At 73.8% G+C, this 56255-nt stretch carries 54 protein-coding genes (2 of these 54 cut by a window edge); 34 read left to right on the top strand and 20 right to left on the bottom strand.

Going from position 1 to position 56255, the window contains the following annotated elements; genetic code table 11:
• The 4 genes from IO40_RS0128270 to IO40_RS0128255 all read left to right on the top strand — a co-directional run.
• Positions 1-102, top strand: the 3' portion of a protein-coding gene (locus tag IO40_RS0128270) for an ABC transporter substrate-binding protein (RefSeq protein WP_030408471.1). The gene continues 1695 nt to the left of window position 1, outside the view; only the last 102 of its 1797 coding nucleotides appear in the window; its start codon lies beyond the left edge, outside the window; the stop codon is at positions 100-102.
• 117 nt (positions 103-219) lie between these two features.
• Positions 220-1197: an ABC transporter permease gene (locus tag IO40_RS0128265; RefSeq protein WP_016469559.1), complete on the top strand. Its 978-nt coding sequence runs from the start codon at positions 220-222 to the stop codon at positions 1195-1197.
• Positions 1198-1210: 13 nt separating this feature from the next.
• On the top strand, positions 1211-2281 hold the full coding sequence (locus IO40_RS0128260; RefSeq protein WP_016469560.1) for an ABC transporter ATP-binding protein: 1071 nt from the start codon (positions 1211-1213) through the stop codon (positions 2279-2281).
• Positions 2282-2304: 23 nt separating this feature from the next.
• On the top strand, positions 2305-3471 hold the full coding sequence (locus IO40_RS0128255) for an ABC transporter ATP-binding protein (protein WP_030408469.1): 1167 nt from the start codon (positions 2305-2307) through the stop codon (positions 3469-3471).
• 106 nt (positions 3472-3577) lie between these two features.
• On the opposite strand, the gene IO40_RS0128250 is transcribed toward IO40_RS0128255, so the two are convergent.
• Complete coding sequence (locus IO40_RS0128250) at positions 3578-5758, bottom strand: S9 family peptidase (RefSeq protein WP_031176374.1); 2181 nt, start codon at positions 5756-5758, stop codon at positions 3578-3580.
• Between the two features lie 277 nt (positions 5759-6035).
• On the opposite strand from IO40_RS0128250, the gene IO40_RS0128245 reads away from it, so the two are divergent.
• The 8 genes from IO40_RS0128245 to IO40_RS0128210 all read left to right on the top strand — a co-directional run bounded on the left by IO40_RS0128245 (position 6036) and on the right by IO40_RS0128210 (position 14112).
• On the top strand, positions 6036-6230 hold the full coding sequence (locus IO40_RS0128245) for a DUF2304 family protein (RefSeq protein ID WP_016469563.1): 195 nt from the start codon (positions 6036-6038) through the stop codon (positions 6228-6230).
• Positions 6231-6323: 93 nt separating this feature from the next.
• Positions 6324-7289 carry an N-acetyl-1-D-myo-inositol-2-amino-2-deoxy-alpha-D-glucopyranoside deacetylase gene (gene mshB / locus IO40_RS0128240; protein ID WP_041968737.1) on the top strand — a complete coding sequence of 322 codons (966 nt, stop codon included), beginning with the start codon at positions 6324-6326 and terminating at the stop codon, positions 7287-7289.
• Entirely contained in the window at positions 7286-7693 is a 408-nt protein-coding gene (locus tag IO40_RS0128235; RefSeq protein ID WP_016469565.1) for a DUF6113 family protein, read from the top strand. Before mshB ends, IO40_RS0128235 begins: the two co-directional genes overlap by 4 nt.
• A gap of 128 nt (positions 7694-7821) precedes the next feature.
• Entirely contained in the window at positions 7822-10191 is a 2370-nt protein-coding gene (locus IO40_RS0128230) for a hypothetical protein (protein WP_031176372.1), read from the top strand.
• Positions 10192-10354: 163 nt separating this feature from the next.
• Positions 10355-11344: an ABC transporter ATP-binding protein gene (locus IO40_RS0128225; protein ID WP_031176371.1), complete on the top strand. Its 990-nt coding sequence runs from the start codon at positions 10355-10357 to the stop codon at positions 11342-11344.
• Positions 11341-12078 (top strand): ABC transporter permease, encoded by a 738-nt coding sequence (locus tag IO40_RS0128220; RefSeq protein WP_016469568.1) that lies wholly within the window; start codon positions 11341-11343, stop codon positions 12076-12078. Before IO40_RS0128225 ends, IO40_RS0128220 begins: the two co-directional genes overlap by 4 nt.
• Positions 12079-12277: 199 nt before the next feature.
• On the top strand, positions 12278-13501 hold the full coding sequence (locus tag IO40_RS0128215; protein ID WP_016469569.1) for a sensor histidine kinase: 1224 nt from the start codon (positions 12278-12280) through the stop codon (positions 13499-13501).
• Positions 13501-14112 (top strand): response regulator transcription factor, encoded by a 612-nt coding sequence (locus IO40_RS0128210; protein WP_016469570.1) that lies wholly within the window; start codon positions 13501-13503, stop codon positions 14110-14112. Before IO40_RS0128215 ends, IO40_RS0128210 begins: the two co-directional genes overlap by 1 nt.
• A 37-nt stretch (positions 14113-14149) precedes the next feature.
• Here IO40_RS0128210 and IO40_RS0128205 read toward each other — a convergent pair whose 3' ends face one another.
• Positions 14150-15064 (bottom strand): transglutaminase-like and tetratricopeptide repeat-containing protein, encoded by a 915-nt coding sequence (locus IO40_RS0128205; protein WP_016469571.1) that lies wholly within the window; start codon positions 15062-15064, stop codon positions 14150-14152.
• The gene (locus tag IO40_RS0128200) at positions 15051-16082 is read right to left on the bottom strand and encodes a GNAT family N-acetyltransferase (RefSeq protein WP_016469572.1); all 1032 of its coding nucleotides are present in this window, start codon (positions 16080-16082) and stop codon (positions 15051-15053) included. The genes IO40_RS0128205 and IO40_RS0128200 overlap by 14 nt, the downstream gene beginning before the upstream one ends.
• A gap of 153 nt (positions 16083-16235) precedes the next feature.
• Here IO40_RS0128200 and fdxA point away from each other — a divergent pair, with 153 nt between their 5' ends.
• The gene (fdxA, locus tag IO40_RS0128195) at positions 16236-16562 is read left to right on the top strand and encodes a ferredoxin (protein WP_016469573.1); all 327 of its coding nucleotides are present in this window, start codon (positions 16236-16238) and stop codon (positions 16560-16562) included.
• Positions 16563-16740: 178 nt separating this feature from the next.
• Positions 16741-17838: a succinyldiaminopimelate transaminase gene (gene dapC / locus IO40_RS0128190; protein ID WP_031176370.1), complete on the top strand. Its 1098-nt coding sequence runs from the start codon at positions 16741-16743 to the stop codon at positions 17836-17838.
• 267 nt (positions 17839-18105) lie between these two features.
• Here dapC and IO40_RS0128185 read toward each other — a convergent pair whose 3' ends face one another.
• Both IO40_RS0128185 and IO40_RS0128180 read right to left on the bottom strand, forming a co-directional pair.
• Complete coding sequence (locus IO40_RS0128185) at positions 18106-18513, bottom strand: hypothetical protein (RefSeq protein WP_016469575.1); 408 nt, start codon at positions 18511-18513, stop codon at positions 18106-18108.
• A 308-nt stretch (positions 18514-18821) separates the two neighbouring features.
• Positions 18822-19781, bottom strand: coding sequence for a VldE C-terminal domain-containing protein (locus tag IO40_RS0128180; RefSeq protein WP_016469576.1), 960 nt, complete (start codon positions 19779-19781; stop codon positions 18822-18824).
• 173 nt (positions 19782-19954) lie between these two features.
• Between IO40_RS0128180 and dapE the strand changes: the two genes are divergently transcribed.
• Complete coding sequence (gene dapE / locus IO40_RS0128175) at positions 19955-21034, top strand: succinyl-diaminopimelate desuccinylase (RefSeq protein WP_031176369.1); 1080 nt, start codon at positions 19955-19957, stop codon at positions 21032-21034.
• A gap of 174 nt (positions 21035-21208) precedes the next feature.
• On the top strand, positions 21209-21955 hold the full coding sequence (locus IO40_RS0128170; RefSeq protein WP_016469578.1) for an LOG family protein: 747 nt from the start codon (positions 21209-21211) through the stop codon (positions 21953-21955).
• 221 nt (positions 21956-22176) lie between these two features.
• Here the strand turns inward: IO40_RS0128170 and folP are convergent, their stop codons facing one another.
• The gene (folP, locus tag IO40_RS0128165) at positions 22177-23070 is read right to left on the bottom strand and encodes a dihydropteroate synthase (protein WP_016469579.1); all 894 of its coding nucleotides are present in this window, start codon (positions 23068-23070) and stop codon (positions 22177-22179) included.
• A 148-nt stretch (positions 23071-23218) separates the two neighbouring features.
• Here folP and IO40_RS39960 point away from each other — a divergent pair, with 148 nt between their 5' ends.
• Complete coding sequence (locus tag IO40_RS39960; protein WP_016469580.1) at positions 23219-23854, top strand: DivIVA domain-containing protein; 636 nt, start codon at positions 23219-23221, stop codon at positions 23852-23854.
• The gene (locus tag IO40_RS0128155; protein ID WP_016469581.1) at positions 23851-24501 is read left to right on the top strand and encodes a DNA-3-methyladenine glycosylase I; all 651 of its coding nucleotides are present in this window, start codon (positions 23851-23853) and stop codon (positions 24499-24501) included. Before IO40_RS39960 ends, IO40_RS0128155 begins: the two co-directional genes overlap by 4 nt.
• 31 nt (positions 24502-24532) lie before the next feature.
• Here the strand turns inward: IO40_RS0128155 and chcB are convergent, their stop codons facing one another.
• Positions 24533-25321, bottom strand: coding sequence for a 2-cyclohexenylcarbonyl CoA isomerase (chcB, locus tag IO40_RS0128150; RefSeq protein WP_016469582.1), 789 nt, complete (start codon positions 25319-25321; stop codon positions 24533-24535).
• A gap of 309 nt (positions 25322-25630) precedes the next feature.
• On the opposite strand from chcB, the gene IO40_RS36370 reads away from it, so the two are divergent.
• On the top strand, positions 25631-25798 hold the full coding sequence (locus tag IO40_RS36370) for a DUF3117 domain-containing protein (protein ID WP_016469583.1): 168 nt from the start codon (positions 25631-25633) through the stop codon (positions 25796-25798).
• Positions 25799-26102: 304 nt separating this feature from the next.
• Here IO40_RS36370 and IO40_RS0128140 read toward each other — a convergent pair whose 3' ends face one another.
• The gene (locus tag IO40_RS0128140; protein ID WP_016469584.1) at positions 26103-26798 is read right to left on the bottom strand and encodes an O-methyltransferase; all 696 of its coding nucleotides are present in this window, start codon (positions 26796-26798) and stop codon (positions 26103-26105) included.
• Between the two features lie 127 nt (positions 26799-26925).
• Between IO40_RS0128140 and sigE the strand changes: the two genes are divergently transcribed.
• The 5 genes from sigE (at position 26926) to IO40_RS0128115 (ending at position 32323) form a co-directional block, all read left to right on the top strand.
• Entirely contained in the window at positions 26926-27702 is a 777-nt protein-coding gene (gene sigE, locus IO40_RS0128135; RefSeq protein ID WP_016469585.1) for an RNA polymerase sigma factor SigE, read from the top strand.
• Entirely contained in the window at positions 27699-28883 is a 1185-nt protein-coding gene (locus tag IO40_RS35055; protein ID WP_016469586.1) for an anti-sigma factor family protein, read from the top strand. The genes sigE and IO40_RS35055 overlap by 4 nt, the downstream gene beginning before the upstream one ends.
• Before the next feature lie 212 nt (positions 28884-29095).
• Positions 29096-30835 (top strand): S1C family serine protease, encoded by a 1740-nt coding sequence (locus IO40_RS0128125; RefSeq protein WP_016469587.1) that lies wholly within the window; start codon positions 29096-29098, stop codon positions 30833-30835.
• A 99-nt stretch (positions 30836-30934) separates the two neighbouring features.
• Positions 30935-31462, top strand: a complete 528-nt coding sequence (locus IO40_RS0128120) for a sec-independent translocase (protein ID WP_016469588.1) — start codon at positions 30935-30937, stop codon at positions 31460-31462.
• A gap of 204 nt (positions 31463-31666) precedes the next feature.
• Positions 31667-32323: a hypothetical protein gene (locus IO40_RS0128115; protein ID WP_016469589.1), complete on the top strand. Its 657-nt coding sequence runs from the start codon at positions 31667-31669 to the stop codon at positions 32321-32323.
• Between the two features lie 174 nt (positions 32324-32497).
• On the opposite strand, the gene IO40_RS0128110 is transcribed toward IO40_RS0128115, so the two are convergent.
• The 3 genes from IO40_RS0128110 to IO40_RS0128100 are packed head-to-tail and all read right to left on the bottom strand — an operon-like array spanning position 32498 to position 35555.
• Positions 32498-33655: an Mrp/NBP35 family ATP-binding protein gene (locus IO40_RS0128110; RefSeq protein ID WP_016469590.1), complete on the bottom strand. Its 1158-nt coding sequence runs from the start codon at positions 33653-33655 to the stop codon at positions 32498-32500.
• Positions 33656-33700: 45 nt separating this feature from the next.
• The gene (locus IO40_RS0128105; RefSeq protein ID WP_016469591.1) at positions 33701-34237 is read right to left on the bottom strand and encodes a DUF1003 domain-containing protein; all 537 of its coding nucleotides are present in this window, start codon (positions 34235-34237) and stop codon (positions 33701-33703) included.
• Positions 34230-35555 carry a magnesium transporter MgtE N-terminal domain-containing protein gene (locus IO40_RS0128100; protein ID WP_016469592.1) on the bottom strand — a complete coding sequence of 442 codons (1326 nt, stop codon included), beginning with the start codon at positions 35553-35555 and terminating at the stop codon, positions 34230-34232. Before IO40_RS0128100 ends, IO40_RS0128105 begins: the two co-directional genes overlap by 8 nt.
• Before the next feature lie 210 nt (positions 35556-35765).
• Between IO40_RS0128100 and IO40_RS0128095 the strand changes: the two genes are divergently transcribed.
• On the top strand, positions 35766-36533 hold the full coding sequence (locus tag IO40_RS0128095; RefSeq protein WP_016469593.1) for a hypothetical protein: 768 nt from the start codon (positions 35766-35768) through the stop codon (positions 36531-36533).
• A 389-nt stretch (positions 36534-36922) separates the two neighbouring features.
• Here the strand turns inward: IO40_RS0128095 and IO40_RS0128090 are convergent, their stop codons facing one another.
• Positions 36923-37510, bottom strand: coding sequence for a hypothetical protein (locus IO40_RS0128090; RefSeq protein WP_016469594.1), 588 nt, complete (start codon positions 37508-37510; stop codon positions 36923-36925).
• Positions 37511-37519: 9 nt separating this feature from the next.
• The gene (locus IO40_RS0128085; RefSeq protein WP_016469595.1) at positions 37520-38653 is read right to left on the bottom strand and encodes a magnesium and cobalt transport protein CorA; all 1134 of its coding nucleotides are present in this window, start codon (positions 38651-38653) and stop codon (positions 37520-37522) included.
• 509 nt (positions 38654-39162) lie between these two features.
• Between IO40_RS0128085 and IO40_RS0128080 the strand changes: the two genes are divergently transcribed.
• The gene (locus IO40_RS0128080; protein ID WP_030408449.1) at positions 39163-39756 is read left to right on the top strand and encodes a suppressor of fused domain protein; all 594 of its coding nucleotides are present in this window, start codon (positions 39163-39165) and stop codon (positions 39754-39756) included.
• Positions 39757-39791: 35 nt separating this feature from the next.
• On the opposite strand, the gene IO40_RS0128075 is transcribed toward IO40_RS0128080, so the two are convergent.
• Complete coding sequence (locus tag IO40_RS0128075) at positions 39792-41021, bottom strand: MFS transporter (protein ID WP_016469597.1); 1230 nt, start codon at positions 41019-41021, stop codon at positions 39792-39794.
• 217 nt (positions 41022-41238) lie between these two features.
• On the opposite strand from IO40_RS0128075, the gene IO40_RS0128070 reads away from it, so the two are divergent.
• The 3 genes from IO40_RS0128070 (at position 41239) to IO40_RS0128060 (ending at position 44074) form a co-directional block, all read left to right on the top strand.
• Positions 41239-41877 carry a DUF6758 family protein gene (locus IO40_RS0128070; protein WP_016469598.1) on the top strand — a complete coding sequence of 213 codons (639 nt, stop codon included), beginning with the start codon at positions 41239-41241 and terminating at the stop codon, positions 41875-41877.
• 277 nt (positions 41878-42154) lie between these two features.
• The gene (locus IO40_RS0128065) at positions 42155-43000 is read left to right on the top strand and encodes a PHP domain-containing protein (protein ID WP_031176364.1); all 846 of its coding nucleotides are present in this window, start codon (positions 42155-42157) and stop codon (positions 42998-43000) included.
• 465 nt (positions 43001-43465) lie between these two features.
• Positions 43466-44074 (top strand): MarC family protein, encoded by a 609-nt coding sequence (locus IO40_RS0128060; RefSeq protein WP_031176363.1) that lies wholly within the window; start codon positions 43466-43468, stop codon positions 44072-44074.
• On the opposite strand, the gene IO40_RS0128055 is transcribed toward IO40_RS0128060, so the two are convergent.
• Both IO40_RS0128055 and IO40_RS0128050 read right to left on the bottom strand, forming a co-directional pair.
• Entirely contained in the window at positions 44055-44957 is a 903-nt protein-coding gene (locus IO40_RS0128055; RefSeq protein WP_031176362.1) for an alpha/beta fold hydrolase, read from the bottom strand. The genes IO40_RS0128060 and IO40_RS0128055 overlap by 20 nt on opposite strands.
• A 628-nt stretch (positions 44958-45585) precedes the next feature.
• Entirely contained in the window at positions 45586-47307 is a 1722-nt protein-coding gene (locus IO40_RS0128050) for a DEAD/DEAH box helicase (RefSeq protein ID WP_016469602.1), read from the bottom strand.
• Between the two features lie 410 nt (positions 47308-47717).
• Between IO40_RS0128050 and IO40_RS0128045 the strand changes: the two genes are divergently transcribed.
• Positions 47718-48461: a ferritin-like fold-containing protein gene (locus tag IO40_RS0128045; protein ID WP_016469603.1), complete on the top strand. Its 744-nt coding sequence runs from the start codon at positions 47718-47720 to the stop codon at positions 48459-48461.
• Here IO40_RS0128045 and IO40_RS34165 read toward each other — a convergent pair.
• The 4 genes from IO40_RS34165 to IO40_RS0128025 all read right to left on the bottom strand — a co-directional run bounded on the left by IO40_RS34165 (position 48412) and on the right by IO40_RS0128025 (position 50396).
• Positions 48412-48780: a hypothetical protein gene (locus IO40_RS34165; RefSeq protein ID WP_016469604.1), complete on the bottom strand. Its 369-nt coding sequence runs from the start codon at positions 48778-48780 to the stop codon at positions 48412-48414. The genes IO40_RS0128045 and IO40_RS34165 overlap by 50 nt on opposite strands.
• A 213-nt stretch (positions 48781-48993) precedes the next feature.
• On the bottom strand, positions 48994-49221 hold the full coding sequence (locus tag IO40_RS0128035; RefSeq protein WP_016469605.1) for a DUF3107 domain-containing protein: 228 nt from the start codon (positions 49219-49221) through the stop codon (positions 48994-48996).
• 192 nt (positions 49222-49413) lie between these two features.
• On the bottom strand, positions 49414-50037 hold the full coding sequence (locus IO40_RS0128030) for a TetR/AcrR family transcriptional regulator (RefSeq protein ID WP_016469606.1): 624 nt from the start codon (positions 50035-50037) through the stop codon (positions 49414-49416).
• A gap of 122 nt (positions 50038-50159) precedes the next feature.
• Positions 50160-50396 (bottom strand): hypothetical protein, encoded by a 237-nt coding sequence (locus IO40_RS0128025; RefSeq protein ID WP_016469607.1) that lies wholly within the window; start codon positions 50394-50396, stop codon positions 50160-50162.
• A gap of 203 nt (positions 50397-50599) precedes the next feature.
• Between IO40_RS0128025 and IO40_RS0128020 the strand changes: the two genes are divergently transcribed.
• The 4 genes from IO40_RS0128020 to IO40_RS39955 form a co-directional block, all read left to right on the top strand.
• Complete coding sequence (locus tag IO40_RS0128020) at positions 50600-51640, top strand: alpha/beta fold hydrolase (protein WP_031176360.1); 1041 nt, start codon at positions 50600-50602, stop codon at positions 51638-51640.
• A gap of 3 nt (positions 51641-51643) precedes the next feature.
• On the top strand, positions 51644-53113 hold the full coding sequence (locus IO40_RS0128015; RefSeq protein ID WP_031176359.1) for a DUF3152 domain-containing protein: 1470 nt from the start codon (positions 51644-51646) through the stop codon (positions 53111-53113).
• A 232-nt stretch (positions 53114-53345) separates the two neighbouring features.
• Positions 53346-55706 carry a DUF3492 domain-containing protein gene (locus tag IO40_RS0128010; RefSeq protein WP_016469610.1) on the top strand — a complete coding sequence of 787 codons (2361 nt, stop codon included), beginning with the start codon at positions 53346-53348 and terminating at the stop codon, positions 55704-55706.
• Positions 55703-56255, top strand: partial view of a hypothetical protein gene (locus IO40_RS39955; protein ID WP_051719319.1) — the start only. The gene runs 974 nt beyond the window's last position; the window shows 553 of its 1527 coding nt (coding positions 1-553); its start codon is at positions 55703-55705; its stop codon lies beyond the right edge, outside the window. Before IO40_RS0128010 ends, IO40_RS39955 begins: the two co-directional genes overlap by 4 nt.

The following is a 56255-nucleotide window of genomic DNA, read 5'->3' as shown; positions in this document are numbered from 1 at the left end:
TACTACAAGACGATCCAGCTCTCCGGTTCGAAGATCGGCGGCGCCTACTTCGACGAGCAGCTGCACGACATCCAGCCGACGTCGCTGTACGTCAAGAAGTGACACCCCGGCGCTGAGCCGCCCGTCAGCCGCCCGGCCCGCCGGCCGGGCGGCTGAGGGCCGGTCCTTCCCCGTCCCGCACGTCTCGATACCGCTGTCGCAGGAGAGCTGCGTTCCGTCATGCTGCGATTTCTCATCCGCCGGTCGCTCGGCGCCGTGGTGATCCTGCTGATCATCAGCGCCGTCACCTTCTTCCTCTTCTACGCCGTCCCCCGGGACCCGGCGCTGCTGGCCTGCGGCAAGAACTGCACGCCGGACGCGCTCGAGGTCATCCGCAAGAACATGGGGATCGACGAACCCGTGCCGGTCCAGTACTGGCACTTCATGGTCGGCATCCTCGCCGGGCGCGAATTCGCCGCGGGCGACTGTCCCGCACCCTGCTTCGGCTACTCCTTCGCCAACCAGGACCCCGTCTGGGAGACGATCCTGGACCGGTTCCCGACCACCGTCTCGCTGACCGTCGGCGGCGCCGTGGTCTTCCTGATCATCGGACTGGGCGCCGGCATGATCGCGGCCTGGAAGAAGGGCACCCTCGTCGACAAGGCGTTCAGCTCCCTGTCGCTGGTGCTCTCCTCGATGCAGATCTACTTCATCGGGCCGCTCGTCCTGGCGCTCGTGGTCTACAACCTCAACCTGCTCGACCAGCCCAAGTACGTGCCGCTGACGGAGGACCCGGTCGGCTGGTTCACGGGGCTGCTGATCCCCTGGCTGGTCATCCAGATCATCTTCACCGCGAACTACACGCGTCTGTCGCGGTCCTCGATGATCGAACAACTCCAGGAGGACCACGTGCGGGCCGCCCGCGCCAAGGGCATGTCGGGCAAGTACGTGTTCTTCCGCTACGCCTGGCGCGGCTCGCTCATCCCCATCGTGACCATCTTCGGCGTGGACCTGGGTTCCCTCTTCGGCGGCGCGATGATCACCGAGTGGACGTTCTCACTGCCCGGACTCGGCACCCTCGCGGTCAACTCCGTCCGCAACACCGACCTGCCCATGGTCATGGGCGTGATGCTCTTCGCGGCGACCTTCATCATCCTGTTCAACATCATCGTGGACGCCGCCTACGCGTTCATCGACCCGCGCGTGCGGCTGTCCTAGGAGAACCTCCGCCATGACAACCCTGACCAAGGAAGCGGACGTGCCGGCCCCCCGCGAAGTGGACGGGAAGGACGCCTTCTTGTCGGTGCGCGACCTGTATGTGCACTTCGACACCGAGGACGGCACCGTCAAGGCCGTCGACGGGCTCTCCTTCGACGTGGAGCGCGGCCGTACCCTCGGCATCGTCGGCGAGTCCGGCTCCGGCAAGTCGGTCACCAACCTGTCGATCCTCGGTCTGCACAACCCGCGGACGACCTCCGTATCCGGCAAGATCCTGCTGGACGGCCAGGAGCTGACCGGCGCGCGCGAGAAGACGCTGGAGACGCTGCGCGGCAACAAGATGGCGATGATCTTCCAGGACGCGCTGACCGCCCTGTCGCCGTACTACACGATCGGCCGCCAGATCGCCGAGCCCTACCGCAAGCACATGGGGGTCTCCAAGCGGGAGGCGCATCTGCGGGCCGTCGAGATGCTGGACAAGGTCGGCATCCCCAACGCCAGAACCCGGGTCAACGACTATCCGCACCAGTTCTCCGGCGGTATGCGGCAGCGGGCCATGATCGCGATGGCCCTGGTGTGCAACCCGGACCTGCTGATCGCGGACGAGCCCACCACGGCGCTGGACGTCACGGTGCAGGCCCAGATCCTCGACCTGCTCAAGGACCTCCAGCAGGAGTTCGGCTCCGCGATCATCTTCATCACGCACGACCTGGGCGTCATCGCCAACGTCGCCGACGACATCCTGGTGATGTACGGCGGGCGCGCGGTCGAACGCGGCACCGTGACCGAGGTGCTGCGCTCCCCCCAGCACCCCTACACCTGGGGCCTGCTGAGCTCCATGCCCCGGCTGACGGGCGACGTGAACGAGGAACTCACCCCGATCCACGGCACCCCGCCCAGCCTGCTGTCACCGCCGCCCGGCTGCGCCTTCCACCCCCGGTGCGGCTTCGCCGACGAGGTGGCGGGCACCTCGTGCGCCACCGACCGGCCGCTGCTGCCCGCCGGGCGCGGTGCCGCCTGCCATCTGACGGCGGAGCAGCGGCGCACCCTCTTCAACGAGCAGATCAAGCCCAGGCTGAGCTAGGGCAGGCAGGGAGAAGCAGACCAATGAGCGATGACCTCACCCTGGCCGGGCGCAGCGGGGCCGAGCCGCCGCGGTCGCGGCCCGCCCGCACGGGCGAACCACTGCTGCGGGCCGAGAACCTGACCAAGCACTTCCCGATCATGGGGGGCTTCCCGTTCAAGCGGAAGGTGGGCGAGGTCCAGGCCGTTTCCGGGATCGATCTGGACGTCCACCCGGGGGAGAGCTTCGGCCTGGTCGGGGAGTCCGGCTGCGGCAAGTCGACCACGGGCCGGCTGCTGACCCGGCTGCTGGAGCCCACCGACGGGAAGATCACTTATGCGGGCCGGGACATCACCCACGCCGGCCGCAAGGAGCTGGCGCCGATCCGCTCCGAGATCCAGATGATCTTCCAGGACCCGTACTCGTCGCTCAACCCGCGGCAGACGGTCGGCGCCATCATCGGCGGCCCCATGGAGGTCAACCGGATCAATCCGCCCGGTGGCCGCGAGAAGCGCATCCGCGAACTGCTGGAGACCGTCGGTCTCAACCCCGAGCACTACAACCGCTTCCCGCACGAGTTCTCCGGCGGACAGCGCCAGCGCATCGGGGTGGCCCGGGCCCTGGCGCTGGAGCCGAAGCTGATCGTCGCCGACGAGCCGGTCTCGGCGCTGGACGTGTCCATCCAGGCGCAGGTGGTCAATCTGCTCCAGAAGGTGCAGCGCGAGATGGGCATCGCGTTCGTCTTCATCGCGCACGACCTGGCCATCGTGCGGCACTTCTCCGAGCGGGTGGCCGTGATGTACCTCGGCAAGGTCGTCGAGGTGGGGGACCGGGAGGCGATCTACAACCGTCCCCGGCACCCCTACACCCACGCGCTGCTGTCGGCCGTGCCCGAAGCGGTCCTGACCGAGGACACCGGGGGTCGGGGCGAGGCCAAGGAGCGCATCCGGCTGGCGGGCGACGTGCCCTCGCCGATCAACCCGCCCTCGGGCTGCCGCTTCCGCACCCGGTGCTGGAAGGCGCAGGACAAGTGCGCGACGACGGAGCCGCCGCTGGTGCAGATAGCCGGCAACACGGCCGGCCATCTGACGGCCTGCCACTTCCCGGAGGACCCGACCACGGCAGCCCGCGGTGAGGACATCGTGATGGACAAGGCCCTCCGCGAGATGGAGGACGCCGCACCCGCGGACGACACCGCCAAGACCGCCTGAGAGGGGTCCTGCCGGCCGCCGTACCGCGCCGGGGGCCGGCACCGGACCTGCGGCCTCCGGGCCCCCGCGTGACGGCGGCGGCCCGGAGGCCCGGGGAAGCGGCCTCTCAGCCGGTGACCCCGAGCGACCGCTTCAGGAAACCGACCTGGAGCAGCAGCAGGTTCTCCGCGACGGTGGCGTCGCTGGCCATGTGCGTGACCCCGGACAGCGGCAGCACCTCGTGCTGCCGCCCCGCGGCCAGCAGCGCGGACGACAACCGCAGTGCGTGCGCGACCACGACGTTGTCGTCGGCCAGCCCGTGGACGATCATCAGCGGCCGGTGCGGCGCGTCCTCGGGCACCCCCGACAGCCCCTCATCGGTGATCAGCGAGGACTCCGCGTAGACCTCGGGGTCCGCCTCGGGGGTGCCGCAGTAGCGCTCGGTGTAGTGGGTGTCGTACAGCCGCCAGTCCGTCACGGGCGCGCCCGCGACGGCGGCGTGGAAGACGTCGGGGCGCCGCAGCACCGCGAGGGCCGCCAGGTAACCGCCGTACGACCAGCCCCGGATGCCGACCCGGGTCAGGTCGAGGGGGAACTCCCCGGCCAGCGACCGCAGCGCCTCCACCTGGTCGTCGAGGGTGACGGGGGCCAGCCGGTGCGCGACGGCCTTCTCCCAGGCGGGGCTGTGCCCGGGGGTGCCGCGCCCGTCCGCGGTGACCACGGCGAAGCCCTGGTCGGCGAACCACTGGGCGGTCAGGTGCGCGTTGTGCGCCGCGACGACCCGCTGCCCGTGCGGACCGCCGTAGGGGTCCATCAGGACGGGCAGCGGACCGTCGGACTCCGTGTAGCCGGTGGGCAGGACGACGGCGGCCGGAATACGGCGCTCGCCCGTGTGCAGCAGCCGGGGTGCGCAGGAGAGCACGGGCCGTTCGGCGTACGAGGCGATGGTGCCGGTCCGCGTGGGGCGGTCGCCGTCGTGGCGCAGCACCACCGCCTCGGCCCCGGGGCGGCCCAGGGTCGCGGTGGAGAGCACCAGGGTGTCGCCGCCCCGCTGCGCGGACGCCACGTGCGGAGCCTCCTCCTGGGCGATCCGCGCCACCTCGCCGCCGCCCAGGGGCACCCGGTAGACGCCGATGTCTCCCGGTGTGCGGCGTTCGGCGGGCTGTCCGCCGTCGCCGGGCGAGGCGGTGAAGAGGATGTCCCCGTCGCCGATGTCCAGCACGGCCCGCACATGGAGGTCTGCGGTCGTGAGCCGCTGTGCGCCCGCCATGAGCACTCGTGCGCTCTTCCCGTCGGGTGCCGTCTCCGGCCCCTCGTCGACGATCCGCACCAGGCTTCCGTCCGGCGCCCAGGCCGGGACACCGGCGAAGAGTTCCAGCCAGATTCGATCTTTCTCGGTGAGTGTGACGGAAGTCGCACCAGTGGCCACGTCGACGCTCAGATACGCGACTTCACGCTGGTCGCGGCTTTGCACCAGCAGCAGCGGCGGACCGGCCGCCGACCAGTGGACGCGGGCCAGGTACGGGTGGCGCTCGCGGTCCCACACCACCTCGGTGCGGCTGCCGTCGAGACCGAGCAGATACAGGCTGACCTCGGCATTCGGCGTGCCGGCCGCCGGATAGGCGACCCGCGCCGGCTCCGCCTGCGGACGGGCCGGGTCGGCGATGGTCCAGCGGTGCACGGGGGCGTCGTCGACCCGGGCGGCCAGCAGCCGGTCCGAGTCGGGCGACCACCAGTAGCCCCGGGTGCGGGACATCTCCTCGGCGGCGATGAACTCCGCCAGCCCCCAGGTGACCGTCCCGCTCTCCGGTTCGGCCAGTGCCCGGTCGTCCTCGCCCGAGGCGGTGACCACCCGCAGGGCGCCCCGCGCCACATAGGCGAGGTGCCGTCCGTCGGGGGAGGGGCGGGGGTCGACGACGGGCGTGGGCGTGGCCAGTTCGCGGGCGGCCCCGTCGAGGAGATCGGCGACGAAGAGCCGCCCCGAAAGAGCGAAACCGGCCGTCCTCACGCATCTGTCGGTGGCATATCCGACGATGCCGGCCGTGCCCTCGCGGCTGCGCTCCCGGCGTGCGCGCTCCTCGGCGGACAGTTCCTCGGCCGCTCCGCCGAGGAGCGCCGCCGGATCGGCCGCGATCCGCTCCTTGCCGTCGGCCACGTCCTGCACCCAGAGGAGATGTTCCAGGTCAGTGCCGCTTCGGGAGCGAAGGAAGGCGACTCGTGAGCCGTCCGGGGCGACCGTGAACGACCTCGGGGCACCAAGTGTGAATCTATGGGTAGAGGCGTGCTGCTGCGGGAAAGTCCAAGCCATGCGGCCGACCGTACTGCGCCCGAGCCGGGCTGTGATCCGCTCCGGCTGCCCGCCCGGGGGAAGGCCCCCTCCCGGCGCGTGTGGCTGGAACTGAATATGCGCCCCTCGTCTGCACCTGTGCACCGAGCCGTGCGGTGGCCCGGATAATTATGATCCGTTGCGCATGGTGAGTGCTGGGTATGAAGCCGGTGGCTCCTCCATGCCGGAGGCGCGCTGCCGTGTCCGTGTGACCCGTACCGATCCCGAACCGACCGTGCGTACTTGGAGGTGAACCGCCGTGGCACTCTCGATTTCGGCGGTGGTGCTGCTGGCGATCATCGTCTTCCTGCTCGTCAGGAAATCCGGGCTCAAGACCGGACACGCGGTGATCTGCGTGCTGTTGGGCTTCTACCTCGCCAGTTCGTCGGTCGCTCCCACGATCACGGACCTGACCTCCAACGTCGCCGGAATGATCGGGCAGCTCAAGTTCTGACCCCCGCACCACCCGCCGCGCTGCCCGCGCATCCACCCCTCCTTCACCCCGGCGCCTCGGCGTGCCCTGCCGCACCCGTCGTAGGCTCGGGGCATGACCGCTGCGTTTCCTCCGGGGGCGGCCCCCGGCACCCCGGCCGCCCCCCGACGCCGTCTGCTGCTGGTGCACGCCCACCCGGACGACGAGTCGATCACCACCGGCGCCACCATGGCCGCCTACGCGGCACAGGGCGCACACGTCACCCTCGTCACCTGCACCCTGGGCGAGGAGGGCGAGGTCATCCCGGACGGCCTGGCACACCTGGCCCCCGACCAGGACGACACCCTGGGCCGGCACCGCGTCGGTGAACTGTCCGCCGCCATGCGCGCGTTGGGCGTCACCGACCACCGCTTCCTGGGCGGGCCCGGCCGCTACCGCGACTCCGGCATGATGGGCGCCGCCACCAACGACCGCCCCGGCTGCTTCTGGCAGGCCGACCTGGACGAGGCCGCACGCCTGCTGGCCGCCGTCGTGCGCGAGGTACGCCCCCAGGTCGTCGTCACCTACGGACCGGACGGCGGATACGGCCACCCCGACCACATCAAGGCCCACCGCGTCACCATGCGCGCCGTGGAACTGGCCGCCCAGGAGAGCGGACGCGGCGGCAAGGAGCCGTACGCGGTGCAGCGCGTCTACTGGAACGTCGTCCCCCGCCCCGTCCTGGAGGAGGGCTTCGCGCGGCTGCACGCCGCCGCGGCCGACGGGGAGATCTTCCCCTTCCCCGGCTTCCCGGGCGAGACGGGCTTCGCCCGGCCCGACGACGTGCCCGGAGTGGTGGACAGCGCGGACGAGGTCGACGTCACCGTGGACGCCCGCGCCCACCTGCCGGCCAAGACCGCGGCCATGGCCGCCCACGAGACGCAGATCTCCGTCCGTGAGACCTCCCGCGGCCCCTTCTTCGCCCTCTCCAACGGCCTCGGCCAGCCGCTGCTGGGCACCGAGTACTTCCAGCGCGCCGACCGGGACGGCCGCTCGGGGCCCGAAGGCCACGACGACCTGTTCGCGGGGGTGACGGAATGAGCACGGCCGACGCGCGGGCCGTACCGGGCCGTTGGCCGCACAGCCGCGCCGCCCGGGGCGCGGTGTACGCGGCGCTGGTCGTGCTCGGCGCGCTCACCGGAGCGGCCGGAACGCTGGTCCAGGGTGGCTGGTTCCCGCTGGGACTGCTGCTCGCACTCGCCGCGGCTGTCGGACTCTTCCGCGGCGGCGGCATACTGTGCCGCACCAAAGGGGGCACGGTGGCGCCGGCCGCCGGATGGGTGGCGGCAGTCCTGCTGATGATGCCCGCACGGCCCGAGGGCGACATCCTCTTCAGTGCCGGCATCTCCAGCTACGTCTACCTGCTCGGCGGAATGCTGGCGGCTGTGATGCTTACCACCCTCGCACTGTCCTCGCCTCCCGTTCCCGGACACAACAACCGCTGAGGGGGCCGTCCGCGGGACGATTCGGTGGTCGCGGGGTCCGGGGCCGGGTGCCCCAGTACAGTGGTGCGCGCCGGCGAGCCGCCTTCGGGCCAACGGGAAGACGGCGAATCCAACCGGGAGTACCTGTTTTGAGTCGTGAAACTGACAGTTCGTCCTCCGGGCCGAAGAGGCGCGGCGGTTCGGCGTACCCCTCGGGGACGGAGCCGTACGGCACCTCGGCCTCCGGGACGGACCAGGACGGCCGGACCTCGGCGACGGCCGCCGGAGCCAAACCGGACGAGCCGAAGACGGAGACGACGCTCACCACCCGTATCCGCATCAACATCCCCGGATCGCGGCCCATTCCGCCCGTGGTGATGCGCACCCCGGTGAGCGACGAGAACGACGGCGGCAAGCCCGGCAGAGCGGAGAAGGGCACCGCCAAGGGAGCCAAGGGCGCGGGGGCCACTCCCGACCTGAGCGCCGGCAAGCGCGCCACCGGACCGGCCGCGGTGTCCCCGCTCGGCAGCGGCAACGGCACGGCACCGGGCGGCACCTCGCCGGCCGCCCCGGCCTCCCCGGCGTCCGCTGCCCCCACGGCACCGGCGCAGTCTCCCGCCGCCGGGGGCGCCGGCGCGGCCGACGGCGGCGCGGGGAAGCCGTCCGGCGGCGGCTCGGCCGCGGCTTCCGCGGCCGGTTCCTCCGGCGGCGAGGAGAAGTTCACCCAGCCGACCAGCGACTGGTTCGCCCCGCGCAAGCCGCCGCGGAGCACCACCAGCACCCCGGGGACGTCCAACACCCCCTCGGCCCGGCCCTCGTCGGCCTCGGCGCCGTCCGCGCCCGGTGGCGACGGCGGCCCCGCACAGGGCCCCGAGGCCACGGGGACGCACAGCGTGCCGGGTGCGCCGGGCGCCGGGGCGCCGTACGCGGGCGGCAGCGGACTGACCGACACCCCCGTCGAGGGCGTGCCCCGGATCGACCCCGGCGGCCCCGCCGGGCCCACCACGGGCCCCGTCACGGGTGACATGACCGTGCCCGGCTCCGGCCCGCTGGCCGCCCCTGGCGACGGGCCGGGGCCGGGCAGCCGCCCCGAGGGGTACGACGACTCGCCCACCGGCACCCACGCGGCACCCGGCCAGGACGTGCCCGGAGCCCCCGTGGCCCCCGGCGCCGGTTCCGCCTCCGGCGCCTCCGGTCTCGACGCGTTCGACCGGGGCCCCGGCAGCACGCCTCCGCAGGGCACCCCGGTCGTGCCGGGGCCCGGCCGGCCGGATGCGGGGCAGGACGAGCCGGCCGTCAGCTCGACCCTCGGCCTGGGCACCGGCCCCGTCACCATCCCGCCGCGAGGCGGGACCGGTCCGGACGCGACCCGGCCCGGCGGCACGGGGAGCCCCGGTGGCGGCGCCGCGCGGATGTCGAGCGACACCATGGTCAGCGGCGTGCCGCAGGCCGGACCCGACAGCGGACCCGGCACCCCGGCGTCCGGCCCGTCGGCGGCGGCGCCGGCGCCCAGCGGCGCGAAGGGCGCCAAGGGCGGGAAGCCGGCCGCGAAGAAGCGCGGGCGCTCCAAGCCGGCCCTGCTCGGCATCGGTGTCGTCGTCGTCCTCGGCGTCGCCTACGGCACCGGGCTGCTGCTCGACCACGCGGACGTGCCCAAGGGCACCACCGTCCTCGGTGTCGAGATCGGCGGACTGACCAAGCACGAGGCCGTCAACAAGCTGGACGCCGCGCTGGGTGAGCGCACCGAGCAGCCGTTCAAGATCCGCACGGACGCCGGCAGCACCGAGCTGAAGCCGGCCGTGGCGGGCATTACCTTCGACACCGAGGGCACCGTGCGGCAGGCCGCCGGCCGCGACTACAACCCGGTCTCGGTCATCGGCTCCCTCTTCGGGCAGGGCCGCGAGGCCGAGCCGGCGATCAAGGTGGACGACGCCAAGGTGCGGGCCGCCCTCAAGCCGGTGCTGTCCGGGACGGAGACGAAGTCGCCGTCCGAGGGCATGGTGAAGTTCACCGGCGGCAAGCCGGTGGCCGTCAAGGGCTCGCCGCACAAGGTCGTGGACGTCGACAAGGCGCCCGCGGCCCTGGAGAAGGCGTTCAAGGAGCGTGCCGCCACCGGCCGGAACGAGCCGGTGAGGCTGCCCGGCACCACCAGCAGGCCGAAGGTGACCGACGCGCAGCTGAAGGAGGCGGTGAACGGTTTCGGCCGCACCGCGATGTCCGGCTGGGTCTGGCTGAAGGCGGGCGACGTGGAGGTGCCCTTCAGCCAGAAGACCATCGGGACGTTCCTGACGATGCGCCCGGCCGGTGACAGCGGCACGCTGCAACCGGTCATCGACGTCGAGAAGTTGCAGCAGACCTACGGGTCGGCGTTCGACAACGTGGTGATAGAGGGCGGCGCGGGCACCGTCAAGATGACGCCGAAGCACGCAGCCGCCGCCATGGTGGACGCGCTGCGCAAGAAGGCGCCGGCCGAGCCGGCGAAGCGTGTCGCCGAGGTCCCGGGGTCCGTCTCCCGCTGAGCGGCCGGCCGGACCGGAGACGAGGGGCGCCCCGCACGCGCGGGGCGCCCCTCGTCGCCTGCCGGCACCACGGGTGTCACCCGCGCGGTGTGACATCTGTCAGCCGCAGGTCACGACCGACGGCACTGCCGCGCGGGCCGGTGCGGCGGCCAGGCTTGGGGGCATGAAGACGACCCCCACCACGGCACCGGCCGTCGAGTTCACCTCGGCCGGCAAGACCTACGGCACGGTCCGCGCACTGGACGGGCTGACCGTCAGCCTGTACCCCGGAGAGACCGTCGCCCTGCTCGGCCCCAACGGCGCCGGCAAGTCCACCACGCTCGACCTGCTGCTGGGGCTGCGCACCCCGGACGCCGGCGGACAGGTGCGGCTGTTCGGCACCACACCGCGGCAGGCCGTCACCGACGGGCGGGTCGGCGCGATGCTCCAGTCCGGCGGGCTGATGGAGGGCGTGCGGGTCCGGGAGATCGTCTCCCTGGCGTGCGACCTCCACCCGCGCGGCTACCCCGTCGAGCAGGTGCTGGAGACCGCGGGGCTCACCGGGATCGCGGAGCGCACCGTCGACAAGCTCTCCGGGGGCCAGGAGCAGCGGGTGCGGTTCGCGCTCGCGACGGCGGGCGACAGCGACCTGCTGGTGCTGGACGAGCCCACCACCGGAATGGACGTCACCGCGCGGCGCGCGTTCTGGTCGGCGATGCGCGCCCAGGCCGCACAGGGCCGCACCGTCCTGTTCGCCACGCACTACCTGGAAGAGGCGGACAAGGTCGCCGACCGGGTGCTCGTCCTGCACCGCGGACGGCTGCTCGCCGACGGCAGCGCCGCCGAGATCAAGGCCATGGCGGGGGTCCGCAGGGTCGGCTTCACGCTCGACGCGGTACCCGACGGGGTCCTGGAGGCCCAACTGCGCGCGCTCCCCGGGGTGACGGGAACCGAACTGGCCGGCGCCGTCGTGCGGATGCGCTCCTCGGACGCCGACGCCACCGTGCACGCCCTCTACGCGCTGGGGCTCTACCCGCGCGACCTGGAAGTCACCGGCCTGGGGCTGGAGCAGGCGTTCGTCACCCTCACCTCCCGCGCCGAACAGCAGGGCGCCCAAGCCGCCCGTCCCGCCGGGACGGACCAGCACACCGAGAAGAAGGCGGCCACCAAGTGAAGACGCTCGTCAAACTGGAGATCACGCGCTCGCTGCGCAACAAGAAGTTCATGTTCTTCTCGGTGGTCTACCCGTCCCTGCTCTACCTGCTCATCGCCGGCCGGGACGCCGGGGCGCGGATACCGGGCCTGGCCATCGACATGAAGCTGTACTACATGGTCGCCATGGCCGCCTTCGGCGCGATCACGGCCGTCCTGATCGGCAACAGCGAGCGCATCGCCAAGGAGCGCGAGGCCGGCTGGGTGCGGCAACTGCGGCTGACGGCGCTGCCGGGGCGCGGCTACGTCACCGCGAAGATCGCCTCGGCGGCCACCGTCAGCCTGCCCGCCATCCTCCTCGTCCTGCTCACCGGCGCCCTGGTGATGGGGGTGCGGATGGCGGCGTGGCAGTGGGCCGCGGTGGCCCTGTGCTCGTGGGCGGGCAGCTTCGTGTTCGCCGCGCTGGGCGTGGCCATCGGCTATCTGGCGACCGGCGACGCGGTGCGGCCGATCACCATGCTGTGCTACTTCGGCCTGTCGTTCACCGGCGGACTGTGGCTGCCCTCCTTCATGCTGCCCGACTGGGTGCGGAACGTCGGCGAGTGGCTGCCCACCCACGCCTACGCCGCGCTCGGGCAGGCCGTGGAGGCCGGGCACGCACCTCACCTGGGCGATGCGGCGCTGCTGCTGGCCTATCTCGTCCTCTTCGCCTCCGCGGCGGCCTGGCTCTACCGCAGGGACACCCGCACGGCGTGATCCCCGCCCACCGCACGGGGGCGGCGCGCCGCGCGGGCGAGGCGGCGGACGTAGGAGACTCGTGACGTGTACGGGACGCACGCCGTGCACGGGACGGCACGAGCGCGCGTGAGACGGCACGGGACCGCATGAGACCTTACGGGAGTGCGACGAGACCGCACGAGAGCACATGAGTACGCACCAGACGAGGAGCACGGGGATGGCCGGGACCCGACAGGGAGCCGGGGGCGCGGCCTCGGCGGCGGAACCGGGCCCGGCGCTGTGGGAGCCGGACACGGGCCGGCTCCCCGCCATCACGGAAGCCGCGCAGACCCGGCGCCAGAAGCTGACCAAGGCCCTCTTCATCGCCGTGTGGATGATCTTCCTGGGCGGGCCCCTGGAGGACCTGTTCTCGGGCCGTCTGGGCACCGCGGGGACGGTGTGGGGCGCCGTCGGTCTCGCCGCGTTCGTCGGCACGTACTTCGCGCTCGTCTTCCGGCACACGCGCACACCGCTGCCCGGCCGCACCGTGTACACCCTGCTCGTCCTGCTCTACGCCCTGGCCTGGGCCCTCTCGCTGACCGAGGGCACCGACTGGCTGGTGCTCTTCGTGTACGTCGTCGTCGCCTCGTGCGCCGTCCTGCCGGCGGGACGCGCCGTGGCGGCCATGGCCGCCTGCGTGCTGGCGCTGGCGGCCATCGGCACCGGATTCGGCACCCGTCCCTGGTGGGGCGTGTGGACCTCGTTCGTGATCCCCGCCCTGCTGGGCGGGTTCGCACTGATGTCCGCCCGCAAGACGGTGCGCACCATGCGGGAGCTGCGGGAGGCCCGCGCCGTGGTCGCCGAGCTCGCGGCCAGCGAGGAACGGCTGCGCCTCGCCCGCGACCTGCACGACCTGCTGGGACACTCGCTGTCCCTGATCACCCTCAAGAGCGAGCTGGCCGGCCGGATGCTGCCGGACCACCCAGAGCGCGCCGCCGAACAGGTCGCCGACATCGAACGGGTCAGCAGGCAGGCCCTGGTGGACGTCCGCGAGGCCGTCAGCGGGTACCGCCGGCCCACCCTCGCCGTCGAACTCGCCGGCGCCCGCACCGCCCTGGAGACCGCCGGCATCGCCGCCGACCTGCCGCCGCGGCCCCCCGCCGTCGAGCTGGCGCCCGAGCACGAGGGAGTCCTGGCCTGGGCGCTGCGCGAGGCCGTCACCAACGTGGTGCGGCACAGCGCGGCCGGCCGCTGCACGGTCACCCTCCAGCCGCCCGCCGACGACCCGGCGGCCCTGCGGCTGACCGTCGCGGACGACGGCAAGGGACCCTCCGGCAACGGGGAGGGAAACGGGCTGAGCGGGCTGCGCGAACGCCTCGCCGAGTGCGGCGGCACCCTCACCACCACGGCCGGCCCCGAAGGGGGCTTCATGCTGCGGGCCACGGTGCCCTCAGTACCCTGATGCGCGTGATCAGACTGCTGCTGGCCGAGGACCAGGTGATGGTCCGCGAGGCGCTGGCCGCGCTGCTCGGGCTGGAGCCGGACATCGAGGTCGCCGCCCAGGTCGGCCGGGGCGACGAGGTGCTGGACGCGGTCGCCGCACACCAGCCGGACGTGGCGCTCCTCGACATCGAGATGCCGGGACAGACGGGACTCGACGCCCTCGAAGGGCTCCGGGGAGCACACCCGACGCTGAAGGTCGTCATCCTCACCACGTTCGGCCGCCCCGGCTATCTGCGCCGTGCCATGGAGGCCGGCGCCGACGCCTTCCTCGTCAAGGACGCCCCCGCCGCCGAGCTCGCCGACGCGGTGCGCCGGGTGCTGGCCGGCGAACGCGTCATCGACCCGGGGCTGGCCGCCGCCGCCCTCGCGCAGGGCGCCAGCCCGCTGACCGACCGGGAACGGGACGTGCTCGGCGCGGCCCGCGAGGGGGCGGGCAACGCCGAGATCGCGGAGGCGCTGCACCTGTCGCACGGCACCGTCCGCAACTACCTGTCCACCGCCATCCGGAAGACCGGCGCCCGCAACCGCGCCGAGGCCGTACGCATCGCCCGCGACAAGGGCTGGTTGTGACCGGCCGCGTGCCGCACGGCTGATCCGGTCCCGTACGTCAGTTCAGCCGCGCGCGGGCGGCGCGGGCCGCTCTGCGGATGTTCTCCGCCGCGTTCGGCTCCATGGCCGCCACCACGTCGGCGTACTCCTCCATCTCCCGCGCCCCGCCCACGAAGTCGCCGCGCTCCACCAGCAGTTGCGCCCGCTCGAAGCGGAGCGTGCCCGGGTGGTGCGGCAGCAGCAGCGACAGCTCGACGGCCCACAGCCGCACCCCCGTCTGTTCGGGGCGCCGCCCGGCCCAGGCCCGGATGTTGTTGAGGACGCGCAGCACCGTCTCCAGCGGCCCGGCGGGCTGGAGCGAGGCGGCCGACAGCGGTGCCCCGCCGGTGGCGCCGGCCACCAGCGCGGACAGCTCCTCCTCACCGAGCGGGGTGCCCCCGCCGAACGGGTCGGCCAGCACATGGTCGCCGCCCGGGTCGCCGAAGCCGACGACGAAGTGCCCGGGCAGCGCCACCCCGTACACGGGGGCACCGGCGCGCCGCGCCACCTCCGTCCAGACGACCGCCAGCAGGATCGGCAGCCCGCGCCGCCGGCGCAGCACCCGCGGCAGCAGCGAGGACTCCAGCCGCTGGTAGTCGGAGGCGGCGCCGCGGAAGCCGAGCCGGTCGCCCAGCAGCTTCTCCAGGGCGCGTGCCCACTGCCGCGGGGTGCGTCCCCGCTCGTAGGGCAACATCCCGGCGAGCCGGTCGAGTTCGGCCTGCCCCTCGTCCACCAGCCGGTCGGCCGCCGTGTACTCCTCCTGCCCGGCCGTGCCGTCCTGTGCGCCGTTCCGGGCGCCGGTGCCGTGCCGTGCCGCCTCGGCGCCGATCAGCAGGCACAGCAGTGCCAGATCGGGGCGGGGCTCGCGCGCCGCCTCGGCGAACCGGCGGCGCAGCGCGTCCTCGTACGGCACCGGCGCCTCACCGCCCGTCATCCGGGCCGCTTCCCGCCGCCGGGACGTGGGGGCGGCGCAGATAGTGGTAGGCGTGGTGGTCGGCGAAGCCCAGCTTGTCGTAGAGCGCGCGGGCGGGCGCGTTGTCCCGCTCGACCTGGAGGTAGGCGGCCGAGGCGCCCTCGGCGAGCGCGGCCCGCGCCAGCTCGCCCATCACCGCCTGGGCGAGCCCCTGCCGCCGGTGCGCGGCGGCCACCTCCACGGCGGCGAACCCGGCCCAGCGGCCGTCCACCACGCACCGTCCGATCGCGGCGGCCCGGCCCTCGTCGTCCGGCACCGTGGCGAACCACACCGAGGGACCGCCGCCGAGCACCGCCCTCGCCGCCTGCGTCAGCTCACCCTCGCCGGCCCGGTGGTAGAGCCCGGCCCACCGCGCATCGAGCTGACGGTGCAGCAGCACCCGTGCGTCCGGGGCACGGTCGGCGAGCGGGGCCAGCGCACCGACCCGCACCACCGCGTGCTTCTCCGGAAGCCAGCCCAGGTCCCGCAGGCGGGCGTCCAGCAGCGCCTGCTCGTCCACCACGATCTGCATCCGCGCGGGCACCCCGCGGCCGGCGTACCAGGCGGCGACCTCCTCCAGCGCCTGGTCCAGCGGCACCCCCGGCTCGCCCAGCGCCAGCACCGAGTTCGCGCGCGCGGTGAACCCTCCGGCGGCGCGCAGCGTCCAGCCGCCCAGCCGCCGCGACTCCTGCGGCGGCCAGCCCCTGGCCGCCACGGTCTGCAGCTCCGTCACGTCCGCCGCGGGAAGTCCCCGGCGGCGGGCGGGTGTGGGCGGTACGACCTTTCCAGCGACCATCGACGCCTCCTCGATCTCCACCTGCCCACCATCGCGGCGCGTGATCCTGAGCACGCCCCCGGTCCAGGATGTGAGAATGCCCAGCGTGTCCGTGAACCGCCCATGCCGCTCCCCAGCACCGGTAAGCGACCGCACCGACACGCGTTTGCCCACGTCGGAAGGGGTGACGCGGACCTCCAGGCGTCCGCCCGTGGTGAATTCCACAGCTGTATCCGCCCCTCCTGTTCGTCTTGTGTCCTGGAACGGAGATACTAGGTGTGGGCATCGCCGCCGTCCGAAGCGAAAGAGCGCTCCCGCGCGCCCGTGGCGGACCCGGGCAGCACCGGCCCGCCAGCCCTAACGAGGAGGAACGACAGCGTGACGTACGTCATCGCGGAGCCTTGCGTCGACCTTAAGGACAAGGCTTGCATCGAGGAGTGCCCCGTCGACTGCATCTACGAGGGCCAGCGGTCCTTGTACATCCACCCGGACGAGTGCGTCGACTGCGGTGCCTGCGAGCCCGTCTGCCCGGTCGAGGCCATCTTCTACGAGGATGACACTCCGGAGGAGTGGAAGGACTACTACAAGGCGAACGTCGAATTCTTCGACGACCTCGGCTCGCCCGGCGGCGCCAGCAAGCTCGGCCTGATCGAGAAGGACCACCCGCTCATCGCCGCGCTTCCCCCGCAGGAACACGACGAGTGAGCCACCACGAGTGAACGACGAGTGAGCCACCCCCTGTGACTCCTCGGCAGTCCCGTACGGCGATCCCCGTGTCCGCCGTACGGGACTGCGGCGTTTTCCGAGCCGTACCGCGCACAGCCGCTCACCGCCGCGTCCCGCCGGTGGCGCGCCGCACGGACAGCCCAAGAAAGTGAGCCCCATGCCCTCCCTCTCCGACCGTCTCCCCACCTTCCCCTGGGACCGGCTCGAACCGTGCAAAGCCACCGCCGCGGCACACCCCGACGGCATCGTCGACCTGTCCGTGGGCACCCCCGTCGACCCGGTGCCGGAGCTGATCCGGCGTGCGCTCACCGACGCCGCCGACACCCCCGGCTACCCCACCGTGTGGGGCACCCAGGCGCTGCGGGACGCGCTCACCGGCTGGTGCGAGCGGCGGCTGGGCGCGCGCGGGATCACCGACCGCAATGTGCTGCCCGTCGTCGGCTCCAAGGAGCTGGTCGCCTGGCTGCCGACCCAGCTCGGCCTCGGCCCCGGCGACCGGGTGGCCTTCCCCCGGCTCGCGTACCCGACCTACGAGGTGGGGGCGCGGCTTGCGGGCGCCGAGTACGTCGCCTACGACGACCCGACCGAGCTGGACCCCGACGGGCTGTCCCTGCTGTGGCTCAACTCGCCGTCCAACCCCACCGGACAGGTGCTGCCCCGCGAGAAGCTCCGCGAGGTCGTCGCCTGGGCCCGCGCCCACGGAGTGCTCGTCTTCAGTGACGAGTGCTACCTCGAACTCGGCTGGGACGCCGACCCGGTCTCCGTCCTCGACCAGGACGTGTGCGGCGGCAGCTTCGAGGGCGTCGTGGCCGTGCACTCCCTCTCCAAGCGCTCGAACCTCGCCGGGTACCGTGCCGCGTTCGTCGCCGGTGACGCCGCCGTGCTGGGCGACCTGCTCCAGATCCGCAAGCACGGCGGCATGATGACGCCCGCACCCGTGCAGGCGGCCACCGTCGCCGCCCTCGGCGACGACACTCACGTGGCCGAGCAGCGGGAACGCTACCGGGCGCGGCGGACCGCCCTGCGCGGGGCGCTGGAGGCCGCCGGCTTCCGCATCGACCACAGCGAGGCGTCCTTGTACCTGTGGGCGACCCGCGACGAGCCGTGCTGGGACACGGTCGCCGCGCTGGCCGAACGGGGCATCCTCGTGGCACCCGGCGACTTCTACGGTCCGGCCGGCGCACGGCACGTGCGGGTGGCGCTCACCGCCACCGACGAGCGCGTCACGGCGGCGGTGCGGCGCCTGAAGGACTGAAAAGAGCGGACCGTTCCCCGCCCTGCCGGGGAACGGTTCCGCACATGCGAAGGGCCGCCCGCACCGTGAGGGTGCGGGCGGCCCTTCGCGCGCCTGAGGGGCGCGGGCGCCGGCCCCGCGGGAGCTCGGGGCGGCGCCCTTCGGGAGCCGCGCGGGCCGTGGGCCCGCGGCGGTGGCCTGCCGGACTGTCAGGGGAGGGGGTCCCTGTGCCGGTCCGGCCGCGACGGCACCGGCCGCCTGTCGGGGCGGGCCGGCTCGCGGGCGGGCTCAGCGGATCGGGAGGCCGCCCAGGTTGCCGGTGGAGGGCAGGCCCTTGCCGGTGGCGGAGGTGGCCGTGTCACCGACGAGCCCGCCGGCCTGGCCGGCGGTGTTGCCCGCGAGGTTCTGCGCGGCCGGGATGACGGTCTTGCCGGTGTTGCCGACGGCCTTGCCGGCGGCGGGCAGGGTCTTGGCGACCGCGTTGCCACCGGCCTTGCCGGCCATCCCGGTGGTGCCGCGGGCCGCCTTGTCCACCGTGTTGCCGAGGCTCTCCCCGTCCAGGTTGCTGACACCGCCCAGGGGGGACGCGGGCAGTTCCACGGCGCTCGCGGCACCAGCGGCACCGATGACGGTGGCAGCGCCGGCCGCGGTGAGCAGCGCGGTGCGGGCGATCCGGCGCGTGAGGGGGTGGGACATGGTGCTCCTTCGGCGGAGAGGTGTTCTTGGCCTGTCAGCCGGGGGCGCCCGGCCGGACGCTGTGCCTATCGGGCCGGACGCCGTGGAGGTTGCGGTCTTCCCAGGTAAAGGATTGGCAATCCAGGTTTGCCGCGTGAACCCGCAAACTGGGCATTTACCGCAGGGAGTTGTCCTGTCCGCGCAGCGCCGGAAAGCGGCTCGGCCAGGCATGTTCGTACCCCGCCGTTCACTCCTGGCAGGGACCGCCGCGCGAGGGACGCGGTATGCGCCGGGTGGACCGGCTTCCCTCCCGCGGGGGAGCGGTGGCACTAGTGACCGGCGGCCGGCAGCAGATCGACGGGGCCGCCCGGCGCAGTCCCGCCCTTGGCTTCGAAGCCGGCACCCGGGGCGCCGGCCCGGCGCCAGCCCTCCGACGCACGGTCGGCCTGCCACACCCGGCCGTCGTAGGAGATCCGGTCGATGCGCAGCGCCTCGGCGTTGGCGACCGCCCAGTGGGCCAGTTCCCAGCCCGCGCGGCGGTCGTGGGCCGGAACGGAGACGGTGCGCGCTGCCCGGGCGTGCGCCGCGGGCCCGGCGCCGGCGCCGGGCGCGTGCGGGGCGCCGGCGGAGGGGCCGCCGGCGGCGGAACGGGTGTGCACCGTGCCGCTGCCCTCGGCCAGCACGTCCCGGCCGAACTCCCGCACCAGCCGCTCGCGTACCTGTCGCGGCTCGCCCGGCCTGTCCCGGTCGCGGGTGCCCGTCGTGCAGTTGAGCGCGGCTGCGGCGTGGCCGGTGAGGGCGGCCGTGAGCAGCGCCGCGTTCTTCTCGTGCCTGGCGTAGGCCCGGGGGTAGCCGCTGCGCTGCACGCGCTGGGCGGCGACGGTCACCGGCAGCCGCTCGTAGCCGGGAACCTTCACCAGATGGTCGTAGAACCTGCCCGCCGAGTAGACCGGGTCCTGGATCTGCGCGGCGGTGCCCCAGCCCTGCGAAGGACGCTGCTGGAAGAGCCCGACCGAATCCCGGTCCCCGTGCGGGACGTTGCGCAGATGGGACTCCTGCATCGCGGTGGCCAGCGCTGTGGTCACCGCAGCCTCCGGGAGCCCGCGCCGGGAGGCGACGGCCGCGATGGTGGCGGCGTTCGCCGCCTGCTCGGGCTTGAGCGAGTACTCGGACGGCTCCCGGGCCGCGGCGGAACCGGTGGCCCGTACGGTGCACACCGAACCGTCCTGTCCGGTCAGTCCGCGCACCACCGCGTAGGCGACGACGGCGAGCAGCACCGCGCAGGCCACGACCGTCCGTGACGTCCTGCCGCGGTCCCCGGTACGGGATGCGCGGCCCGCCGTCCCCGCGGCGCTGTCGGGTCCTGAGTGGTGCACGGCACCCAAGGTAACGGCCGGGTGCGCCGAGCCGGTGGGAGCGGGGCGCACGGCGCGCTGCCCGCCCGGCGCCGTAGGGTGGCCCCATGACCGACAGCGCACTCGACCTGCGACAGGACGCCGCCCGGCTCACCGCGCGGCTGGTGGACTTCCCCTCCGAGAGCGGCAACGAGAAAGCCCTCGCGGACGCCGTCGAGAAGGCGCTGTCAAACCTGCCGCACCTGCGGGTGGACCGGCACGGGAACAACGTCGTGGCCCGTACCGAGCTGGGCCGCGCCGAGCGGGTGATCCTGGCAGGGCACATCGACACCGTGCCCATCGCCGACAACGTGCCCTCCCGGCTGGACGAGGACGGCTTCCTGTGGGGCTGCGGCACCAGTGACATGAAGGCGGGCGTCGCCGTGCAGCTGCGCATCGCGGCGACCGTGCCGGAGCCCAACCGCGATCTGACCTTCGTCTTCTACGACAACGAGGAGGTCGCCGCCCACCTCAACGGCCTCGGCCACCTCGCCGAGGCCCACCCCGACTGGCTGGCCGGTGACTTCGCCGTGCTGCTGGAGCCCTCCGAGGGGCAGGTCGAGGGCGGCTGCCAGGGCACCCTGCGGGTCCAGCTGCGCACCTGGGGCACGCGTGCGCACTCGGCGCGCGGCTGGATGGGCGCCAACGCCATCCACGCGGCCGGCCCGGTGCTGGAGCGGCTGGCCTCCTACGAGCCGCGGCGGCCGGTGATCGACGGCCTGGAGTACCGCGAGGGGCTCAACGCGGTACGGATCGAGGGCGGCGTCGCCGGCAACGTCATCCCCGACGAGTGCACCGTCACCGTCAACTTCCGCTACGCGCCGGACCGCGGCGAACAGGAGGCGTTCGACCACGTGCGCGAGGTCTTCGCGGGCTGCGGAGTGGTGGACATGGAGGTGGACGACAGCTCCCCGGGTGCGCTGCCGGGGCTCTCCCACCCGGCGGCCCGCGCCTTCCTGGCCGCGGTGGGCGGCGAGCCGCGGCCCAAGTACGGATGGACCGACGTGTCCCGGTTCAGCGCTCTGGGCGTGCCCGCCGTCAACTACGGCCCGGGTGACCCGAATCTCGCCCACAAGAGGGACGAGCGGGTCGAGGTGGCGCTCATCGGCCACTGCGAGGAGCGGCTGCGGCGCTGGCTCACCGACTGAGCGGCCGGCCGGTCCGCCGGTCCGTGTGTACCGCGGACCGGTGCGTGCGGGACGGTGGCCCGCGTCGTCTGCCGGCCGGCTGCCGTCCGTCCGCCCGCAGCGTGGTTTCCCGACGGCCGTCGCCGCCGTCCGCATACCCTGAACCGAAAGATCGCAGGCGGAAGGAGACGGTAGATGACGGACAAGGCCGGCTGGGAGCCGAAGGAGCAGCGGCTGGGCCCCGTCGTACGGCGTCGCGACCAGGTGCGTCCGGGGACCACCGACCAGCGGCTGCTGGACACCGCAGGCCCCTCCGACTTCGTCCACCAGGACCCCTGGCGGGTGATGCGCATCCAGTCCGAGTTCGTGGAGGGCTTCGGCACCCTGGCCGAACTCGGCCCCGCCATCAGCGTCTTCGGCTCGGCCCGCACCCCTGTTGACGCGCCCGAGTACGACAAGGGCGTACGCCTCGGCAAGGCACTGGCCGAGGCGGGCTTCGCCGTCATCACCGGCGGCGGCCCCGGCGCGATGGAAGCCGCCAACAAGGGCGCGCTGGAGGCGGGCGGCACCTCCGTGGGGCTCGGCATCGAGCTGCCCTTCGAGCAGGGCATGAACCCGTACGTCGACATCGGCATCAACTTCCGGTACTTCTTCGTGCGGAAGACGATGTTCGTCAAGTACGCCAGCGGGTTCGTCGTCCTGCCGGGCGGACTGGGCACGCTGGACGAGCTGTTCGAGGCCCTGACCCTCGTGCAGACGCAGAAGGTGACCCGCTTCCCGATCGTGCTGTTCGGCACCGCCTACTGGCAGGGCCTCCTCGACTGGGTACGCGACTCGGTCGTCGCCGGCGGCAAGGCGTCCGAGCGCGACATGGAGCTCTTCCACGTCACCGACGACATCGACGAGGCGGTCACGCTGGTCACCAAGGAGGTCGGCGGCTAGGCCGTGCCGTGCCGGGCAGGCGCCCCGGCCCGTCTCGCCAGGGGCGCGGGCAGCCGCGCGACCAGCCACCGGCCGCACGCCACCCGCAGCCCGTGAGCCCTGGGGAGGGGCACCCCCTCACCGGAACGGCACGGAGGCCCGGCAGGAACCCGCCGGGCCGGCCCCGGGGCCGGCCACCCGGCGGTGCGGGACAGCGGGGACCGCTCTCCGCGGGCGGGACGTCAGGCCAGGCCCCGGCGGGCCACCGCGGGCGGACGGTGCCCCGCGATGGAGGCCACCATGTCGAGCACCTGTTTGGTCTCGGCCACCTCGTGGACGCGGTAGACCCGCGCCCCCAGCCAGGCGGAGACCGCCGTGGTGGCCAGCGTGCCCAGCAGCCTCTCGTCGACCGGCCGGTCCAGGGTCTCGCCGACGAAGTCCTTGTTGGACAGCGAGACCAGCACCGGCCAGCCCGTCGCGGTCAGCCGGTCCAGTTCCCGGGTGGCCTCCAGGGAGTGCCGGGTGGACTTGCCGAAATCGTGCCCCGGGTCGATGAGGATGCCGTCCCGCCGCACCCCCAGCCCGGCCGCCCGCTCGGCCAGCCCCAGCGTCACCCGCAGGATGTCGTCCACGACGCCGCTCGGCCCGGCGCCCTCCGCGTCCGCCGCCGGCTCGTACACAGCGCGGTGCGGCCGGGTGCGCGGCTGGGCGCCGCCCGCGTGCGTGCACACGAGCCCGGCGCCGTACCGGGCCGCGACCTCGGCCAGTCGCGGGTCCACCCCGCCCCAGGCGTCGTTGAGCAGGTCGGCACCCGCCTCGCACACCGCCTCGCCCACCTCGTGCCGCCAGGTGTCCACGCTGATCACCACGTCCGGCCAGCGGCGGCGCACCTCAGCGACGAAACCGACCGTGCGCCGCGCCTCCTCCTGGGCGGTCACCTCGTCGCCCGGGCCGGCCTTCACCCCGCCGATGTCGATGATCGCGGCGCCCTCGGCGACGGCCTGCTCCACTCGTGCGAGCGCCGGCTCGTCACGGAAGGTGGCACCCCGGTCGTAGAACGAATCCGGGGTGCGGTTCACGATCGCCATGATCACCGGCTCGTGCTCACCGAACTCACGCGTCCCCAGGCGCAGCATCAACCGTCCTCTTCCTCTCGGCGGTGCCCGGCCCGGCCCCGCACCCGCGTGGCCCGTGCACCGATCCCGTCGCCGACCATAGCCGTCGGCGAGCCGTGGCACGATCGGGGTCTGCCCACCTTCAGGCGACCACTCGGGGAGTCGTGCCGTGTTCGTGTTCCTGCTGATCTCGCTCGTCGTGGTCGTCGCCGCGGTCACGCTGGCCATCGTCGGGAGCGGCGACGGCTCACACGCGCGGGAGCGCGGAGCGACCGGCGGACTCGCCGACGTACCGCCCGATCTGCTGGACGAGCCCCTGCCCGCCGAGCGGCCCGTCACCCACGCCGACGTGGCCGGGCTGCGCCTGGCCATCGGGCTGCGCGGCTACCGCATGGACCAGGTCGACGACGTCCTCGACCGGCTCGGCGCCGAGCTCGCCGAACGGGACGCCCGTATCGCCGAGCTGGAGTCCTCCCTGGCCGGCGCCCAGGCCGTCGCGATGGGCCGCACCCCCGCCACCGGACGGGAACCGGCACGCGGCCCGGCGGCGGGCCCGGACGGCACCACCGCCCCCGAGGACCCGTCGCCCGGGCCCGCCCCCGAGGACCCGTCGACCCCGCCCGCGCCCGGCGGGCAGGACGCCCCGCACCCCGGCGCGGCGCCCCACGACGACCGCCGGGCCGGTGACGGGGAGAGAGAAGCCGTCGGCGACGGCCGCGAAGCCGGCAGCCACGGCCTCGGACGGGATGCCGGCGGCGACGGCCGGGAAGCCGGCCGTGACGGACAGGAAGAGAGCGGACGATGACCACCGAGACCCCCACCGCCGGCGACACCGGACCCGGGGCCGCCCTCCCGGACACCCCCGAGGGCGGAGCCCGGCCCGGGCCCGACGGACGACTGCGCTGCCCCTGGGGCACCGGGCCCGAGGACTACGCCGCGTACCACGACACCGAATGGGGCCGGCCGGTCCACGGCGACGACGCCCTGTTCGAACGCCTCTGCCTGGAAGCCTTCCAGTCCGGGCTGTCGTGGCTGACGATCCTCCGCAAGCGGGAGGCGTTCCGCGCCGCCTTCGCCGGGTTCCACATCCCCGCCGTCGCCGCCTTCACCGAGGACGACGAGGCGCGGCTGCTGGCCGACAGCGGCATCGTCCGCAACCGTGCCAAGATCAGCGCCGCGCTCGCCAACGCCCGGGTGGCAGCCGACTGGGCACCGGGCGAGCTCGACCGCCTGGTGTGGTCCCACGCGCCCGACCCCGCCACCCGGCGGGTCCCCCGCAGCACGGCCGAGGTGCCCGGCTCCACCCCCGAGTCCACGGCGCTCGCCAAGGAACTGAAGCGGCGCGGATTCCGCTTCGTCGGCCCCACCACCGCCTACGCCCTGATGCAGGCGTGCGGACTGGTCGACGACCACCTGGCGGACTGCTGGCGCCGCGGGACCGCCGCCCGGTGAAACGCGCCCGCACCAAGAGGCGCGGGCGCGGTCAGCGGCCGGTGAAGCGGGGCTTCTCCTTCTTCACGAACGCCTCGACCGCGATCCGGTGATCGGCCGAACCGCCCACCCGCACCTGGAGTTCCGCCTCCTTGGCCAGGGTCTCGGCCAGGGAGTGCGAAGAGGCGTAGGCCAAAGACTCCTTGAGCGCGGCGTAGGCGGCGGTCGGCCCCTCGGCGAGCCGGCGGGCCACGGCGCTCGCCTCGGCGGCCAGCTCGTTTGCGGGCACCACCCGGTTGGCCAGCCCCAGCTCCAGCGCCTCGGCGGCCTTCACACTGCGCGGGAAGAGCAGCAGATCGGCGGCGCGGGAGGGGCCCACCAGCCGGGGCAGCGTCCAGGAGACCCCCGAGTCGGCGGTCAGCGCCACCCCGGCGAACGAGGTGTTGAAGGCCGCGGTGTCGGCCACCACGCGGTAGTCGCAGGCGAACGCGAAGCCCGCGCCCGCCCCGGCGGCCACCCCGTTGACGCCGGCCACCACCGGTTTGGGCATCCCGGCCAGCGCCAGCGTGATCGGGTTGTAGTGCTCCTCGACCGTGTTCAGCGCGCCGCCGCCGCTGCGCTGGAGGGAACCGGTGTGCTCCTTGAGGTCCTGGCCCACGCAGAACGCCCGGCCGGTACCGGTGAGCAGCACCGCCCGTACCGCCTCGTCGTCTGCGGCCCGCCGGAGAGTGTCGCGCAGGGCGACCTTGGTCTCGTCGTCGAGGGCGTTCATCGCGTCGGGACGGTTGAGGGTGACCGTCGCGAGTCCCTCGCTCACTTCGTAGCGCACGGTGTCGGACATACGCACAGGATGTCGTGGATCACCCGCGCCCGACAGGCCCCGCACCGCCTCGCGGCGGCCCGCCGATGTGACCTGCGTCAAACGGAGCGGCTCCGATGCGGAAGCGGAAGCGGGGCAGTATCCCAGGCCGAGCGCCGCATTGGGGCGTTTTGTGCCCGATCAAGCCGGAAGAGATGCGGACTGATGTTGGTCATCGGGTCCTGGGATGCGGGATAATGGCAGGGAAGCAATGTGTTCGATGCCGGTGAATGCTGTGCCTGTTTACGGGACTGCCGGCGCGATCGGCTGGTTTCAGGAAGGGGAACGAGCATGGCGGCCATGAAGCCGCGGACGGGCGACGGCCCGCTCGAGGTGACCAAAGAGGGGCGGGGCATCGTCATGCGCGTTCCGCTCGAAGGCGGTGGGCGACTCGTCGTCGAGCTGACACCGGACGAGGCGACAGCGCTTGGCGAGGAACTGAAGAAGGTCTGCGGCTGACGCCCGGCCCGGACCACGGCCCCGGGGTGACCGCGTACGCGCGGCCACCCCGGGGCCGCGTCGTTGGCGCCGCTCACCGCCACGACGGCCGTCCGGCGCGCCGCTTCCGGCGTCTCCGGCAACGGCCGCCGTGGCGGTGAGCGGCGCCTTGCGCGCCTGACCGGGTGCCGTGCCGGCCCTCGCGGGGCCTGCGGCGCCGCGGGTGCGGGAGCCGGGACAGTCGTCGCCGTCCCGCATGGGATGCGGTGCGGCCGACCGCCCGTACGCGGAAGCGGCCCTCGGTCGCCGTGCCTCAACCCGCCGGTCACTCCGTGCGTTTGACCGCGCACAGCAAACCGTCGCCCACCGGGAGCAGCGACGGCACCAGCACGGTGCTCTCACGCACCGTGCGCAACAGCTCACGCAGTCGCAGCACTTCGACCGGCTGAGCGGCGGCGTCGCCGATCCGGCCCTCGGCGAAGACTCCCGCGAAACAGATCAGTCCGCCCTCGCGCAGCAGCCGCAACGATTCGTCGAGGTAGTCCAGGAACTCCAGCCGGTCCCCGTCGCAGAAGACGAGGTCGTAGCCGCCGTCGGCGAGACGGGGCAGGACGTCCAGTGCCCGGCCCGGGATGAACCGCACCCGGTTGCCGCCGCTGCCCACGAAACCGGCCGCCCGGAACGCCTCGCGCGCGAACTGCTGGCGCTCCGGATCGATGTCCACCGTCGTCAACACCCCGTCGGGGCGCATCCCGTGCAGCAGATGCAGCCCCGAGACGCCCGTGCCGGTGCCGATCTCCGCGACCGCCTTGGCGCCCGCGGTGGCGGCCAGCAGCCGCAGGGCCGCTCCGGTGGCGGGGGAGACCGAACGCAGCCCTGCCTCCTGGGCCCTCGCGCGGGCCCAGCGCAGCGCTTCGCTCTCGGCGCTCTCGACCAGCTCGGCGCCGTACGCATCGGCGAGCGCCCAGCTCGTCTGCCGGTTGCCGGTAATGGCCCTCTCCTGTCCCCGTCCTCCACGCAATCGTGACTGTATCCGTTGGCCCGGGAACCTGCTGATGGGACCGGGCGTTGAGAAGGGAGAGACCGAGGCGTCCCGGTATCCAAAGCCGGGCAAAGACGCTTATCCGGAGCTAACGGGAGATGTGGCTATGGTAGGGGCTCCAGTGGACACCACCAGAGCCGACAGGGGAGGTGCGGCTGCGCACCGGGACCGCGGCGTCTTCGCCAGATTCCGCCGGCCCGTGGGACAGCCGAAATCCGTGACCGACACCGCTGACCAGGCCCGCTCCGCCGACACCGCGACCACGGCGACTTTCGAGACCGCTGCGGACGCGCAGGCGTGGACCCCTCCTTCGTGGGAGGAGATCGTCAGCACCCACAGTGCTCGCGTCTACCGCCTCGCCTACCGTCTGACGGGCAACCAGCACGACGCCGAGGACCTCACCCAGGAAGTCTTCGTCCGGGTCTTCCGCTCGCTGTCCACCTACACGCCGGGCACCTTCGAGGGCTGGCTGCACCGCATCACCACCAACCTGTTCCTCGACATGGTGCGGCGCAAGCAGCGCATCCGCTTCGACGCGCTCGCCGACGACGCCGCCGAGCGGCTGCCCAGCCGCGAGCCCACCCCGCAGCAGCACTTCAACGACACCCACTTCGACGCCGACGTCCAGCACGCCCTGGACACTCTCGCGCCCGAGTTCCGCGCCGCCGTCGTGCTGTGCGACATCGAGGGCCTGTCGTACGAGGAGATCGCCGCCACCCTCGGTGTGAAGCTCGGCACCGTCCGCAGCCGTATCCACCGGGGCCGGTCCCACCTGCGCAAGGCGCTCAAGCACCGTTCGCCCGCCGCCCGGGCCGAGCAGCAGCGTGCGTCGCTGAGCGCGGCGGTGCCCCTCGCCCGGACAGGGGAGGTGCGCGCCGGGTGAGCCCCGCCGAGCAGCACCTCGGAGACCGGCTCGCCGCCCTCGTGGACGGCGAGCTGGACCACGATGCGCGTGAACGCGTCCTCGCCCATCTGGCCACCTGTCCCGGCTGCAAGGCCGAGGCGGACGACCAGCGCCGGCTCAAGAGCTTCTTCGCCGAGGCGGCACCGCCGCCGCCCAGCGCGGGGCTCCTCGCCCGGCTCCAGGGGCTGCCCGCCGCGGGCGATCCCCGTACCGGCGGGCCGGACGGCGGCGGCTTCGGCCCCGGCGGCCCCGTCGGTCCCGCGCACGAGGACGAGGACCCGGGCCTGCTCTCCGTCACCGGGCTGCCCGGCGGCGCGGACCGGTCTCCGTGGGCGTTCGACTACCTGCCCGTGAGCCGGGGCGGCGGACGCGGAACGCTCACCCCGCAGCGCGGCTTCCGGATACACGAGACCCCCCGCCTCGACCGTCCCGGGCGGCTGCACCGCACCGCCGCCCGGCTCGACCGTGCCGAGCGGGAACACGCCGAGCGGGAGCGGGCCGAGCGTGAGCGCTCCGCCTCGCGCGGACGCCGCTTCGCCTTCGCCGCGGCCGGGGCCTTCTCCCTCGCCGCCCTCGCCCTCGGCGGCACCCTCGCCTCCGGCACGGCGGGCGGCACCGCCGGTGGCGGCAGCGACAGCCCCTCCGCGAACTCGGTGCGCAGCGCCGGTTCCGCCACCGGCTCCGCCGCCTCCCGGGATCCCCGGCGCCGGGACGGCGACCAGCGTGGCACCACCGCGGACACCCGCGCCGCCGGCCCCACTTTCGCGCCGGCCTCCCGAGGGGCGACCGCGCCGCGCACCCGGCTCACCGCACCGACCAGCCTGCTCCAGCGGTCCACGGCCTCCCCGCTCTCTTCCCTGTCCTCCCTCTCGTCCCTCTCTTCGCTCTCGTCGTTCCCCGGCCTCCACTCCCGGCTGCTGTCGCCGGGCGCCGCCTCCACCGGCTGGTACGGGCAGGCCGGCTCCTCCGGCACCCTCAGCGCGCTGAGCGGCACGCCGTCGTCCGGCGGTCCCGCGGTCAACGAGGTGCGGCGTGCCGCGCCCGACGCCGGTGGACTGCGGTCCTTCCCCGGGCGGGCCCCGCTGGCCGGCTCCCCGGCGACCGCCCCCGCCTCGGGGTCGTCGCCGGCCACCGCGGCGGGCCCGGCGGGAGCGCGCTGAGCCGGACGGCACCGCGCGGCCCCCGCGCGGCGGCGCCCCGGGGCGGTGCCGGGTTGACGCCCGCTGTGCGGGGCCCGGCGTTCCTGGTTGAATCCTGGGTGGACCTCTCGACGAGTCGCCCAGCCGGGGCATGTCCCCCGGGCACCGCCCGGCCGACACCGGGACCGGCGGCCGGGGAGGGGGAGCAGTGCGGGTGACCAGCTGGAGAGAGCATGGACGAGCCGAAGGGCACCGGGCAGCCGTCGACGTGGCGGAGCCGCCCACGCCGGGCCGCCGAGGGCCGGACGGCCACCGGGGCGGAGCCGCCCGCCGCGAGCGAGGCGGCCGGCGCGGCTGACGCACCCTGCGAGCCGCTGCACGGCGTCGATCCGTACGCCACACCCCCGTACGGCGAGCCCGGCCCCTGGGCGCCGGCGCCGCCCGTCCAGCGTCCGGCGGTCACCCCGCCCCGCGGTGTCCCGCTGCCGGGTGCGACCCCCGCGCACGGCACCCCGCTTCCGTCGGCCACCCCGCCGCACGGTGTGCCGGCCCCGTCCGTGACACCTCCGCGCGGCATCCCGGCCCCTGCGCTCCCGCCGCAGCAGGGGGCAGGGAGCTCGCCGGTCACCCCGTCGGACAGTGCGCCGGCGCCCTCGCACGAGGACGCGGCTCCGCCGCACGGCACCCTGCCGCACGGGGTTCCGGTGTCCGCCGCGACGCCCCCGCACGGTGTGCGGGTGCCGGGTCAGGGGACGGCCGCGGGCGGGGCGGGGGAGTGGCCCGGCGGGCGGGGGTACGCGTTCCAGCAGCCGGTGCCGGGCCCGGCGGCCCGGCCGCCCCGCAGCACAGCGTCCCGGCTCTCCCGGCTGGCGGTGGGGGCCTGTGCGCTGGCGCTGGTGGCGGGCGTGGCGGGGGGCCTGATCGGCGCGTACGTCGAGCGGCACGGCCAGGTGACCGACATCGAGCTGCCGCAGGCCGGGGCGGACCCGGCGGCCGACGGGGGCCCGCGGCCGAAGGGCAGCATCGCCGGCATCGCCCGGCGCGCCCTGCCCGGTGTGGTGACGCTGCACGCGCGCGGCGGCGGCTCCGAGGCGACGGGCACCGGTTTCGTACTGGACCGGCGCGGCCACATCCTCACCAACAACCACGTGGTGGAGTCGGCCAAGGGCGCCGACGCGGTGCGGGTCACCTTCAGCAGCGGGCAGACCGCCACCGGCCGGGTCGTCGGCAGCGACAGCGGCTACGACCTGGCCGTCGTCGAGGTGTCGGGCGTCTCGGGGCTGCGTCCGCTGCCGCTGGGCGACTCGGACGCCGTACGGGTGGGGGACCCGGTGGTGGCGATCGGCGCCCCCTACGACCTGGACGGCACGGTCACGACGGGCATCATCAGCGCCAAGGAGCGGCCGATCACGGCGGGCGGTGAGGAGCCGGGCAGCGAGATGAGCTATGTGGACGCGTTGCAGACGGACGCTCCGATAAATCCGGGGAACTCCGGCGGCCCGCTCATGGACGGCCGTGGCCGGGTGATCGGCGTCAACAGCGCGATCAAGGCGGCGGGCAGCGGCTCGGCGCTGCCGGACGGCAAGAGCGGCGGCAGTATCGGTCTGGGCTTCGCGATCCCCGTCAACCAGGCCCGGCGGGTCGCCGAGGAGCTGATCAACGACGGCCGGGCCACCCATCCGGTCATAGGGGTCACCCTCGACATGGAGTACCGCGGCGAGGGAGCGCGGATCGGCGGGTCCGGCGGCGGGGGCGAGGCGGTCGCCAAGGGCGGGCCCGCGGACGAGGCGGGGCTGGCCGAGGGCGATGTGATCACGCGGGTGAACGGCAAGGCGGTGGCCGACGGCGAGGAGCTGATCGTGCGGGTCCGCAGTCACCGGCCCGGTGACCGGCTGGAGCTCGTGGTCCGCCGGGGCGGCGCCGGGGGTGCGGAGCGCTCGGTGTCTCTCACGCTGGGTTCCGCCTCGGGCTGAGGCAGGTCACCGGTGAGGGCGGGGTCCCGCTCACGAGGCGTGTGCGGGTACCGTGACAGATGGCTGCAAGAGCCGTGGACGGAGTGAGGGAGCTGAGCGGTGTTCTTCGACATAGGACCACTGGAGCTGGTCACGCTCATCGTGCTCGCGGTGCTGGTCTTCGGCCCCGACAAGCTCCCGAAGGTGATCCAGGACGTCGCGTCTTTCATCCGCAAGGTGCGGCAGTTCTCCGACAACGCCAAGGAGGACATCCGCAGCGAGCTGGGTCCGGAGTTCAAGGACTTCGAGTTCGAGGACCTGAACCCGAAGACGTTCGCGCGCAAGCACCTGCTGGACAACGACGACCTGGGGTTGAAGGAGATCAGCAACACCTTCGACTTCCGCAAGGATCTGGCCGAAGTCACCGACGCGGTCAACGGTTCCGGTGGTGCGGGCGGCGGCAGCGGCTCGAACGGTTCGAAGGGCGGTTCGGGCCGGGTGGACTTCTCCAAGAAGAGCGCGCCGGCGGCCTCGGGCGGCGCTGTTGACCTGGCCAAGAACGGCTCCGACGGAGTGAACGGCCAACCGGTGCACGGCGGTGCCGCCCGGCGGAGTGATCCGCCGCCGTTCGACGCGGACGCCACCTGACTTCCCATCAGGCAACGATCGGGTCACCGGCGCTCATCCGGCACTGGGACATCTGCGGCGTTTGCCGTCCATCTCGCCACCCCTCCCGCGTCCTGATCCCCTGGTCATGACCGACACGCGGGACCGGTGTGGCTATCCTCCAAGTGTCGGGGGTCGCCGGGCTCGGCTGCCCAGGGCACAGGGCAATGAGGAGGCGTCGCACAGATGGAGACGACGAGTCGGCTAGCCGGGGAGACCGGGCCCGCCGCGCAACAGGTTCCCGGTGCGCGGCGGGCGGTGGACGACTACCTGATGGCCGCCTTCCCCTGGTACGGCCTGGATGACGCCTTCTCCGGGCCGCGCTGGCTGATGCAGGTCGGCACCGCGGCCGACGGCACGGTCGAGCACGGCTCCACCGGCCACGGCGACGAGCCCTCCCTGCGCGCCGAGGGCGCCACGGACGAGCAGAGCTTCGCCGTCGTGGTGACCCTCGCCAGCCGCCCGGGACGGCGCAGCGCGGACGGCACCGGCGTGCTGGAGGCCACCACCGTCTCGACGGCCGCCTGGCTGGCCGGCTCCGGGCTGCTCTCGTGCAGCTATCCGATGGAGATGGACCGCAGCCTGCGCCAGGACTGGCTCGACCAGCAGACGAGTGTCGCCTGGGAGCTCGCCGACGAGCTGGACGGCTCGGGCTGGAGCACCCTGTCGCTGCCGGTGGACGGCGTGCCGACCGACTTCCACTACCGCGAGTCCGAGTACGGCTGGGTGCTGGCCGGGTCCGCCCAGGAGGGCGTGCACCTGGGCGCCTACGGCCGCGGGATGAGCGCCTACGGACTGGGCTTCGCCGTCGTCAGGGACATCACCTCCTACGAGAACCGCTGAGGCCGCCCGCCTCTTTCTTCCCGTCCCCTTCCGTTGCCTCCCGGGCCCGTACCGGCCCGCAGCCGCCACCCCGCCGGTGCCGCACACCGGGCGCGGACGTCATGCCACGAGCGCGGGACCCCCGTACACAGCTCCGTACGGGGGTCCCGCGCTCGTGTGCGCCCGTGAGAGGCGTCAGAACTTGTTGCTGGGGGTCAGACCCAGGGACATGCCCGAGAGGCCGCGCTGACGCGAGGAGAGCTTGCCGGCGACCTCGCGCAGGGCCCGACCGGCGGGGGAGTCCGGGTCGCTGAGGACCACCGGCTTGCCCTCGTCGCCGCCCTCGCGGAGCCGGATGTCGATCGGGATGCCGCCCAGCACCGGCACCTGGGCGCCGGTGGTACGCGTCAGGCCCTCGGCGACCTGCTTGCCGCCGCCGGTGCCGAAGACGTCGACCATCTCGTCGCAGTGCGGGCACGGCATGCCGGACATGTTCTCGATCACGCCGACGATCTTCTGGTGGGTCTGCACGGCGATGGAGCCGGCGCGCTCGGCGACCTCCGCCGCGGCCTGCTGCGGCGTCGTGACGACGAGGATCTCCGCGTTCGGGATCAGCTGGGCCACCGAGATGGCGATGTCGCCGGTGCCGGGCGGCAGGTCCAGCAGCAGGACGTCCAGGTCGCCCCAGTAGACGTCGGCGAGGAACTGCTGGAGGGCCCGGTGCAGCATGGGGCCGCGCCAGACGACGGGGGCGTTTCCGGGGGTGAACATCCCGATCGAGATGACCTTCACGCCGTGCGCCGACGGCGGCATGATCATGTCCTCGACCTGGGTGGGCCGCCCGTCGGCGCCCAGCATCCGCGGCACGGAGTGGCCGTAGATGTCGGCGTCGACCACACCGACCTTGAGACCGTCGTCCGCCATGGCGGCGGCCAGGTTCACGGTCACCGAGGACTTGCCGACGCCGCCCTTGCCGGAGGCCACGCAGTAGACGCGGGTGAGCGATCCGGGCTGGGCGAAGGGGATCTCCCGCTCGGCCTTGCCGCCGCGCAGGGCGGCGGCCAGTTCACGGCGCTGCTCGTCGCTCATCACATCGAGTTCGACGCGCACTCCGCTGACGCCCGGCACGCGCTCCACGGCCTTGGTGACGTCGCTGGTGATGGTGTCGCGCAGCGGGCAGCCGGAGACCGTCAGATAGACCCCGACGTCCACCGTGCCGTCGGGCGCGATGCCGACGGATTTGACCATGCCCAGGTCGGTGATCGGCCGGTGGATCTCCGGGTCGTTCACCGTCGCGAGCGCCGCCCTGACGGCCTCTTCGGTGGGCGCGGGTGCCTGGGTCTCGGTAGCCATGACTGAATGGTAAGGGGGCTACCGGCGAGTGCACTAAGCGCCCGGTCAGCGGTCTTGGTCACGTCCGCCGGGGCCGTCGGCCGCCTCGTCGCGCTCCTGGCCGCGCTCCTCGCGTTCCTGGAGTTCCCTGAGGAGTTCCGCCAGCTCCGAGCGGATCCAGTCCCGGGTGGCCACCTCGCCCAGGCCCATCCGCAGGGCGGCGATCTCGCGGGTGAGGAACTCGGTGTCGGCGATGCTGCGCTCGTTGCGGCTGCGGTCCTGCTCCAGGTTGACCCGGTCGCGGTCGTCCTGGCGGTTCTGTGCCAGCAGGATGAGCGGGGCCGCGTACGAGGCCTGGAGGGAGAGCGCCAGGGTCAGGAAGATGAACGGGTACTCGTCGAACCGCCAGCCGTGGGGCGCCAGGACGTTCCAGCCGATCCAGACGATGATCACGATCGTCATCCACAGCAGGAACCGGCCGGTGCCCAGGAACCGGGCGATCCGCTCGGAGGCCCGGCCGAACGTCTCGGGGTCGTAGGTGGGCAGCAGCGTGCGCCGGGGCACGAGCGGCACGTCCAGCCGGGGCCCCTCCCGTTCAGCCATCGTGCCGCACCTCCCCCTCACGTCCGCGGCCCGGCAGCTCGTCGTGGGCGAACCCGGGCAGCCCGCCCGTCGCCACGGCCTCCCGCCAGTCGTCCGGCAGCAGATCGTCCAGGACGTCGTCCACCGTGACGGCGCCCAGCAGATGGCTGCCCTCGTCCGCGACGGGCGCCGAGACGATGTTGTAGGCGGCCATGTAGCTGGTCAGCGCGGGCAGTGTGGTGCTGGGCGGCAGCGGTCGCAGATCGGCGTCCACGATGGAGCCGACGAGCGCGAACGGCGGCTCCCGCAGCAGTCGCTGGAAGTGGACGACACCCAGATAGGTGCCGGTGGGGGTCTCGTCCGGCGGGCGGCACACGTACACCTGGGCGGCCAGCGGTGCGGGCAGGTCCTCGTTGCGTACCCGGGCCAGCGCCTCGGCGACGCTGGCGTCGGGGCGCAGCACGATCGGGTCGGTCGTCATCAGGCTGCCCGCGGTGCCCTCCTCGTACGTCAGCAGCCGCCGCACGGGGGCGGCCTCCTGGGGCTGCATGAGGTCCAGCAGCCGGTTCTTGTCGGCCTCCGGGAGTTCGCCGAGCAGGTCGGCCGCGTCGTCCGGGTCCATGGCCTCCAGGACGACGGCGGCGCGTTCGTCGGCGAGCTTGCCGATGATCTCCACCTGGTCGTCGTCGGGCAGCTCCTCCAGGACGTCGGCCAGCCGGTCGTCGTGGAGGGCGGCGGCGACCTCGGCCCGGCGTTTCTCGGACAGGTGGTGCAGCACATTGGCCAGGTCGGCGGGGCGCAGCTGTTCGAAGGTGGCCAGCAGGTTGGCGGTGCCCTGTTCCCGCTCCTCCAGTGCGAAACCGGTCACCGCGTCCCATTCCACGGTCAGCGTCTCGCCGCGCCGGCCGCGCAGTCCGCCGCCCTTGCGGCCCTTGCGGACGAACAGCCGGTCGATCTCCCAGTCGCGGCGGGCGGGCAGCCGCTGGAGGCCCACGTCGAGCACGGTCACCTCTTCGCCCGTCTCCTTGAGGGTGACCCGGCGGTCCAGCAGTTCGCCGAGGACGAGGCGTTCGTTGGGGCGCTGCTCGAAACGGCGGATGTTGAGCACGCCGGTGGTGATGACCTGGCCGGACTCCACGCCGGTCACCCGCGTCATGGGCAGGAAGACCCGGCGTCTGCTGACCACCTCCACCACCAGCCCCAGCACACTGGGCAGCCGCCGCTGTCCGCCCAGCAGGGCCACCACGTCGCGTACCCGGCCGACCTGGTCGCCGTTGGGGTCGAAGACGGCGACCCCGGCCAGATGGGAGACGAAGACCCGGGGAGCGCCCGCTGCCATCGGCTGTCTCCCTCCTCGGCCCGGCGGCCGATCGCTCCCGCATCGAACTTCTACGCGGTGTTTGCCGCTCTTCATCCGATATGCCGTATTCAGGCTAGCGTGACCGGTGCCACAGCCGTCGCCGCGGGTGGTCCGGACGGCTGCCTTCCGAGGGCGGCCCGCAGTCCGGGTAGGGTGCCGTCCTGCCGCCGACCACAGGAGGAGCCCCTCGTGACTGGACGCGCCCGCGCACCCCGGAGTGCAGCGCTGTTCGCTCTTGTCAGCGCCTCGGCGATCACCGCACTGAGCGGCTGTGGCGGCGGCGAGGACCCGGACGTGGGCACCAACGGCGTCGGCAAGCTGCCCGCCGCCAAGATCGAACGGAAGGCCAAGGCGGCGGCCGGGGACGCGAGGGCCGTCCGGGTGCACGGCAGCGTCACCAGCAAGGGCCAGACCTACCGCCTCAAAATGCGGCTCAAGAGCGACGGCGGCATCGGCGAGGTGTCCGCGAAGGGCGGTTCCACCTTCCAGCTGCTGCGGGTGGAGCACGATCTGTACCTCAAGGCGGGCACCGACTTCTGGGCACAGCACGAGGGCGGCGAGGAGCCGTCCAAGAGCGATGTGTCCGCCGCGCAGAAACTCAAGGACAAGTACGTCAAGGTGCCGCCGGCCGACCCCGCCTACGAGCAGTTGAGCGTCTTCACCGACATGGAAGCCCTGCTGGACGGGCTGCTGGCCATGGAGGGCAAGCGGGAGGCGGGGGAGCGCGGCTCGGTGGGGGACACCAGCACGATCCGGGTCACCGCGGGCGGCGGGCGCGGCGGCACGGTCGACGTCTCGCTGGAGGGCAAGCCCTATCCGCTGCGGCTCCAGCGCGCGGGCGGCGCCGGCACGGTGCGGCTGAGCGACTGGAACGACGGCTTCACCCTGCACGCCCCCAAGCAGGAGGAGACCGTCGACTACGGCAAGAGCATCTCCTCGGGCGGGCATACGGGCTGACCTGCGGGCCCGGCGGCGGGTCAGGCGCGAGACCGTCCGCCGGGCCGGGCACCGACCGTCCGCCGGGCCGGGCGCCGACCGTCCGCCGGGCCGGGCGCCCTCGCCCAGCCGAGCCCCTCTGCCCAGCAGAGGCCCTTGCCCAGCGGGGGACCTCCGACCGGCCGGGGCCGTCCGGTCCGGCCGGTTCTCCGCGGGTGCCCGTGGGTGCCCGCGGGCGGCGCCTGTCCGGCCCGGGTGCCCGTCGGCGGCGCCCGTCCGACGTGGCGCAGTGAGCCGCGACGCCTGCCACGGGGGAGCGCCGGGCAGCCGGCGGCGCCCGACGCGGGTGAACGCGACGATCAGCGACGCCCGGCGCACGTGAGCGCCCGAGGCGTCCGCCGCTCCTCCCGTCAGCCGGCGTCGGAGCAGGTGCCCCGCTTCCGGGAGCGCCGGAAGAGCAGCCGGGGCAGCCCGGCCGGACGGTCGCGCCGGGTGGTGGCCGGGGTGGCCCTCGGCGGCGCCGCCTGCGAGCCGTGCGGCATCGCACCGGGCCGCTCCAGCGGTTCGCCCGCCGGCTCCAGGCGCAGGACGCGGCTCTCCCGCGCCCAGCGGTCGGTCATGGTGTCCGCGTCCGGGGCGTTGAGCCGCTTGCCCTTGAGTTCCTCGACGGCGGCCTGCCATTCCTCGCCGCCCGCCGGCAGCTCCCGCACCCGGGCCGGCCACACGACGAGGCGGGCCCCCTTGTCCTTGCCGCGCACGGTCACCGTCGCGGTGGCGCCGTCGGCCAGCCCCATGCCGGTCAGCGGCTGTTCCAGGGAACCGTCGCCCACCAGGCAGACCGCCCCCTCGTACCACACGTGCCACAGGCCGCGCGCGGGCCCCTGGGGGCCGCGCACCCACAGCAGGCCGGACTTCTTGGCCGTCTCCTCGATCAGCGCGCGGTCGAGGTGGCTGCCGGCCGGGTGGGAGGGGTCGGGGATCGGGGACGTCGCGGTCATGGCCGCAGGCTACAGCCAGCCGTTGCGCTTGAAACCGCGGTGGATGCCGTAACAGATCACGAGGATGAGCAGCAGCACCGCCGGGTAGCCGTACTTCCAGCGCAGTTCGGGCATGTACTGGAAGTTCATGCCGTAGATGCCGGCGATCATCGTGGGGACGGCGAAGATGGCCGCCCACGCGGTGATCTTGCGCATGTCCTCGTTCTGGGCGACGGTCGCCTGCGCGAGGTTGGCCTGGAGGATGGAGTTGAGCAGGTCGTCGAAGCCGAGCACCTGCTCGTTGACGCGGGTGAGGTGGTCGGCCACGTCGCGGAAGTACTTCTGGATGTCCGGGTCGATCAGCCTCACGGGCCGCTCGCTGAGGGTCTGCATGGGCCGCATCAGCGGGGAGACGGCCCGCTTGAACTCCAGTACCTCGCGCTTGAGCTGGTAGATGCGGCTGGCGTCGCCGCCGCCGCGCTTGCTGCCGCCGGTGCGGTCGGAGAAGACCTCGATCTCGACCTCGTCGATGTCGTCCTGCACCGCGTCGGCGACCGCCAGGTAGCCGTCCACGGTCTGGTCGGCGATCGCGTGCAGTACGGCGGAGGGGCCCTTGCCCAGCAGTTCGGGGTCGTCCTCCAGCCGGTGGCGCAGCGCCCGCAGGGAGCCCTGCCCGCCGTGCCGGACGGTGATGATGTAGTCCCGGCCGGTGAAGCACATCACCTCGCCGGTCTCCACCACCTCGCTGGTTGCGGTCAGTTCGGCGTGCTCGACGTAGTGGATCGTCTTGAAGACGGTGAACAGGCTCTCGTCGTACCGCTCCAGCTTCGGACGCTGGTGCGCGTGCACCGCGTCCTCCACGGCCAGCGGGTGGAGCCCGTACTCCTGGGCGATCCCGGAGAACTCCTCCTCGGTCGGCTCGTGCAGTCCGATCCACACGAAGCCGTCGCGTTCCTGCCCCTCGGCCGAGCGCACGGTGCGCAGCGCGTCGGCGGGGGAGAGCGGTTCGGGGTGCCGGCGGCCGTCCAGGTAGGCGGCGCAGTCCACCACGGCGCTGCTGGTCGCCCGGTCCACTCCGGTGAAACCGCCGCTGCCGTAGCCGGAACGGTTGTCCCTGCGCAGTGCCGGACGGACAGCGGCGCGCAGCTCTCGGATCATCGACATGAGGCCCTCCACGGTGCCGTGCCATGCCGTCGCACCGGTGGCCGGAATGGTGTACTGCCCGGAACGGGGGCCTACGGACACCTGCCCGGAGGTCCGCAAAGCGGGCACCACACGCGGGCCACGACGACGACATTCGCTGACAGACGGAAACAGTGCGTTACTGAGCGAAAATGCGAACGCGGGCGCTCTTCCGCCATGCGTACCCGGAAAGGAGCGGAAACCTCAGTTCTGGGGATGCACGCCTCGTGGCCGCGAGGGGATCAGGGCCGGTACGGCGCGATCGCTGCCGGGGCGGAAGAGCGGCTGGTACTGCACGGTCGACTCGGATCCATGTCAGTCCCACCTCCTCCGGCCGGGCCCCTGTGGGGGACGATGTGTACACGCCTTGACCGGCAGCCCACGTTAGCACTGTGGGTGCCTGCCGCGTGCCGCCGCCCGCCCTCCGGACCGCCCGGGCACCCCGCGGAGCCGCCCGTCCGGGTGTGCGGGCCGCGCACTATGCTCGCCGGATGAACGACGTCCTCACCCTGGTCGATGCCCGGCTGCGCTGGGCCTTCGGCGAGCCCGACGCCCGCGCCTCGGTCACTTTCCTGGGGACCGAACGCATCGAGGTACTGCGTTTCGTGGACGCCGAGGCCCGGACTGTGCGATACGCCACCCTCGGTATGTCCGCCGCACCGATGACCGACCCGGCCCAGGCACTGGCCGACCCCGAACGGGGTCCGCGCGCCGAACTGCTGCTGACGGTACGGGCGGGCCTCGCCGACACCGACAAGGTGCTCCGCCCCCTCGCCGTGCTCGCCGCCTCCCCGCAGGTCGAGGGCGTCGTCGTCGCTCCCGGCGCCTCCTTGGACACCGGCGAACCGCTGTGGCCCGGGGCGCCGTTCACCTCCGTCCTGGTGGCCGAGCCGGGCGGACTGGTGGAGGATCTGCCGCTCGACCCGCCGCGCGAGCCGGTCCGCTTCCTGCCGCTGCTGCCCATGACGCCGGCCGAGGCGGCGTGGAAGCGCGTCCACGGCGCGGAGGCGCTGCGCGAGCGCTGGCTGCGGCACGAGACGGACCTGCGCGACCCCCTGCGCAACGCGGTCCCCCTGGGGGACTGACCCCCACAGGGTGTGCTGCGCGGACCTCCCGGGTGCTACGCCGTCGCCGAGCCCGCGGGCGCCGGCTCGGCCCGCTCCTCGCGCAGCTCCTCCGCCTCCATGACGAGGCTCTTGCGGCGGGCGGCCACGACGGCGGCTCCGGCGAGCGCCGCGCAGGCCGCGACCACGAACGGGATGTGGATGTCGGTCCACTCCTCGATCTTCGGCGCCAGGAAGGGCGCCGCCGCAGCGGCGAACCACCGCACGAAGTTGTAGCCCGCGCTGGCCACCGGCCGCGGCGCGTCCGAGACCCCCAGCGCCAGTTCGGTGTAGACGGTGTTGTTGAGCCCGATGAAGGCACCGGACAGCACCGTGCACACGACGGCCGTCGTGTGGTTGCCGTAGCCCAGGACCAGCAGGTCGGCGGCCATCAGCACCAGGGAGCCGCCCAGCACCCGCAGTGAGCCGAAACGTTCCTGGAGCCGTGGCGCGATCAGCACGGAGAAGACGGCCAGCAGCACGCCCCAGGCGAAGAAGACGGCACCGGAACGGTAGGGCGACATGTTCAGCACGAACGGCGTGAAGGCCAGCACGGTGAAGAAGGCGTAGTTGTAGAAGAACGCCGAGACGGCCGCCGAGGCGAGCCCGCCGTGTCCCAGTGCCCTGACCGGGTCGAGCAGCGAGGTCTTCCGCGCCGGCTTGGGCTGCTCCTTGAGGAACGCGGTGATGGCCAGGAAGCCGATGGCCATCAAGGCGGCGGTGCCGAAGAAGGGGAACCGCCAGCTGGCGTCTCCGAGCAAAGCGCCCAGCAGCGGTCCGCAGGCCATGCCGAGGCCGAGGGCCGACTCGTACAGCAGGATGGCCGCCGCGCTGCCGCCCGCCGCGGCGCCGACGATCACCGCGAGCGCGGTGGAGACGAACAGCGCGTTGCCCAGTCCCCAGCCCGCCCGGAAGCCGACCAGCTGGCCGACGGAGTCGGAGCTGCCGGAGAGGGCGGCGAAGACCACCACGAGGGCGAGGCCGGCCAGCAGCGTCTTGCGTCCGCCGATCCGGCTGGAGACGAAGCCGGTGACGAGCATGGCCACGGCGGTGATCAGGAAGTAGGAGGTGAACAGCAGGGAGACCTGGCTCGGGGTGGCCCGCAGCCCCTTCGCGATCGAGGGGAGGATCGGGTCGACCAGGCCGATGCCCATGAAGGCGACGACGGAGGCGCCCGCCGTGGCCCAGACGGCCTTGGGCTGGCGGAGGATGCTGCCGCCGCCCTCGTCGAACGGATCACCACTCATGCCTGCGGCTCCTAACCGGGTTGTCTGCGCGCTGTGGAATTGATTGGTGTATGCAGACAATAAGTTAGAGAGGCTAATTAGTGCAACCCACAGCTATATGATCAGCCGATAGTCACCTCGCTACCTGGGAACCTCACACAGAGTGGCGTCAGGGCCTTGGATTCGACTGGGGGACCGTCCTTGACGGGACGCCGACCCGGTAGGAGCGTTAGGGCCCATGAGGGGCGAACCCAGTTGCCCGAAGTGCGGTAGCCGGGTCCGGGCGCCCGGTCTCTTCGCCGACACCTGGCAGTGCGGTGAGCACGGTGCCGTGCACCCGCTCCAGCCGGTCCTCCCGCCCAGTGTCGACGCCCTGGCCGTCGTCGTGGGCCGCGCCCGGGTGCCCGTGTGGATGCCGTGGCCGCTCCCCGTGGGCTGGCTGTTCACCGGCGTGGCCTGCGCGGGCGACGACCGCAGCGGCGGCCGGGCCACCGCCGTCGCCTGCTCCGGTCCCGCGCCGCTCGGCGGCCCCGGTGAACTCCTGCTGATCGCCGAGGAACTCGGCGTCGGACTCGGCGCCCGCTACGCCGGTATCGCCGGCCCCGACCCCGGACCCGCCGTCCGCGCGGACAGACCACCACAGGCCAAGATCCTCGCCGCCGGCCACCCCACCCCGCTCTGGCAGGTCGAGGACGCCCCCGAGGACCGCGCCGTCTTCGCGGGCGAGGCGTGCGGACTGTGGCTGTGGGCGATCGCCTGGCCCCAGGAATCCGGACTGCTCCTCCACGACGAACTGGTGCTGACCGATCTGCGCGACGCCGGCGCCGAGATCGACCTGGTGCCCTGCGGCGCCCTCTCGCCCCGGCTGATCTCCTGACCGCCGCGCGCCGCCACCGGGATACCGGTAGCCGGTGGCGGCGCGCACCGGCCCGCCGGGTGTGCCGTTCACCTGCCCGCCGGGTTGCCGTGCGTCTGCCCGCCTGGTGCGCCGTGCGCCTGTCCGCCGGGTGCCGTACCTGCTCGTCCGGCCGTCTGCTGCCGCCGGGGCGGGGGGCCTCGGCCGGGGAAGGATCATCGGACGGTACGGCTATCCTGGACGGCGCTCGCCATGAGCCCGCCACACCCCCGCCGTCCACCTCCCGGAGCCCGTCGACGTGCGCATCGACCTGCACACCCACTCCACCGCCTCCGACGGCACCGACACCCCGGCCCAGCTCGTACGCAACGCCGCGGCGGCCGGTCTGGACGTGGTGGCGCTCACCGATCACGACACCGTGGCCGGACACCCGGAAGCCCTCGCCGCGCTGCCCGCCGGGCTGACCCTCGTCACCGGCGCCGAACTCTCCTGCCGGCTGGGCGACACCAGCCTCCACATGCTCGCCTACCTGTTCGACCCGGACGAGCCCGAACTCGCCCGCGAACGCGAACTGGTCCGCGACGACCGGGTGCCCCGCGCCCGCGCCATCGTGACCAGACTCCGCGAGCTGGGCGTCCCCGTCAGCTGGGAGCAGGTGGCGCGGATCGCCGGGGACGGTGTCGTGGGCCGCCCGCACATCGCCGCGGCCATGGTCGAGAGCGGGGTGATCGAGACGGTCTCCGACGCCTTCACCCCCGAGTGGATCGCCAACGACGGACGCGCCTACGTCGGCAAGCACGAGCTGGACCCCTTCGACGCGCTGCGGCTGATCAAGGGCGCGGGCGGTGTCGCCGTCTTCGCACACCCGCTCGCCGTCAAGCGCGGTCGCTGCGTCTCCGAGAACACCATCGCCGAGCTGGCCGCCGCCGGGCTCGACGGCGTCGAGGCCGACCACGCCGACCACGACCCCGCCACCCGCGAGCGGCTGCACGGACTGGCCGCCGACCTCGGCCTGCTGGCCACCGGCTCCAGCGACTACCACGGCACCCGCAAGACCGTCGCCCTCGGTGACCACACCACGGCGCCCGACGTCTACGCCGAGATCGCCGCACGCGGCTCAGGCGCCCGCCCCGTCACGGGCTGACCCGGCGCCGCACCCCGCCCCACCGGCACCTGCGGCCCCCTGGGGCGCGCTCCGGGCGAACGGCCCCGGCCGCCCGCGGCTGGCCTGACCCGTCCGCGCCCCGGCCACGCGCGCCGTCCCGCACCCGGGCCGAGACGCCGAGCCCGGCGGCCAGGCCCCGCCCGCGGTCCGGCATCCCGCCCCGGCCGCCCCACCGGCAGCCGCCCGGCCCCGTGACCCGCCGGCGTGCGGCGCGGCCCGTCCTCAAGCCCCGCGCGGGCTCACCACGCGGCGAGCGGGGCGGCCGTGCCCCGTCCGGGGCCGCCGTGCCCCGGACGAATGAGGACTTGTCCCCACCCGTCCCGGCGAGCCCGCCTCACGAGCCCGGCCCCCGAACCCCTCCACGACCCGGCCCCCGGGTCCCGAACCAGCCGCCCGGCGGCACGTCCGAAATCCATCCAGCACCAGCAAGGCACAGGCACCACCGTGTTCGACTTCGCTCTCTTCGGCTCCGTCTTCCTCACCCTGTTCGTCATCATGGACCCGCCCGGCATCACGCCGATCTTCCTGGGCCTCACCTCCGGCCGGCCGGTGAAGGTGCAGCGCCGGATGGCCTGGCAGGCCGCGGCGGTCGCGTTCGGGGTGATCACTCTGTTCGGCATCTGCGGCAAGCAGATCCTCGACTACGTCCACGTCTCCATCCCCGCGCTGATGGTCGCCGGCGGACTGCTGCTCCTGCTGGTGGCGCTCGACCTGCTCACCGGGAAGTCCGACGAGCCGACCCAGACCAAGGACGTCAACGTCGCCCTCGTCCCGCTGGGCATGCCCCTGCTGGCCGGGCCGGGCGCCATCGTCTCCGTCATCCTGGCCGTGCAGCACGCGGACGGTCTCGGCGGGCAGGCGGCGGTCTGGAGCGCCATCGTCGCCATGCACCTGGTGCTCTGGCTGGTGATGCGCTATTCGCTGCTGATCATCCGCGTGATCAAGGACGGCGGAGTCGTCCTGGTGACCAGGCTGTCGGGGATGCTGCTGTCCGCCATCGCCGTCCAGCAGATAGCGGGCGGCATCACCCAGTTCATCCAGGGCAAAGGCTGAGCCAGAAAGCGGCGAGGGCCTCGGCCGTCGCCCCGGGGCGCTCGGCGTTGGGGGAGTGGCCCGTGCCCGGCACCACCGTCCGCCGCGCCCCCAGCCGCCGGGCCATCGCGTCCAGCCAGGGCACCGGCCAGGCGTCGTCCTCGGACCCGGAGACCACATGGAACGGCAGCGGCAGCGCGGCCAGCTCGGCCACCCGGTCCGGTTCGCTCAGCAGATGCCGCCCCGTGACCGTGAGCTGCTCGGGCACATTGCTCAGCCAGCGGCGGCGCAGGAACTCCTCCATCGCCGCGGAGGTCTCCGCCGCCTCCTGCGGCGAGTAGGGCGCCTGCCCCGCGGAGCCCACCGACTGGTCCAGCTGCTGCATGACCTCCCAGATGGCGGCCAGGCTCATCGTCTCCATCGCCCCGAGCAGCAGCCGCACCCGTTCCTGCTGGGAGTCGGAGACGGCGCCGGGGCCGCTGCTCATCAGCGTCAGCGAGGCGAACGGCGCCGCGTCCTGCAGCACGGCGGTACGGGCGACGAGCCCGCCCAGCGAGTGCCCCAGCAGGTGGACACCGCCCGGTGTGCCGGCCCCGGCGTCCAGCGCCGCGGCCACCGCGTGCACGTCCCGGGCCAGCTCCGTGAGGTGGTAGGCGCTCTCCTCGCGCGGTCCCCCCGTCTCGAACTGGCCCCGGCCGTCCACCGCGACCACCCGCAGCCCCGCCGCGGCCAGTGGTGCCAGCAGTCCGATGAAGTCCTCCTTGCTGCCGGTGAACCCCGGCAGCAGCAGGGCCGTCCCCGCGGCCCCGCCTCCGGTGTCGTGCACCGCGAACCGACCGCGTGAGGTGACCAGACGGTGGGCCCGTACGCCGTCGGGCAGCGTGAGGAACGGCGGCTTGCTCATGCGAGGAAGCTACCCGCCCCGCCACGCCCCGCCGGACCCGCCCTCACCCCCGGAACCCTGTCCGCCGCCACACCGTTGGAAAGCCCGCGCCGCCCCCTCCGCAGGAGAACCGCCGCCCCTCACCGCAGAGCCGCCCCGGGGCGCCTCCCCTGCCGGGCGGTCCCCGTCGTGCTGGGGGAGTGGCATCCGGTGGGGCGGCTGCCCCTTGCCGGGATTCCCCTTGCCGGGCCCGGCGGCGTCCGGCTGGCCCGTGTGCCGGGGGTGATGGCGTCGGGCAAGCCACTTCCCGTGCCGGGGACCGACGGCACTCAGCGGGGCGGTCTTCGTGCGGGGGCGGCTCTCGTGCTTGAGCGGTGGCGTCCGGCAGGGGGCGGTCCCCGCCCCGGGGGCCAGCGGCGTCCGGCGGGCGGTCTCCGTGCCGGGGATCGGTGGCGCTCGGTGAGGCGACCCCTGTACCGGGGCGGTGGCCGTGCCGGGGCGGTGGCGTCCGGCAAGACAGTCTCCGTGCCGGGCGCCGGCACCACCCCGCGGGACGGCCCCGTGCCGGGGCGGCCCCCACCCCGGGCCGGGTACGCGAACGGCCGGTGACCCTGCACAGGGTCACCGGCCGTTCGCTTGCGTGGTGGGGTCAGCTCTCCGTGGAGGGCTGCTCCGCGGTGGTGGCCGTCCGGCGGGTGCGGGTGCGGCGGCGGGGCTTGCGGGCGCCCTCGCCGTCGGTGCCGCCCTCCGCCTGCTTGGTGGCGGGCGCCTCGGCGGAACCGGAGGCAGCCGCGCCGGAGGCGGTGGCGCCGGCCCGGGTGCGGGTGCGCCGGCGGCGGGGCTTGCGGGGCGCCGTGCCCTCGCCTGCCGCTTCGCCGCCCTGGGCGCCCTCGGCGGTGGCGACGGCCTCGGCGGCCGTGCCGCCGTCGGTCCGGGCCTCCTCGGTGCCCTCGGGGCGCAGGGCGCCGCGAGTGCGCCGCCGCTGGCGCGGCTTGCGCGCCGGGCGGGTGCGCTCGGCGGGCGCCTCGGAGCGGCCGGACCGGCCGCGGGAGCGGCCACCCGTCTCGCCCAGGTCCTCGATCTCCTCGGCGGCGAGCCCCGCCCGGGTGCGCTCGGCACGCGGCAGGATGCCCTTGGCCTCCTTGGGGATCTTCAGCGCCTCGTAGAGGTGCGGCGAGGTGGAGTAGGTCTCCTCGGGGTCGTTGAAGTCCAGCTCCAGCGCCTTGTTGATCAGCTGCCAGCGCGGGATGTCGTCCCAGTCGACCAGCGTGACGGCGGTACCGGAGGCGCCCGCGCGGCCGGTGCGGCCGATGCGGTGGAGGTAGGTCTTCTCGTCCTCCGGCGTCTGGTAGTTGATCACGTGGGTGACGTTGTCGACGTCGATGCCGCGCGCGGCGACGTCCGTGCACACCAGCACATCGACCTTGCCGTTCCGGAAGGCGCGCAGCGCCTGCTCGCGCGCCCCCTGGCCGAGGTCGCCGTGGACGGCGCCGGCGGCGAAGCCGCGCCGCGTCAGCTGCTCGGCGACGTCCGCCGCCGTGCGCTTCGTACGGCAGAAGATCATCGCGAGTCCCCGGCCCTCGGCCTGGAGGATCCGCGCGACCATCTCCGGCTTGTCGAGGGAGTGGGCACGGAAGACGTGCTGTGTGGTGTTCGCCACCGTCTGGCCCTCGTCGTCCGGCGCGGTGGCACGGATGTGCGTGGGCTGGCTCATGTAGCGGCGGGCCAGGGAGATGACCTGGCCGGGCATGGTCGCGGAGAAGAGCATCGTCTGCCGCCGGGTCGGCAGCATCTCGATGATCTTCTCGACGTCCGGCAGGAAGCCCAGGTCGAGCATCTCGTCGGCCTCGTCGAGGACGAGGGTGCGGATCTGGGAGAGCCGCAGCTTCTTCTGGCCCGCCAGGTCCAGCAGCCGGCCGGGCGTGCCGACGACCACGTCGACGCCCTTGTTGAGCGCCTCGACCTGCGGCTCGTACGCACGGCCGCCGTAGATCGACAGGACCCGCACATTGCGGACCTTGCCGGCGGTGAGCAGGTCGTTGGTCACCTGCTGGCACAGCTCACGGGTCGGGACGACGACCAGGGCCTGCGGGGCGTCGGACAGCTGTTCGGGAGTGGCCCGGCCCAGCTCGACGTCGGCGGGGACGGTCACGGAGTCCAGCAGCGGCAGGCCGAAGCCCAGCGTCTTGCCGGTACCGGTCTTGGCCTGGCCGATGACATCGGTGCCGGCCAGGGCGACCGGGAGCGTCATCTCCTGGATCGGGAACGGGGACGTGATGCCGACGGCTTCGAGGGCCTCGGCTGTCTCGGGGAGGATCCCCAGATCTCTGAACGTGGTGGACAGGGTGCTTGCCTCTTCTGTGTGACGCACGAGTGCGGCTACGGCGTCCGGCCGGCCCGGTGTCGGGACGGTCCAGCGGAGCGAGGAGAGGATCTACCGCGCCAGGCGGCCGTGGCATCGGCCCGCCCGGTGGCGCGGGACCACTGGCTCCCGCTCAAGCGCCTCACTTGCGCGAGCGGTCCCTCTCAGCGCGGTCCGCGCGGGGAGCACGGGCCGGCGGAGGGCTGTCAGGTCGGAGCCGATCGGGCCACCGACCGGGCATCCGCATTTCATGCATGCAGTGAGTCCACCTCATCCAGTGGACCCTTATCACTGTACCGCGAAACCGCGCACCTGTACCGGGGCGAGCGTTGTGTACGAGCTGAGTGGGGTTGCCGGGGCGGTCTGCGGGACCGGGCGGGGGGCTTTGCGACCTGCGGTTGCGGGCTATCGTGCCGGGTATGGAGACGCCTGAGAAGACCGCCGACGGTTCCGAGCAGCCCCCCGCCACCTCGATCGCCACCCAGAACTGGGAGCAGGCCGCCGCCGAGCCCACGTACCGGGCCGCGGTCGTGGACCTGCTGGGGGCGCTGGCCTACGGCGAGCTGGCGGCCTTCGAGCGGCTCGCCGAGGACGCCAAACTGGCGCCCTCCCTCGCGGACAAGGCCGAGCTGGCCTCGATGGCATCGGCCGAGTTCGGCCACTTCGAGAAGCTGCGGCAGCGGCTGGCCCGGATCGACGAGGACCCCACGGCCGCGATGGAGCCGTTCGCCGCACCGCTGGACGAGTTCCACCGGCTGACGGCCCCCTCCGACTGGCTGGAGGGCCTGATCAAGGCGTACGTCGGGGATTCGATCGCCTCCGACTTCTACCGTGAGGTGGCCACCCGGCTGGACACCGACACCCGTGATCTGGTGCTGAGCGTGCTGGCCGACACCGGGCACTCCAGCTTCGCGGTGGAGAAGGTGCGGGCCGCCATCGAGGCCGATCCGCGGGTGGGCGGGCGGCTGGCCCTGTGGGCGCGGCGGCTGATGGGGGAGGCGCTCTCCCAGGCCCAGCGGGTGGTGGCGGAGCGGGACGCGCTGTCCACGATGCTGGTCGGCGGGGTGGCGGACGGCTTCGACCTCGCGGAGGTCGGCAAGATGTTCTCGCGGATCACCGAGGCCCATACGAAGCGGATGGCCGCGCTGGGGCTTGCCGCCTGAGTCCTGCCTCGGGTGCGAAGGGAGCGCTTCGCGGGGCGGGGGTGGTGCGCAGCGTGTCCCTGCGCCACTGCCTGCGCTCCGGGGCGTCCCGCAGCAGCAGTGAGAGCAGGGCCGTGCTGACGCCCAGCGCGACGCAGAGCGCCACGGGCAGATGGCCGGAGCCGAGCACGATCCGGGTGATCAGCCCGCCCACGAGAGCGGCGACCGGACCCGTGGCCAGGACGAGTCGCCGGTCGGGAAGCCGCTCGGGGAACCGCCTGGTCGCGGCGAGCGCGAGCGCGAGTCCGATGGCTGCGGAGCCGAGTGCCTCCCAGATCATGAGACCTCCCCGGGATGGACGGTGACGTGATCGCTGTCGCGGTCGTTCCCGTCCTCCCCCTGGGCAGGGACGTCGAAACGGCGCCCGCGGGATCAATCCCGCGGGCGCCGTTCCCTGTCACAGCGGGGGGCGGCCCGTGCGCCTGCCCGTGCGCCGTGCGCGGCCGTGCGGGCACCTCCACGTGCCCGTACGCGCTCGGGGTCGCGGGCCGGTTCAGATGGCCCCGAAGCCCACCTTGCGGCCCGACGGCTCCCCGATCTCGATGTAGGCGATGCGGTCCGCCGGCACCAGGATCTTCCGGCCGTGCTCGTCCGCGAGGCTGAGCAGCCCGGAGCCCTTCTCCAGTGCCGCGGCCACCGTGCTCTCGACCTCGTCAGGAGTCTGCTTGCTCTCCATGACGATCTCGCGAGGCGCGTGCTGCACGCCGATCTTGACCTCCACGGCTATGTCCCTCCGACGGTCCTGGTATCCCCGTGCGGATGCCCGGGGCGCGGTGCGCGGTCAGCCGCGCCGTACGGGAGCAACCCTAGCCCTCGGCGGGCACGGCGAGGGGGCGCGGTCGCACGCCTGCAGCGAACAACCGCGCCCCCGTGAGCTGCGGGAGAGTGCCTCCCCGGCGGGCGGGCCCCCGGCCTACTGCATCGGGAACCCGGCGATTCCGCGCCAGGAGAGCGAGGAGATCAACTTGGCGGCGGCGTCCCGCGGGATCTTCTGGCCGGCGCCCAGCCAGTAACGCGCGGTGATCTGTGCCATACCGCACAGGCCCACCGCGAGCAGCATGGACTGCTCCTGGGGGAGCTTGGTGTCCTCGGCGATGACCTCGCTGACCGCCTCGGCGCAGTCCAGGCTCACCTTGTCCACGCGCTCGCGCACCGCGGGCTCGTTCGTCAGATCCGACTCGAACACCAGTCTGAACGCGCCGCCCTCGTCCTCCACGAAGCCGAAGTAGGCGTCCATGGTGGCCGCCACCCGCTGCTTGTTGTCCGTGGTGGACTCCAGCGCCGCCCGCACCGCCTGGAGCAGTGCGTCGCAGTGCTGGTCGAGAAGCGCGAGGTACAGCTCCAGCTTCCCCGGAAAGTGCTGGTAGAGCACCGGTTTGCTGACACCGGCACGGTCGGCGATGTCGTCCATCGCCGCTGCGTGGTAGCCCTGCGCGACGAAGACCTCCTGAGCTGCGCCCAGCAATTGGTTACGTCGGGCCCGGCGGGGCAGACGCGTGCCACGCGGGCGCGCTTCGGTCTGCTCGATGGCTGTCACGCCGCCTCCCTGAATGTTCCTGAGCGCGAGCTGCGCTGCGCCGCCATCGTACTTTTCGGTAACGGGAGTGTGAGCTTCGCGGGCCCCGGAATTTCTCCCGCCGACCGGGCCTGGTGGGTGCTTTATCGGTACTCGTCCTCATTCAGCTCCACCACGCGTGCCTGCTCGGCGGCGTCGGCCGGATCGACCTCCCTGAAGCCGCCCGAGATGAGCGGCTCGTCGCGCTGGTGCAGCAGATCGGCCTGCTGTTCCGCGGCATCGGCCTCCGCGGCCTCCGGACTCTCCGTCCCCGGGGGCTCCTCCTCGTACGCGTCGTACGCGTCCTCGAAGGTCTCCGGGTCGGTCGGGTCGACAGGCATGCCGGCTCCCCTTTCCAGGCGGGGCCCGTCGGGCGGGCCCTCCTCATCGAGACTACGGGCGGGTCACCCGGGTCGCACGCCGCATGCACACCGGTGATGTGCGCGCCCTGTGTGAGCCCGGGAGAACCTCCTGTACCCCAGTGTGCTTCCCACGTGACGGTGAACACGTGAGGGAGCGTGTGATCGTCTCGTAACATTGCCCCATGTCCTCCACCGAGCAGCCGGGAACCCGTTCCGGGGCGGCCTCCGCCGCGGCGTTCCCCGCGAGCCCGCCGCGGTCCCGCGTCGGCGAGGGGGAGACGCTCCACGCGGTCACCCTCCCGGGGATGACGGTGGCGGTACGGGGGCTGCGCCGGGACGCCGCCGGCGAGCGGACCCCCGCCCTGTGCGTGCACGGCCTCGGCGGATCCTCCCTCAACTGGTCGGCTCTCCTGCGCGAGCTGGCCGGGGACGTGGACGGCGAGGCGATCGACCTGCCCGGGTTCGGCGACTCCCCGCCGCCGGACAGCGGCGACTACTCCGTCTCCGGGCACGCCCGCGCCGTCATCGCCTACCTGGACGCCGCCCGCCGCGGCCCGGTGCATCTGCTCGGCAACTCCCTGGGCGGCGCCGTCGCCACCCGCGTGGCCGCCGTACGGCCCGACCTCGTACGGACCCTCACGCTGATCTCGCCCGCGCTGCCGGAGATCCCGCCGCAGCGCACCGCCTGGCCGACCGCCCTGCTGGCCGTCCCCGGCGTCGCCTCCCTCTTCTGCTGGCTCACCCGCGACTGGACGCCCGAACAGCGCACCGGCGGCGTCCTGGGGCTGTGCTACGGCGATCCCACGCGGGTGGCCCCGCAGGACTTCGCCGAAGCCGCCGAGGAGTACGCCCGGCGGCTGCGGCTCCCCTACTTCTGGGATGCCATGGTCCGCTCGACCCGCGGCCTCGTGGACGCCTATACCCTGGGTGGCCAGCACGCACTGTGGCGACAGGCCGAGCGGGTGCTGGCGCCCACGCTGCTGATATACGGAGGGCGCGACCAGCTGGTCGCCTTCCGGATGGCCCGGCGCGCCTCCGCCGCGTTCCGTGACTCCAGGCTGCTGGCCCTCCCGGACGCCGGTCACGTCGCCATGATGGAGTACCCCGAGATCGTCGCGGGGGGCGTCCGCGACCTGATCGGTGACGCAGCCAGGGCGATCCGGCATTCCGACAGCCCCTCCGCCGGCGCCGAAGAACAGGGCCCCGGCAACTCCGAAAGGTGATCAGTGGGACGCCACAGCCGTAAGGGCAAGGCCGGTACACGCGGCCAGGAGCGCTCCGGAATACCGAAGCCCTCCCCGCACGCCGACCAGCCCGCCCAAGCCCGCCCCCGCCCCGCGGACCCGCAGGGGCAGCAGGGCGTGACCGGTGCGTGGGAGCACGGTGTGCCGCCCCAGCACGCCCCGGCCCGTCCCGCACCGGGGCAGCCGGGCCCCGGCGGCGCCGCACCCGGCCCGTACGGCACCCCGGCGCACGGCATCCCGGCACACGGCGTTCCCGCGCACGGCACCCCCGCGCACGGCGCTCCCGGTCAGGTGGACGAACCCGCCCGCGGCGGGCACCCGCAGCTCGGCGAGCCGGGCGGCCGGCCGCCCGGCGCCGGCTACGGCTACGCCCCGCCGCAGGTCCCCACTCACCCCCACATCCCCGGCCGGCGCAGCCGCACGGCGGGCCCCCGCCAGGAGTACCTCGACGCCTTCGAACAGGACGCCTCCGCACCCGGCGGCACCGCACCGGCGCAGCCGGCGGACGCTCCGGGCACCGTCCCCGCGCCCGGTTCCGCCGGTGAGGCCGGCCCGCCCGGACGGCGGCGCGGCGGTGCCGGGGAGTCCGAGCCGCCGGGCCGCCGCGCCGCCGGCGGGGCGCGTGGGCAGCGGCACGGCAGCCGGGCCCGCACGTACACCGGTATCGCCGCCGCGGCCATCACCACCGTCCTGGCCGTCGTCGTCGCCGCGCAGGTCGCGGACGGGAAGCACGGCGCCGGCCGGTCGGACCGCGGGCTGAGCACCGGCAAACGCGCCGCCGCGCCCGCGACCGGGGCCGACGCGGAGCGGGCCGACCGGGGGACGCGTCCCACGCCGGGGCACGAGCCCGGCTCCTACAACGCGAAGATGGCGCACGTCTACCCGCTGGCGGACGACCTCAAGGGTTCCGGGAAGTTCACCACCGTGCCCGGCCACGACGACGGCCCGGCCAAGGGGAAGCCGATCCGCTACCGCGTGGACATCGAAAAGGGCCTCCCCCTGGACGGTGAGCTGTTCGCCGAGGCGGTACAGAAGACGCTCAACGACAAGCGCAGCTGGGCCCACGACGGCGAGCGCAGCTTCGAGCGGGTCTCCTCGGGCGAGCACGACTTCGTCATCACGCTGGCCTCCCCGCACACCACCGACGTGTGGTGTGCCAAGTCGGGGCTGGACACCAGCCAGGAGAAGGTGTCCTGCGACTCGGCGGCCACCGAACGCGTCATGATCAACGGCTACCGCTGGGCCCGCGGCGCCGAGACCTACGGCGACGGCCAGATGCACGCCTACCGGCAGATGCTCATCAACCACGAGGTCGGCCACCGGCTCGGCCACGGCCACGTCGGCTGCCCGGGTGACGGCAAGCTCGCCCCGGTGATGATGCAGCAGACCAAGTACCTCACCACGGACGGCAAGACGTGCCGTCCCAACGCCTGGCCGCACCCGCGCGGCTAGCCCTCCGACCGCGTGGCCGCGGTGGCTTACGTGGCGCCCGTGACACCGGTGACCGGTGAGGCGGTCGGCTGAAACGCGCAAGAGCTTGGAAAGTCACGGCTGTTCACCCCTTCCGGTGGTGTGACGGACAACCGTCCACCGCGCGACGGGGGCGCGCATAGCGTCGTCCGCGTCCCGCTGCCGAGCCCTCCCGGGCCGGCGGCACGCCGCGAGACGGATCGGGGGTGCGCGCGTGCGCATCGCACTGCTTACGGAGGGTGGTTACCCCTATCTGCGGGGTGAGTCCGCGCTGTGGTGCGACCGCCTGCTGCGGGGGCTGCCCGGCCACGAGTTCACCGTCCACGCCCTCAGCCGCAGCGCCCGCCAGGAACAGTCCGGCTGGTGGCAGCTGCCCCCCAATGTGCTCCGCGTGCGCACCGCACCGCTGTGGGGACCCGGCCCGGGTACCGGAACCGGCGGCTACGGGCGACGTGACCGGCGGCGCTTCGCCGAACACTTCGCGGCACTCGCCACTGCCTTGTGCACGCCGGACACCGCGCCGGCCGCCCCCGGCACGGTACGCGGTACCCCGGCCCCGCCCCGCACCGCCTGCCCGCCCCCGCCCCACGGTGACGGCGCCCACCCGGCCGTACGCGGTGCGGACCGGCTGTACGCGGTGGGCGGCCACCGGTCGGCCGAGCCGGACGGACGGTTCCGGGACGGCGGGGGCGACGGCCGCTCCACCTCGCAGGCGGACCGTTTCGCCGCAGGTCTGTACGGGCTCGCCGAACTGGCGGCCGAGCGCGGCGGACTGGCCACCGCCCTCCGCTCCGAGCAGGCCGTCCGCATCCTGGAATCCGCCTGCCGCGCACCGGGCGCGCTCCGCGCCGCGCACGCCGTACAGGTTCCCGACCTGCTCGCCGTCACCGAACGGCTGGAGCGCGCGCTGCGCCCCCTTTCCCTCGACTGGTACGCACCGAGCGACCGGAAGGGCGGGGCGGGCCGGGCAGGCCGGGAGGGCGGTCTGGCCGCTGCCGACCTGTGCCACGCCGTCGGTGCCGGGCCCGCCGCCCTGCCCGGACTGCTCGCCGCCCACTTCTTCGGCGTACCGCTGCTGCTCACCGAGTACGGCGTGCGGCTGCGCGAGCACTACCTGGCGGGCGCCGCCCCCGGCGCGGGCGCCGTCGCCCGCGGTGTCTCGGGCGCCCCCGTACGCGCCCTCCTCGGCTCCTTCCAACGGCTGCTCGCCCACGAGGCGTACACCCGGGCGCAGCTGATCACCCCCGGGGACGGCCACGCCCGCCGCTGGCAGGAACGGTGCGGTGCCCCCCGCGACCGGCTGCGCACCGTCCACCCCGGTATGGACCCCGCTCCCTTCGACGCCGTCGGGGAGCCGGCCAGCCGTCTGCTGCCGCAGGAGGGACCGCACCCGCCGGGACCGCCCACCCTGCTGTGGGCCGCAGGGAGGATCAGCCCGCGGAAAGACCTGCGCACCCTGCTGCACGCCTTCGCCCGGGTCCGCGAGACGGTTCCCGGCGCGCGGCTGCGCATCGTCGAGACCGGCACACGGGAGGACGACGACGGCGGACCGGAAAACGGCGGACAGGACGAACAGCACGAGGAGCATTCCGCACTCTGCCGGGCGCTGGCCGCACGGCTGTGCCCTCCCGGCGGCGACGGCCGCGCGGCCGTCACTTTCGAACAAGTCGGCACCCCCGCGGGGCCCGCCCTCGCGGACGCGTACGCCGACGCGGACGTGGTCGTCCTCTCCAGCACCGTCGAAGGCTTCCCCAGCGCCCTTGTGGAAGCGATGTTCTGCGGCCGTGCCGTGGTCTCCACCGATGCGGGCGCGGTCCGCGAGGTCGTCGGCGGCACCGGCCTGATCGTCCCCGCCGGCGAGCCCCGCGCCCTCGCCCAAGCCTGCACCGCGCTGCTGGGCGACCCCGCACGGGCCGCGCGGCTGGGTGCCGCCGCCAGAGCGCGTGCCCTCGAACTGTTCACCGTCCGGCAGAACGTGGAGGCCTTCCGGGGGATCTACCTGGAGCTGATCTCCCGCCACCCGGCCGGTGCCACCGGGCCCGGCGCGGGGAGCGGCAGCGGAGAGGAACCGCCCCGGCCGTTCGCCCGCCCCGCGGAGGCCCGCCTGCCGGGTCACTGGGCGGGCGCCGCACGACGCGCCGCCACGCCTCCCGAGGGGCGGCACCCGGCCGCCCGGCCGGTCCGCTGCCGCAGCGGATCCGACGGTCACGGCCCCGCGCACGTCCCCAGCTGGGCCGCTCGCACCGTCCTCGACGGACCGGGCAAGAGCCCCCCGCCGCGCCGGACGGCACCGGACAGCGGCACGCCAAGCGAGCGCGGCCCGGCCACCACCGGACAGCGGCCGGGGACCCGGACGGACACGGCACGCGCCGACGCGGGCCCGCCCGGGACGGCCTGTTCCACGGCTCACCGGACAGAGGCGGCACGCGCTGATGTGCGTCCCGCCGACGCCGCCTGGACCACGGCCCTCCGCGCTGGGGCGGCCCAGGCCGGCGAGGAGCCGGCCGACGTCCGCTCCGACGGAGTCCGGGCGGCCCGTGCCCTCCCCGTCGAACAGGGGGAGGCGACCGCGTGAGTGCGCAGCCCGCTCCCGGCGACCCCGTACGGGCACTGCTGCGTCGGCACAGCGCACTGTGCGAACAGGCCGTCGACCCGCTGGAACTCGCCGCCGGACTGGAGGCCAGCGGGGTCACCGACAGCACCGCCGCACGCTGCCGGCACCGTGACGTCTTCTCGCTCGCGGAAGAACTGTTCGCCCGCACCACCCCGCACCCCCTCGACGGTTTCCCGCACGGAGCGCTGCCGGACCCCGCCCGCCCTCCCGGTGAACGGCCCCGCACGGACGGGCCGCTCCGCCCGGAGGACCGGCCCGGCCGGACGACGGCCCGGACCTCGCCCGGCAAAGTGGCCGCCGCAGAGCCCCCCCTGGGCGACCGGCCGGGCCGCCCGGAGGACCACTCGTGGGCCGGCAACCGGCCCGACCGCGGCCGGGCCCCCGCGGCAGCGGCCGGGCCCGGGGCGCCGCAGGGCCGCCGCGCAGCGGCCCCCGCCGGTGACGCGTGGGCGTCCGACGGACAGGCGCGGGCCACCCGTGACGGACGGGCGCGGGCCTCCGGCAGCGGGG

This window comes from Streptomyces albus subsp. albus (assembly GCF_000725885.1).
Lineage (GTDB): Bacteria > Actinomycetota > Actinomycetes > Streptomycetales > Streptomycetaceae > Streptomyces > Streptomyces albus.
Note: the sequence above shows the minus strand (reverse complement) of the source record. Positions and strands in the feature narration are given on the sequence as shown.

Bases quoted from the DNA above. Each gene is read 5' to 3' on its own strand.
- IO40_RS0128025 (WP_016469607.1), bottom strand. From the start codon at position 50,396: ATGCCTGTCGACCCGACCGACCCGGAGACCTTCGAGGACGCGTACGAC.
- IO40_RS0128085 (WP_016469595.1), bottom strand. From the start codon at position 38,653: ATGTCGATGATCCGAGAGCTGCGCGCCGCTGTCCGTCCGGCACTGCGC.
- IO40_RS0128250 (WP_031176374.1), bottom strand. From the start codon at position 5,758: ATGGCTTGGACTTTCCCGCAGCAGCACGCCTCTACCCATAGATTCACA.
- mshB (WP_041968737.1), top strand. From the start codon at position 6,324: ATGACCGCTGCGTTTCCTCCGGGGGCGGCCCCCGGCACCCCGGCCGCC.
- IO40_RS36370 (WP_016469583.1), top strand. From the start codon at position 25,631: ATGGCGGCCATGAAGCCGCGGACGGGCGACGGCCCGCTCGAGGTGACC.
- IO40_RS34165 (WP_016469604.1), bottom strand. From the start codon at position 48,780: ATGATCTGGGAGGCACTCGGCTCCGCAGCCATCGGACTCGCGCTCGCG.
- IO40_RS0128045 (WP_016469603.1), top strand. From the start codon at position 47,718: ATGGAGACGCCTGAGAAGACCGCCGACGGTTCCGAGCAGCCCCCCGCC.
- IO40_RS0128155 (WP_016469581.1), top strand. From the start codon at position 23,851: ATGACCACCGAGACCCCCACCGCCGGCGACACCGGACCCGGGGCCGCC.
- IO40_RS0128255 (WP_030408469.1), top strand. From the start codon at position 2,305: ATGAGCGATGACCTCACCCTGGCCGGGCGCAGCGGGGCCGAGCCGCCG.
- IO40_RS0128100 (WP_016469592.1), bottom strand. From the start codon at position 35,555: ATGGCAGCGGGCGCTCCCCGGGTCTTCGTCTCCCATCTGGCCGGGGTC.
- IO40_RS0128110 (WP_016469590.1), bottom strand. From the start codon at position 33,655: ATGGCTACCGAGACCCAGGCACCCGCGCCCACCGAAGAGGCCGTCAGG.
- IO40_RS0128205 (WP_016469571.1), bottom strand. From the start codon at position 15,064: ATGACGGGCGGTGAGGCGCCGGTGCCGTACGAGGACGCGCTGCGCCGC.
- IO40_RS0128235 (WP_016469565.1), top strand. From the start codon at position 7,286: ATGAGCACGGCCGACGCGCGGGCCGTACCGGGCCGTTGGCCGCACAGC.
- folP (WP_016469579.1), bottom strand. From the start codon at position 23,070: ATGCTGCGCCTGGGGACGCGTGAGTTCGGTGAGCACGAGCCGGTGATC.
- dapE (WP_031176369.1), top strand. From the start codon at position 19,955: ATGACCGACAGCGCACTCGACCTGCGACAGGACGCCGCCCGGCTCACC.
- IO40_RS0128075 (WP_016469597.1), bottom strand. From the start codon at position 41,021: ATGAGTGGTGATCCGTTCGACGAGGGCGGCGGCAGCATCCTCCGCCAG.
- IO40_RS0128090 (WP_016469594.1), bottom strand. From the start codon at position 37,510: ATGACCGCGACGTCCCCGATCCCCGACCCCTCCCACCCGGCCGGCAGC.
- IO40_RS0128265 (WP_016469559.1), top strand. From the start codon at position 220: ATGCTGCGATTTCTCATCCGCCGGTCGCTCGGCGCCGTGGTGATCCTG.
- IO40_RS0128115 (WP_016469589.1), top strand. From the start codon at position 31,667: ATGGAGACGACGAGTCGGCTAGCCGGGGAGACCGGGCCCGCCGCGCAA.
- IO40_RS0128055 (WP_031176362.1), bottom strand. From the start codon at position 44,957: ATGAGCAAGCCGCCGTTCCTCACGCTGCCCGACGGCGTACGGGCCCAC.
- chcB (WP_016469582.1), bottom strand. From the start codon at position 25,321: ATGTCCGACACCGTGCGCTACGAAGTGAGCGAGGGACTCGCGACGGTC.
- IO40_RS0128215 (WP_016469569.1), top strand. From the start codon at position 12,278: ATGGCCGGGACCCGACAGGGAGCCGGGGGCGCGGCCTCGGCGGCGGAA.
- IO40_RS0128210 (WP_016469570.1), top strand. From the start codon at position 13,501: ATGCGCGTGATCAGACTGCTGCTGGCCGAGGACCAGGTGATGGTCCGC.
- IO40_RS0128170 (WP_016469578.1), top strand. From the start codon at position 21,209: ATGACGGACAAGGCCGGCTGGGAGCCGAAGGAGCAGCGGCTGGGCCCC.
- IO40_RS0128070 (WP_016469598.1), top strand. From the start codon at position 41,239: ATGAGGGGCGAACCCAGTTGCCCGAAGTGCGGTAGCCGGGTCCGGGCG.
- IO40_RS0128225 (WP_031176371.1), top strand. From the start codon at position 10,355: ATGAAGACGACCCCCACCACGGCACCGGCCGTCGAGTTCACCTCGGCC.
- IO40_RS0128105 (WP_016469591.1), bottom strand. From the start codon at position 34,237: ATGGCTGAACGGGAGGGGCCCCGGCTGGACGTGCCGCTCGTGCCCCGG.
- IO40_RS0128185 (WP_016469575.1), bottom strand. From the start codon at position 18,513: ATGTCCCACCCCCTCACGCGCCGGATCGCCCGCACCGCGCTGCTCACC.
- IO40_RS0128020 (WP_031176360.1), top strand. From the start codon at position 50,600: ATGTCCTCCACCGAGCAGCCGGGAACCCGTTCCGGGGCGGCCTCCGCC.
- sigE (WP_016469585.1), top strand. From the start codon at position 26,926: ATGGTAGGGGCTCCAGTGGACACCACCAGAGCCGACAGGGGAGGTGCG.
- IO40_RS0128125 (WP_016469587.1), top strand. From the start codon at position 29,096: ATGGACGAGCCGAAGGGCACCGGGCAGCCGTCGACGTGGCGGAGCCGC.
- IO40_RS0128260 (WP_016469560.1), top strand. From the start codon at position 1,211: ATGACAACCCTGACCAAGGAAGCGGACGTGCCGGCCCCCCGCGAAGTG.
- IO40_RS0128080 (WP_030408449.1), top strand. From the start codon at position 39,163: ATGAACGACGTCCTCACCCTGGTCGATGCCCGGCTGCGCTGGGCCTTC.
- dapC (WP_031176370.1), top strand. From the start codon at position 16,741: ATGCCCTCCCTCTCCGACCGTCTCCCCACCTTCCCCTGGGACCGGCTC.